This is a genomic window from Nocardia glycosmidis (assembly GCF_052545115.1).
Genome location: NZ_JBQWRH010000019.1, coordinates 55,647 through 113,317, shown reverse-complemented (window position 1 = coordinate 113,317; position 57,671 = coordinate 55,647). Strand labels below are relative to the sequence as shown.

The window sequence follows — 57,671 nt, the reverse complement described above, 5'->3', positions numbered from 1 at the left end:
CTGCTGCTCGCTCTCGAGGCGGCAACCGACTCCGTCTACCGCAGGCGGCTGGTCGTGAACACGGCGGGCGCGGTCGGCGCGATGGTCCTGAGCATGGATCTGCCCACCCATATGGCCCGGGGACTCGCCCTGATCGGCCGCTGCGCCGGGCTGCTGGGCCACATCCTCGAGGAACAGGAGCATCCGACCGGGCAGGAGCTCTGGGACCTGATCCTTCGACAGGATCCCCGAAACGAAGTCCCAGGGAAGTTCGGCGCCTGAGTAGGCAACGGCACTGGTCAGGAGGCAAGGAAGATGCTGCGCGCTTCGGCGAATGAATCATTGTCACGGGTTGGACCGGGCTCCGCGATGGGTGAGCTGTTCCGGCGGTTCTGGCTGCCCGCAGTGACGTCGGCGGAACTGAGCGAGCCGGACAGCCCACCGGTTCGCTTGAAGATCCTCGGTGAGCACCTGGTCGCGTTCCGCGATTCCAGCGGCAAGGTCGGCATCGTCTCCGCGTACTGCTCGCACCGGCTGGCGCCGCTGTTCTTCGGCCGGAACGAGGAATGCGGACTCCGCTGTGCATACCACGGCTGGAAGTTCGACGTGGACGGTAACTGCCTCGAGACGCCCAACGTCGAGGTCGGTGCGCCCGATATCCGCTCCCGCGTCGGCATCACGGCCTACCCCACCGAAGAGCGGGCCGGGGTGGTGTGGATCTACATGGGTCCGGCGGACAAGCGGCCGCCACTGCCGGGGATGGAGTACGCGAACCTGCCCGGTGAACAGGTCTACGCCGCGCGCTGGCTGCAGCGCACGAACTGGTCGCAGGGGCTGGAGGGCGAGATCGATTCGTCGCACATCAGCTGGCTGCACCGCGACTTCGACCGCGGGAACTCGCGGCAGAAGGCCGCCGGATCCCAGATGTCCGCCGACGCGGCTCCCTACATCGAACTCCGGGAGACCGAATACGGTTTGGTGTACGGCGCCCGGCGATCCCTGGACGACGGCACGTACCAGTGGCGGGTCACACAATTCATCGCCCCGATGTTCAGCCTCATTCCGCGGGCGCCCGGCGAGTTCACCCAGGGTGGCGGTCGCGCATGGGTTCCGATCGACGACAACCTGACCACGGTGTTCACCTTCGGCTACCACGTCGACGGGCCCATTCCCGAGAGCGAGCATCGGGACTACTACGGCAGCGGCGCCCTCTTCCCGCCACGGATGAGCAAGGGCGCCTTCGTCTGCTCCGACGACTACATCATCGACACCTTCGTGCCGCTGGCCACGAAGGAGAACGACTACCTCGTCGACCGCGAGATGCAGCGAACCCAGAACTTCACCGGGATCTGGGGCGTCCACGACCAGGACCGCGCGCTCGCCGAGAACTCGAGGGCGCTGGCCGGCAACACCGGCATCGCCGACCGCACGCACGAGCACCTCGTCAGCTCGGATCGCGCGGTCGTCGCGGCGCGTAGGTTTCTGCTCAACATGGCGGACAAGCTCGCGGGGGGCGAGGAGCCCGAAATCATACGCCGCGGAGACGAACTCTTCCGCGTCCGGGCCATCAGCAGGGTGACCCCGATCGACAATTTCGACGAGTTCGTGGACGCCTTCGGTGGCGAACTGACCCCCGGCCTTGCCGGGGCGCATGTCGGCCCATGAGCCGGCCGATCGGAATCGCGGTCGTCGGCCTGGGGTTGGCCGGCGGCGCGATGGTCCCTGTGATCAAGGCCCACCCGGGCTTCCGGTTGGTCGCGGCCGTCGACCCAGTGGCGGAGCTGCGCTCGTCCTTCGAGACCAATGAGGCGCTACCGGCCGTCGCCGACATCGCCGACCTGCGGAAGCTATCCGATGTCGAGGCCGTCTACATTGCCTCTCCGCACCGATTTCATCGCGACCAGACCGTTGCCGCTGCCGCGACGGGCCGGCACGTGATCGTCGAGAAGCCGATGGCGCTGACGCTCGCCGATTGCGATGACATGATTCGCGCGGCGACATCCGCGGGCGTGACCCTGGTGGTCGGGCACACCCACGGCTTCGACCCGGCGATCTCGTGGATCGCTGACGCCGTGAGATCCCGACGATACGGCGCGCTGGGGATGATCTGCTGCTGGACGTTCACCGACTTTCTCTATCGGCCGCGCCTGGCCGCAGAACTGGACGAACAGCGCGGCGGCGGAATCTGGTTCAACCAGGTCCCGCACCAGGTGGACTGCCTGCGCACGATCGTCGATGCCCCCGTGCGGTCGGTGCGTGCCATCGCGAGCCGGCTCGATCCCGGGCGGGGCGCCGCAGGCTCCTGCGCGGCGCTCATCGAGTTCGACGGCGGTATCGCCGGATCACTCGTATACAGCGGCTACGACCATTTCGACACCGACGAGTTGTACGGCTGGGTAGGCGAGGGCGGCAGCGCCAAGGCCGCGTCGCACGGCGGCGCACGGCGCAGGTTGGCTGCGCTGTCGACAGCGCAGGAACAGTCGGCCAGACGGAGCCAGTACGCCTACGGGCACCGCCGGGTGCAGCAGCCGGCTCGGCACCCGCACTTCGGTGAGCTCGTGGTCACCTGCGCCGAAGCCGACCTGCGGCCGGTGTCGGAGGGCGTCGCGGTCTACGGCGCCGACGGCGCGCACCTGGTACGCGTACCGCTGGGCGTGTGGGCAGGGCGCGGGCACGTCCTCGACGAACTCTTCGGCGCCGTGCGGCAGGGCCGGTGGCCCATTCATGACGGTGCTTTCGCGAAGGAGACCGTACGGGTATCCACGGCACTGCTTCGATCGGCCCGTGAGGGCGGTGAAGTGACTATGGACGAAAGTGAGAGTGGACGGAGATGACTGCCGCGAGGAACACTCGAAGACTACGAGTCGAGGCTGTCCGTTTCGAAGCCGACGACATACTGTCCTACGAATTGGTCGATCCCGATCGAGGCGAGCTCCTGCCGTTCGACGCGGGCTCCCATGTGGATCTCGCGTTGCCGAACGGGCTGGTGCGCAGCTACTCCCTGGCCGGTTCCCCATTGGACCATCGGCGCTACATCCTTGGCGTCCACCGCACCTCAGGCAGCCGGGGCGGGTCGTCGTGGATCCACGACAACCTCCGGCCAGGCATGCTGGTCGAGGTTTCCGAGCCGTCGAACAACTTCGAGCTGGACGAGTCCGCGGAGACCTCGATTCTCGTCGCCGGCGGCATCGGAATCACGCCGATGCTGGCCATGGCGCACCGGCTGGAAGAACTGCAGCGCAAGTGGCATCTCTACTACGCGGTCCGCGAGCGCTCGCTGATCGCGTTCGGTCGGGAGTTGGAGCGCCTGGCCAGCGGGAGCTGTGGTGAGATCACGCTCCACGTCGACCCCGAGGACGGCGGGGTTCTGGACATCGACGCGATCGTTCACAGCGCGGGGCCCGGTACACATGTCTACTGCTGTGGACCGGCGCCGATGCTCGCCGCGTTCGAGACCGCCACGTCCCACCTCGACGCGAAGTCGGTGCATGTCGAGTACTTCACCAGCGCCGTCGAGGCGGACACGACTGGTGGATTCGAGATCGTTCTGAGCCGATCCGACCTCGTTCTGGAGGTGCGGCCCGGGAAAACGATCCTGGAAACAATGCAGGACGCGGGGGTCGAGGTCCCCTTCTCGTGCACCGAGGGAATTTGCGGCACCTGCGAGACCGGCGTGCTCGAGGGGATCCCGGATCACCGTGATCTCGTCCTGACCGAATCCGAGAAGGCAGCGAACGACGTCATCTTCGTCTGCTGCTCCGGCAGCAAGTCGCCGCGTTTGGTACTCGACGCTTGATCAACCCAGGAGATGGAGTAAGCCATGGCCGAGATCGTGCTCGGAATCGGCACGTCGCACAGCCCACTGCTGGCGATAGATGCAGCGATGTGGGCGGAACGAGCGCAAGACGACTTGCACAAGACCGAGCTCCATCTGCGGGACGGGCGGGTCATCACCTATAACGAGCTGCTGACCGAGTCCGGTGGCCGGTACGCCGCCGAGGCGCGGCCCGGAAATTTCGAGAAGCAGGCACAGCAGGCCCAGGAGTCGCTCGACCGGCTCGCCGCGGCCGTCACGGAGGCTGACCTGGACGCCCTGATCGTCATCGGTGACGACCAGGAGGAACTCTTCAGCAAGGCCCATATGCCGGCCATCGCGGTGTTCAACGGCCCGGAGGTTGTGACGCATCCGAAGAACGAGGTCAACTCGAACCTGCCCGGCTGGTACCGCCAGGCGAACCACGGCTACCTGATGGACGCCGTGCACACGTACCCCGTGCGGCAGGATGTCGCCGACGCGGTGATCGGTGGGCTGATCGAGCAGGGCGTGGACGTCGCGGTCGCCTCCGAGGTACTCGATCCGCACCGGGCGGGGTTCGGCCATGCCTACGGATTCGTCATCGACCGGCTCGTGCGAGACGTCGCGGTACCGCTCGTGCCGGTCATGCTGAACACCTACTTCCCGCCCAACGTTCCGCGCCCGTCGCGCTGTTACGACATCGGTCTGCAGATCAAGCGGGCGGTCGAGGCCATGCCGGCGCAACTGCGTGTCGGTGTCGTCGCTTCCGGCGGTCTCACCCACTTCGTCGTCGACGAGGGGCTGGATCGCGCGATTGTCGACGGCCTGCGGGACAAGGACGAGCAGGCGTTGCGCACCGTGCCGCACTACTCCCTGACCTCGGGTAACTCCGAGATCCTCAACTGGATCATGACCGGCGCCGCCGTCAACCACCTCACCCTCGTCCAGGACGACTACATCCCGGTTCGCCGCACACCGGCCGGTACCGGAATCGGTCTGGCCTTCCTGATCTGGCGATAGCGGAAAGAAGAGAACAGAGATAACCGATGATCATCGATGCCCACGGCCACCTCATCACACCGGCGTCCGTATTCGGGATCCGAACCGTGCTTCAAGCCTCCAACGGTCAGCACTCCAAGCAGTGGTACATCAACCGCTACGTCGACGACGACGAACTCACAGCCTGCGCGGCCAAGGGCGTCAAGCTGATGGACCAGGTCGGTACCGACGTGCAGCTCATCTCGCCCAGGCCGTTCGTGCTCATGCACTCGCACCCCGTTGCCGAGGACGTCGCACTGTGGATCGGACTCCAGAACGACCTCATCCACCGGGCCGTGTCCCAGCACCCCACGCGGCTGCGTGGTGTCGCCGGGCTCCCGCAGGTCAGCGGAGAGCCGATCGAGATCGTGTTCGACGAACTCGAACGAGCCGTGGGTGAGCTGGGTTTCGTCGGAGTCCTGCTCAATCCGGACCCGGACGAGGGAGGCGGACGGTCCCCACGCCTTTCCGACCCCTACTGGTACCCGCTGTGGGACAAGCTGGTGGAGCTGAAGGTTCCGGCGCACATCCACAGCGCTGGTTGCCGGGGCCGGGAAACCTACGACGAGCATTTCTCCAGCGAGGAGAGCCTCGCGGTGACCTCGCTCGTGCATTCGGAGGTATTCGATCGTTTTCCCGATCTGAAGGTAATGGTCAGCCACGGTGGCGGTGCGATTCCGTACCAGATCGGCCGATGGCGTGCGCACTGGTGGCTCGACCTCGCCACGAAGAAGAAGCACATCAAGGAGTACTTCGTCGAGCTGGAGAAGGCGGGGACGGCCGGCCTGCCGCTGCCCGACGCGCCGGCTGATCTGACTTCTTTCGACGATGCGTTGCGTCAGCTGTACTTCGACACCGACGTTCACGCTGCGGAGTCGCTCGAGCTCCTGTTCAAGACGGTCGGGACCGATCGAACCCTGTTCGGCACCGAGCGGCCGGGCAGTGGGGGAGCGATCGATCCCCGAACGGGCCGATCGTTCGAGGACTTCAAGTACACGATCGATCGCATCGATTTCCTTACCGACAAGGACCGCGAGCACATCTACGAAACCAACGCTCTGGAAGTGTTCCCGCGTCTGAAGGAGGCCCTCGGCGATGCCTGATCCGATTCCGGACGCCCTGCTGAAGGAGGCCGCGCGGTTCCCGTCCGCGACCCTGCACGAGGCGGCGGGCCGGGCTGGGGCATTGCCCGGATACATCGGCCCGGTCCGACCCGGCATGTCGGTCGCGGGGCGGGCTTACCCGGTCTCGGGCCCTGGTGGCGACAACCTCTGGCTGCACCGTGCCATCTACGAATGCGTGCCCGGTGACGTGATCGTGGCAAGCGTCGGGCCGGAGCGTGACTTCGGTTATTGGGGCGAGGTCATGGCGGTCGCGGCGATCGCCCGCGGCATCGCGGGCCTGGTGATCGACGGCTGTGTCCGAGACGCCGTCCAGCTCGAGCAGCGGGGCTTTCCGGTGTTCTCGTCGGGACTGTGCATCCGCGGCACGGTCAAGAATCCGATCGGCTACGGCACCCTCGGCACACCGATCACCGTCGGTGAAGTCACCGTGCGCCGAGGCGACCTCGTCGTCGGCGATGCGGACGGTGTCGTCGTCCTTGCCGAGGACTCGGTTGCGGACGCGGTGGGGGCGAGCGCTCGGCGCGAGGAGAAGGAAACGCACGTCTTCGCGCGCCTCGTGGCCGGCGAACGTTCGCTCGAAATCTACGATATGCCGAGGCTCACGCGGTGACTCGTCGAAGTTTTCAGGTCGCCGGCCTCGACCACGGGACGAACCCGACGCCGGTCGCAAGTCGCGTCGGACCTCTCGTGGCGACCGCGGCGATCCAGGGATGGGACCGTGAGACGAAGCAGCTCCCGGCCGATCTGGGCGAAGAAGTCAGGCTGGCCTTCGAGAACCTTCGCGTTGCGCTCGAAGCCGCGGGGGCCGGACTGGACGATGTAGTCCACGTCAACGTCTTCGCCGCGTCCGGTGCGGTACGCCCCCACCTGAACGATGCGTGGTCCCATCACTTCCCGGACGAGTCATCACGTCCCGCAAGACATTTGGTGCAACTGGAGTTGCCGGCGGGCATGCGCGTACAGCTGGAAGCGACGGCTTACATATCGGAGGACACAGATGAGTAGTACGCCAACGGTGCTCGCACGACTCGAGGGTGTCGACGCGTGCGCGGTCTCCGACGCTCTGGATCTGCTCGGCGCGTCCGGCGTAGCGCTGGGCCTGCAGCGGCTCACCACTCTCGATGTCGTCCGCGGTCGCGTCATCACCGTGAAGCTGGTTCCGGCCCAGCCTGGGCAGAAGTCGGTCCGCCACCTGGGCGCAAGCGCGATCGAGGCGGCCCGGCCCGGCGACGTGATCGTGATCGACCACGGCGGCCGTGCCGATGTCTCTGGCTGGGGTGGCAATCTCTCGCTCGCGGCGGTTGCGGCAGGAGTTCGAGGGGTCATCATCGATGGCGCTTGTCGTGATGTGGACGAGAGTCGTGAGGTGGGCCTGCCCATTTTCGGGCTCAACGGAGTGCCGCTCACCGCGCGGGGACGTGTGGTCGAGGAGGCGTGGAACGTTCCGGTGTCGATCTGCGGCGTCCGCGTCGATCCCGGCGATTTCGTCGTGGCCGACGGCAGCGGCGTGGTGTTCATCGCCGCTGCCGATGCGGATCGGGTTCTCGGGGCAGCCGAACAGATCGTCGGCAAGGAGAAGCAGATGGCGGAGCGAATTCGCAACGGAGACCCCATCTCCGAGGTGATGGGCGCACAGTACGAAACGATGCTGGAGGCACGGGCATGACGATGTCGGTCGAGGACGTCTCGGCGGCGCTCGCGGACCTGAGTTGCACCGATCTGAGTGACGCCATGGACAAGCTGGCGATTCCGGGGCAGTGCCTGGGGATCATGCCACTGGATCGGAGTTTCCGGCTGGTGGGTCAGGCGTGGACGCTGCGATACGGCCCGGTCGGCGAGGATCCCGGAACGGTGGGCGATTACATCGACGACATCGGGCCGGGCAGGGTCGTCGTGCTCGACAACCAGGGTCGGCTCGACGCCACGGTGTGGGGGGATCTTCTCACCATGACGGCCAGTAAGCGCGGCGTCGAGGGAACGGTGATCGACGGGGTCTGTCGTGACGTCGACAGAGCGCTCGAGCTGTCGTATCCGATCTTCTCCCGGGGAAACTGGATGCGGACGGGTAAGGATCGGGTCCAGGTGGAGGCCACCGGCGACCCGGTCACTGTGGGGGGTGTGCGGGTCGAAGCGGGCGACTGGCTCGTCGGCGACGGGGACGGTGTGGTGAGCGTTCCGATGGCCCGGGTGGAGGAGGTCGTCGCCGTGGCGAACAACATCCGTGATGCCGAGGAACGAATCCGCCGAGAGGTGGAGTCCGGGTCGTCGTTGCGGGCTGCCAGGGGGCTGGTCGGCTACCATTCTCTGCAGACGCACGCGTCGGGCTGAGAGTGACGAGGAGAATTGGTGGCGAGAACTACGCAGCGTGTCAGCCCTACCGAGCAACGCCGACCCTCGCCTACCGTTCCCGCTGCGGCACGTGCCATGTCGCTTTTCGAGACCTTCGCCAACGAGCGGCGTGCCATGTCCAAGTCCGAGCTCGCTCGTCTGCTGGATCTACCCGAGAGCAGTACCTCCGATCTGCTCAATACGCTGCTGGAACTCGGTTACGTGACACGGACGGTTGCGACTCGCCGCTTCTATCCGACCGGCCGTCTGTTCACGGTGGCGCGGTCGATCGTCGAGAACGACCAGATCGGCGCGTTCGCGGAGGAGGCCGTCGGGCACCTCGCGGCCCGTACCTCCGAGACGGCGGTCTTCGCCGTCGTCGACGGGGACCGGATCCGGGTGGTGGGCACTGCGCAAGGAAAACATCGACTGCGCTACATGGTGCACGTCGGCGATACCTTCTCGATCCACGGAACCGGGGTGGGCAAAGCGCTCCTCGCGACGATGGAACCCGCGGAGCGAGGCCGGCTCCTGCGCCTGAAGCCATTGGCGAAGCTGACTCCGAACACGTTGACCGATCCCAGGGAGATCGAGGCCGACATCGAGAAGGCGTCGCCGAGAGGCTGGTTCGGCACACGTGACGAGGGAACCGTCGGCGTGAGTTCGATCGCGGTGTGGGGTCGGATGGGCCTGGAGTTCGCTGCGCTGGGCATCATCGGTCCCACCGACCGGATCGTCGGCAGCGAACAAGCATTGATCGACCAGGTGCTGGAGGCCCGAGCCACCGTGTTCGGCTCCGAGGAGTAAACCGTGCTGTTCGCTCGCTGTCGCTCAGGTGCAGCCGGGGAGTAACCGCGTTGATGACACACTGATCGCGCAGGACCTGATGAGCGCGGCGCGTCAGGACTCGGTCCCGTCCAGCCCGGCCAGGCGAACCGGGAAGCGCGCCACGATGGTGCCGCTTCGCTCCTCGAACAGGCCACGCACGCGCGAGTTCTCGGCTGCGGCTACCGTCACCGGTGATTCGACGAGCGCGACCGGGACGTCCCGGTCGCGCAGTCGGCGCAGCACCTCCGCGGTCCCGAGCAGTGCGACCGCGGCGCCGATCATGTCGTTGATCTCGCTGCTCGCCGCAGTCCGCTCCGCGCGCGTCGCGGTCAGCAGGTCGGCGTCGAGACCGAGTTCGTCGGCGAGCGCGCGCCAGAACTTGTCCTCCAGTGCCGCGACGGCGATCCAGTCGCCTTCCGCGGTCTCGAAGGCGCCGTAGGCCGGTTTGGCCAGCGTCAGCGCGCGGCTCTCGTCCACCGTGGCCCTGCCCCGCGCGCGCAGGTTCGGCGCCACCGTGTTCATCCAGTGTGTCAGGCAGTCTGCGATCGACACATCCAGGTGCTGGCCACGGCCAGTCGTCTGGCGCTGAACGTAGGCTGCGAGCGTCGCCGTCACCGCGTACATGGAACTGGCGAGATCACCGATCGGGGCTCCGACGGCATTGGCGGGCACCCGATCGCCGGAGATGGCGAGCAGACCCGATGCCGCGAGGTAGTTCAGGTCGTGGCCCGGTACGTCGGCGTACGGCCCTTCCTGCCCGAAGCCCGAGAGCGACACATAGATGAGGTCCGGCCGGCGGTCTGCGAGTTCGGCGTACCCGAGGCCGAGACGGTCCATGACTCCGGGGCGGAAGCCCTCCACCATCACGTCGGCCGCCTCGATCAGCTCGAGGGCTTTGTTCTTGTCGTCTTCGTTCTTGAGGTCGAGGATGTGCACCGACTTGGCTCCGTTGAGCGCGTGCCAGACGGCCGGCTGGAGGTTGAAGGTGATATCACGCTGCGGCCGCTCGACTTTGGTCACGTCCGCGCCGAGGTCTGCGAGGCAGTGGGTGAAGAAGGGGCCGGGCACCGCCTCGGAGAAGTCGACGACCCTGAGTCCTGCCAGTGGGGGCGTGGTCACATCACATCACTCCTCACCTGTCCACCTGGTCGCAGCCGGTCGGCGAACAGTGCGATATCACGATATGACGCAAAGATACACGAATTTTCGTGCAGGACAAGCCTTGTCTTTGAGTGATTCTCGCCTTGTAATGCTGATGCATTGCATGTCCTTCGATCTCACGGAAAAACTTACTTCTATGACGATTTTTCGTTGTATAGTTCGATATCTCGTGAGTGTGGCGCAGGTCACCCAGGCTGCCGCAATGAGAAATCGACAATATTTCGCGCCGTGTCCGGCGCTCGAATCGGTCAGAGGCCCGGAGTGGGCCGGCCGAGTGACGACAAGGAAGTCTTCATGCCGATCATTCAAGCCGCGGTTGCGGTGACCAAGAACGCCCCGCTCGAAATCCGGGAACTTCGCCTGGACGATCCCCGGCCGGACGAGGTCCTGGTCCGGATGCGGGCAGTGGGTGTGTGCCACACCGATGCCACGGTGCTCGAAAGCCCGGAGTTCCCGCCCCCCTTCCCTGCGGTTCTCGGCCACGAGGGTGCCGGCGTCGTCGAAGCCGTCGGAGCGGACGTCGACCACGTAAAGCCTGGTGACAAGGTTGTTCTCTCCTTCGGCTCCTGCGGCCGGTGCCGCAAGTGCGTGCAACGCCACCCCGCCTACTGCGACGACTTCAATTCGTACAACTTCTTCGGCGTCCGTCTCGATGGTTCACCCACCCTGTTCGACGGCGACGAGCCGCTCAGCGGGCACTTCTTCGCTCAGTCGTCGTTCGCCACCCATGCGCTCGGTCACCGAAGCAACGTGGTGAAGCTGGATGAGGACGTGGACCTCGACATCGCGGGCCCGCTCGGCTGCGGACTGCTCACCGGGGCGAGCAGCGTGCGCAATATTCTGAAGCCCGACGAGGGTGACTCCTTTGTCGTCTACGGCGCCGGCGGGGTGGGATACGGGGCCCTCATGATGGCCAAGGTGATGGGCTGCGACCCGATCATCGCAGTGGACATCAATGATCAACGGCTCGAACTGGCCGAGGAGCTCGGCGCCACCCACACCATCAACGGTAAGGACGCGGAGCTGGCAGATCGGATCCGCGAAATCACCGAAGCGAACCAGGGTGTCGACTGTGCGATCGACACCACCGGGCTCAGCACGATATGCAAAGTCGGCGTCGAAACCCTGCGCCGCGGCGGCCGTCTCGGTCTAATCGCCTCCCACCGGCAGGACGGGGTGGGCCTCGACGTCGCGGCGATCCCATTGGGCGCGTACGTCTATGGCGCGGTGATGGGTGATGCGATCCCGGGCGAAATGGTGCCCTTGCTCGTCGATCTGCACAAGAAGGGGCAATTCCCCGTCGACCGGCTCATCGAATTCTACGACCTGGAAGACATCAACCAGGCGTTCGCCGACTCCGCCGCTGGTTCCACCATCAAGCCCGTCATCCGCTTCCCGCGCTGATCCGCATCCCGTCACCGGAAAGACCGAAACGATGATCCGCCCCAGCTTCACCCAGACAATCAACGGCAAGCCTGCTGACAACACCGCATTCTTCGACGTGATCAACCCGGCCACGGAGGATGTGGCAGGCCGGGCTCCCGAGTGCACGGACGCCCAGATCGAAGAGGCCATGGCGGCCGCCGTCGCCGCCCACCGGGGGACATGGCTCCGGGACCGGGCTCGAGTCGGGGAAGCGCTCGGCACAGCCGCGCGGATCCTCTCGGCCAATGTGGAGGACCTCGCCGGAATTCTTGTGGCCGAGCAGGGCAAGCCTTTCGGAGATGCGGTCGGTGAGGTGCTGGCCTCGGCCGCTTTCGTCCAGTTCTATGCCGGGTTCGAACCGGCGCAGGTCCAGCTGGGCGACGGTACGACGACGAGGGGGCGGGTGAGCGCGCAGCCCATCGGCCCGACCCTGGGGATCACCGCCTGGAACATCCCATTGCTGCTGGCTTTCGCGAAGATCGCTCCGGCCATCGCGGCCGGCAACCCGATCATCGTCAAGCCCTCGCCGTACACCCCGCTATCCACGCTGCGCGTCGGTGAACTGCTGCGGGAGGTGTTCCCTCCGGGCGTCCTGCAGATACTGACCGGCACCGACGCCCTGGGGCCCAAGCTCACCACTCGCCCCGAGATCCGCAAGATCAGCATGACCGGATCGATCGCGACCGGGGCGAAGGTCTATGCGGCCGGTGCGAAAGACTTCAAGAGGATCACGCTGGAACTCGGCGGCAACGACGCCGCGATTCTGCTGGACGACTTCGACACAGCGGCGATGAGTGAGCGACTGTTCACAGCCACGTTCGACAACGCCGGGCAGTTGTGTATCTGCGCGAAGCGGATCTTCGTCCCGCAAGGCAGGGTGGACGAGATCGCCGCGAGTTTCGCCGAGCTGGCGGCGAAAGTGGAGTTGGGGCCGGGTGCCCAGGCGAACGTCACCATGGGTCCGCTCCAGAACAAGGCGCAGTACGACAAGGTCACCGGACTCATCGAGGACGCCGTCGCACAGGGCGCCACCATCGTCAGCGGTGGCAGGCGGCTGCCCGGCCCAGGCTATTTCATCGAGCCGACCATCCTGAAGGGCTGCGCGCCCGGCATGCGCGTGGTGGACGAGGAGCAGTTCGGCCCGGTCATGCCGTTGATCGCCTACCGCGATCTGGACGAGGCCCTGGCGCAGGCCAACGGGACCGAATTCGGTCTGGGCGGCTCCGTCTGGGGAGCCGATGTGCCGCGCGCCGAGTGGGTCGCCGCTCGCATGTACTCCGGCATGGTCTGGGTCAATTGCCACGGGGCCGGGCAGTACCCCAACCAGCCGTTCGTGGGTGTGAAGTCCTCCGGACTCGGGGCCGAACTCGGTTCGTGGGGGTACAGCGGGGCGAGTGACCTCCGAGTCGACTACACGACTCTCGGCTAGGCGTGGAGCCCGAAGGGATTCGTCGGCGAGATACCCTGGAAAATGCACGACATGGCGTTGCTAGCTACGATATTGCGTGGAATAGCGTCACATGACGAACAGGTGACCGGGAAGGAATTATGGCGAGAGTGGCGTCCAACGGATCCGCGGGCCGGGCCACGCGTGCGGCGCGTGGCGCCACGCCCTCCAGCGGCATTCCGGTCCCGGCGGCCGCACGCACCATGGCGCTGTTCGAGATTTTCGCCAGGGAGCGTCGGGAATTGACGAAATCCGAGGTCGCCAGGCTGCTGGACCTGCCGGAGAGCAGCTCCTCCGATCTGCTCAACACCCTGCGCGACCTCGGCTATGTCAGCCGGACGGTCACGACGCGGCGGTTCTACCCGACCGGCCGGCTGCTGGCGATCGCGAATACGATCGGCGAGCAGGGGCTGTTCACGGCCTTCGGTGTCGAGGCGACGAGTCTGCTGGCCCAGCGGTCGGGTGAAACCGCCGTCTGCGCGGTGATCGACAGTGCGCGGATCAAGGTCGTCGCCGTTTCCGAGGGCAGGCACCGACTGCGGTACGTCATCGACATCGGCGACACCTTCACGATCCATGCAACGGCCATCGGAAAAGCGCTGCTCGGGGCGCTCGAGGACGACGATATGGCCCGCACCTTGCGGCTGCAGGCGCTGAGTCCCCGGACGCCGTACACCAAGGTCGATCCGCGAGAGGTCGAGGAACAGGTGCGGACTCAGCGCGAGCTCGGATGGTACGGCTCGGTCGACGAGGGCACGGTCGGAGTCAGTTCGCTCGCGGTCTCGGGACGGGTGGGCGGTCACGCTGTCGGGTTAGGCATTATCGGCCCCAGTGAGCGGATCGCGGCCGAGATGGACGAACTTCGCGTGGGTCTTCTCGATGTGCACGCGAGCGTGTTCGGCGACGGCTGACACCGAATGATGCGCGGTGCCAAGCACTTGGTTATCTACGAAATACTGTTTAGTATTCCGACATAACGAGGCTTCGGAGTTGGCCGGGTCGGGCAGCTGTCGCCGATTTGGGTGCACGGTTGGACGCGGCGGCGGGAGCCGCATACGGAGATGAGGCCGGCGGGATGAACAGCATGACCAGTCCGCGGATCAGTCGCCTGCGCGCCGTGGACCTGGGTTCGGGGCTGCCGGCGGCCATTGTGGCCAAGGTCCTCGGTGAGCTCGGCGTCCGAGTTACCCGTGTGATGTGGCCGGGCGACAGTCTCGCGGCCCAGGCCCCCGCGTTGCGCACGTCGACCGCCCCGTGGACCGCATGCGGATCCGCCGACGTGGAGTCGGTACTCGCGGAGTCGGATATCTGCGTCTGCGGTCCGTCCGGGGAGGCCGCGGCACGCGGCCTGACCGCCGAGATGCTGCGCGACCGATTCCCGAAACTCGTGGTACTGGACATCGTCGCCGAGGAGGTCCACGACGGGCCCGAGGTTCCGGCGGCGGAACTACTCGTCCAAGCCCGTAACGGGATGTGTTTCGAGCAGTTCGGCGACCGGCCCACCCAGCTCGCCTTTTCCCCCGGGACTTTCGGCGCGGCATTCTCCGGACTGCTCGGGCTCTGGGCCGCTCTTCTCGAACGGACGGCCACCGGGCAGGGCTGCCTCGTGCGGACCTCCCTGCAGCGAGGGATGACGCTGATGTGGCCGCACCTGCTTCTCACGACGCAGCGGCCCGACCCGGTGTTCGATCGAGTCCCACCGAAAGACGTGCGGCACTTGATCTTCCGCTGCGCTGACGGTGGGTTCGTTCAGATCGTGCTCGGGGCGCCCGGCGCGCTGGCCGCGCTCTACCGACTGCTGGGCGTCCCCATCGAGGTGGACCCGGGCGATCCGGGTGCGCCCGATCCGTCGCGCGGCCCCGGCAACTTCTTCGCCGATCGCATGCTGCTGGAGCCATTCTTCGCCGCCATTCCGCAGCGGGAAATTCTCGACCGGCTTGGTGCGGCCGGGCTGCCCGCGGCACCGGTTCTCGAACCAGGTGCGTGCTTCGACGACGAACAGGTCGCCGCCACCGGCTACCTGCGCGAAGATGGTTCGGGACGGCGTTTCGTCGGCAACGTACTCGAGTTGAAGGCACTCGATACCGGTCGCCCCGCGCCGACCCGGAACCGGGGTCCTGGCGAAGGCCCGCTGCGCGGGATCCGAGTGGTGGACATCGGAAATTTCGTCGCCGGACCCTTCGCTTCCCGGTTGCTGTCCGATCTGGGTGCCGACGTCATCCAAGTGGAGCCACCTACCGGGATCGCCAACTTGACCGGTGCGCGGAACGTATGGGTCTGCACCCGCGGCAAGCGCAGCGTCCGGATCGACCTCAAGGCCGCCGAGGGGCGGGCCGTCCTCGGCGATCTACTCAGCGACGCGGACGTTTTCCTGCACAATTTCCGGCCCGGTGCGGCGGAGCGGCTCGGTCTCGACGCCGCTACTTTGCGCACCGACTACCCCGACCTCGTCCACCTGCACACGACGGCGTTCGGGGAGACCGGACCACAGGCCGGCCAACCCGGGTTCGACATGGTCATGCAGGCGCTCGCCGGGCACGAAGTGCGCGCCGGTGGAGTCGGCAACGACCCGCTCTGGTACCGGTCGCCCTTCATCGACTACGGCACCGGCGCACTCGGCGCGGTGGCGATATTGGTGGCGCTGTACGAGCGTGCCGCCGGCGGCGGCGCGGCGGAAGTGAAGAACAGCTTGCTGGGTACGGCCCTGTTCTTCGCCGCGGGGGTCGTTCGAGATCCGGACGGTACAGTCACCGGCGCCCCACTGCTGGCTGCGGACCGTACCGGCTTCCATCCGGCCGAGTCTCTCTACCGGACTCTCGACGGCTGGATCGCCGTATGGGCACCCGATGCCCCAGAGGCGCGGGCTCTTGCCGAAGCGCTGAACCTGACGGACCTGGGCCCCCGGGAAGCATGGGACCAGAGCAGTAGGGAAAGGATCGCCGGGCGGTTCCGCTCGATGAACACCGCCGAGGCTCTCGCGTCCCTGGAACGGCATCGAGTCCCGGCGGTGCGGTGTGAGCGGGATCCGGTTGTGCGGCTGTCCGGCATGCGTGCGGCTTGGGATGCCGGGCTCGTCGCCGAGACCTACGACCCCCGGTATGGCCGTGTGTGGGGTTGCTTCGGCCCGCCAGTCCTGTTCGAGGATCGGCCGCCGCGTCGAGACGGTTTCACACCGGCCCCGGTGAGCGGGTCCGACACGTGTGGGGTGCTATCCGAACTCGGTTATGACCGGGCACGGATCGATGAACTGGCCGCCGACGGCGTGTGCCACGTTGTGGACCCGCGCGTGGAATCGTCCTCGCCGGAGCCAACCGTCATTCGCTGAATCTTCGCGGCGGCTTCGGCCGACCACGGGGTCCCGAATACTGCATCCGTTGATTTCTGTCGTATCGATCACCCGAATGTTCGATGATGTTTACGATATATCGCGGTTGCTCTTACCCTCCCAGGGCGGCCGCAACACAGCATCGGGCAGGGCGGAAGTGTGATGGAAGAGATGAATGTGATCGAGATGGGCCTGGTCACCCCGACGGCATTCGAAGCGAATGGTGTCATCGAGGTGCATAACCCCGCTCGCACCAATGAGGTCGTCGGCACGCTGCCGCGTATCCGGCCGGGGCACATCGACACAATCGTGACCGCGGCGCACGAGGTACAGCGGGGATGGGCGGCTGTTCCCGTGCGGGAGCGTTTCGAGCTGGTGGCGCGCGCCCTGCAGAACGTGGATGTCGAAGGCCTGGACGTGCTCCTGACGAGGGAGCAGGGAAAGGTGCTGTCGGAGTCCACGCGTGAGCTGAAGTACCTCTCGTTCCCGGTCGCCTTTCTCGAGCAGCATCTCGACTGGCTGGACAACGGCGAGGACCTCGGGCGGGCCGGTGCGAATCGCACGCTCGTCTTCCGCGACCCGGTCGGCGTCGTCGGCATCATCTCGCCGTGGAACGTCCCGGTCTCGATGGCCGTCGTCTCTGTGACGCCCGCTCTGGTGGCCGGCAACAGCGTCGTGGTTCACGTTCCGGTGACCGCGCCGCTGGCGGCGCTCTCGGTCTTCGGCAAGCTCGCGGCCGGCCTTCCGCCGGGTGTGCTCTCACTCATCACGTCCGATGAGACGAAGGTTGCTCAGGCATTGGTGGAGCACCCGCTGGTTCGGCATGTGCACTTCACCGGTAGCACAGGCGTCGGCAAGATCGTCGCCTCGGAGGGCGCTCCGAAGCTGACGGGGCTCACGCTGGAACTGGGGGGCAACGACGCGGCGATCATGCTCGATGACGCCTTCGAGGACGAGTCCGTCTTCGAGCGCATCGTCGCCGGCGCCTTCGCCATGGGAGGCCAGGCGTGTATCGCGATCAAGCGTCTGTATGTTCCCGAAGCCCGGGTGGACGAGGCGCTGCAGGGGGTTGGGAGCATCCTGTCGTCCTGGAGTGTGGGAGACGGCCTCGATCCGGCGGTTCAGCTGGGCCCGATGCATACCGCCGCGGGTCGCGCGCGGATCGAACGCCTGCTTGCCGCTTCGCGGAGCGAGGGCGCCGAGGTGCACACCTTCGGGACGTTGAGGTCGGATCCCGCCGAGGGGCATTTCGCGCAGCCCGCGCTCGTGACCGGCCTGTCCGAGGCGGCCCCGCTGGTCAGGGAGGAACAGTTCGGACCCGTCCTGCCCATCCTCGGTTACTCCGGTGTCGATGAGGCGGTGGCCCGGGCCAACAACAGCGAACTGGGACTCGGGGCCTCGGTGTGGTCCAAGGACATCGACCGCGCGTTGTCCTTGGCGCGGCGGATCGAGGCCGGGATGAGCTGGATCAACGCTCACGGCGGCGCGGCCATCGACGGCCGGGCGCCGTGGGGCGGAGTGAAGGACAGCGGCATGGGCCGAGGCGGCGCCAATCGTGCCGGGCTCGAGGCGTTCACGCACGCCCACTCGATCACGCTGCCGATCTAACTCCGCACGCGAGAAGGGCCGCGGCTCGTGCCTCTCGAGTCGTGGTCGGCGCCTTCTCGGACGAGCGTCGAGTGGCATCGGCTTCGGCTGAATCATGGATCCGAACCGCACGAAGGTGTCGATCGGGTCACTGCCCGACACGTGCCCGATTCCGCGGCGATGTGCGAGCCGGGCGTTTAGCGCTGATTGCACGACTTGCCGTTGATGGTTACGAAATTACGTACGCTGCGCGTCCAGCATCTCCATGAGCTCCCGCGATACAGCCTCCATGGACGCTTGTCGGCTGCGTGGCCCGCCGCCTTCCCTGGCCAATTACCAGGCACGGTCAGAGCCTGACCGACCGGGCTTCGCCGCGAGGTTCCCGCCGGATCTTCGAGTAGTCGCCGATAAGGCCGAAAACCTTTTGAAACAACGACAAGTCGTGTAATTTAACGGTATATCGTTATCTTGGGGGTGTCTGGGAGCTTGGATGGCTGGACGAGTACACGACGCGGCGGGGCGAGTGGGTCACCGCTCACGCCCTCGGGTGGGCATCACTGTGGGCGTGCTCGACGCACAGGCCTCGTTGACGTTCGCCGAGGTGTCCGGCCTGGCGCATGCCCTGTCACACACACGTTCCGGGGCCGGAGCCGCGGAGGTCCGCTTCGTCGTCCGGCAGTCCCGTCCTGTCTGTGCGGAGTGAGGTGGCGGTTTTGCGGAAGTTGGCAGGTGTGGGCGCGCTCGAGGTGGTCAACCTCGGCTACGGAATGTCCGCCGCGCTGGTGGGTAAGCACTTCGCCGAGCTGGGCGCCACGGTGCATCGGATCGGCGATCCGGCGGACGACCCGTTCGAGAATGTCTACCCGGCCTACCGATACTGGCGATCACTCGAACAGCAGGCCCGGCCCGAGCATCTTCGGGACCTGCTCTCTGGCGCCGATCTATGCATCGTCGGCGGTGAGGACTTTCCTGGCTTGGTGCACGAGTGGGTGGCCGCGGAACTGGCGGCGCGGCACCCGAGGCTGGTGGTGCTGCATCTGACCGGTTACGTCGAGGGTTCCGCGGTGTCCGGCCCCGCGGTCGATCTGCTGGTCCAAGCGTCCACCGGGATGAGCTGGGAGCATTACACCGAGCGCCCTATCGCTTTCGGGGTGCCGTTCCCGACCTACGGCCAGGTGCTGATGGGCATGCTCGGCGTGTGGGCCGCGTTGGTCGAACGGCAGAACAGCGGTGCGGGCCAGGTCGTGACCGCGACGCTGCAACAAGGCGCCGGTATGTTCATGGCGCCGTTCTGGATGGCAGCGGCCGAAGCGGATGCCGAGTTCGACAAGATCGCCCCCAAGGACGCCAACCACCTCGTCTTCGAATGCGCCGATGGAACCTACGTCCAGATGGTTCTCGGCGTCCCGCAGGCGATCGTGAAGCTGTATCGGGCACTGGGCATCGACCTCGAGGCGGACCCGGCGGACAGGGGATTGCCGAAAGCCGGTGCGGGACCGGGCAAATACTTCGGCGACATGGAGTTGTACGCGCCGTACGTCAAGAGGCTCACCCGGGAGCAGGTGATCGCGAATTGTGTGCGAGAGGGTATCCCCGTCGCCCCCGTCCTCCAGCCCGGCGAGATCTGGTCCCATAAGCAGGCTCAGGTCAGTGACATGCTCGTCGAACACGACGGATACCGGACGGCGGGCGTGCCCCTCATGGTCGGCCAGGCCCACTCGGGGACGCCCGGAGCCCGGCCCGCGATCGACCCGACCGGGCCCCCGTTGGCCGGGCTGCGGATCCTCGACGCCGGTGCGTTCTTCGCCGGTCCGTACGTCTCCAAACTGCTGTCGGATCTCGGGGCGACGGCGGTCAAGATCGAGGCACTCGGCGGGGAGCCGCTGCGGGCGCTTCCGCGGACGTTCCTGATCCTCTGCGCTGGAAAACGCACGATCGCGCTGGATGCCAAGAGTGCGCTGGGACGCGACGTCGTGGGCAGGCTCGTGCGGGGATTCGACGCGGTCAACTACAACTTCCGGCCCGGTGTCGCGGAGCGGATGGGACTGGACCCGGCGACGTTGCGCCGGTCCAATCCTGATTTGATCACCCTCAATACCACCGGCTTCGGCCCGACCGGGCCGATGGCCCTGGACCCGGCCTTCGACATGGTCGTCCAGGCGCTCACCGGTTTGGAAGTGCGTGGGGGCGGCACGGGGAACGTGCCACAGTGGTACCGGCTTCCCTACATCGACTTCGTCAGCGGGGCCTTCGGGGCGATGGCCGTTCTGATGGCCTATTACGAGCGGCGAGAGACCGGACAGTTGCTCGACCTCTGGACAAGCCTGCTCGACGCCGCGTTGTTCATGGTTTCCGATCTCGTGCGGACACCGGACGGCGCCTTTCTGGCGTCACCGACGCTCGACCGCGAACAGCTGGGTTTCCATGCGGCAGAACGCATCTACCCGGTGCGCGATGGCTGGGTGGCGGTGTCGGCACGCGGTGAGGAGGCGGCACAGCGCCTCGCGGAGGCTGTCGGCCTGCACGGCGAACTCGGTCTTCGCGCGGATTGGGACGAGTCGGCGGTGAGCGCAATCGCCGATAGGGTGTCCGGGCTGAGCGCCGCGAACCTCGTCGAGGCGCTGGCCGCCCGCGGTGTCTGGGCTGCGGAGTGCCGACGCGACGGGCTGGCTGTGTTGGCCGCTGACAGCGCCGCGCGCAAGGCAGGACTCCTGGTCGACCGGGACGACGCCACGTACGGCACGGTTTCCAGCGTCACCGGTCCGCTCGTGACCTTTTCCCGATCACAGCCGTCCCTGCACGGCCTCGAGGGAGCGCACCGGATCGGTGCGCACACCAGAGAGATCCTCACCGAACTCGGCTATTCCGACGACGAGATCGACCAGGCGTACCGGTCGGGAGCCGTGCGCTAGCAGCAACAATCAAGGAGAACGCAACTGATGCCCACCGAGCACGACGAGGTGCAGCAGCCCGAGCTGCTCTACCACCAGCCCTTCAGCGATGAGGAGCTGGCCTACGGGGAAACGATCCGCGCCTTTCTTCGGCGCGAGGTCGAGCCCGGATACGACGAGATCGGCACCGACTCGGCAGCACGGCACGATCTGTGGAAGCGTGCGGGGGCCGCCGGGATCCTCGGAGTATCGGTCCCCGAGCGGTTCGGCGGCGCCGGCGGTGGCCCCTTGCTGAGCGTAATCCTGTCCTACGAGCTGGCTCGATCGCTCGCCTACGCAACGCTGGGAAGTTCGTTCACCACAGACCTGGCGACGGGGCTGTTGGTGGCCGGCGGTTCCGACGAGCTGATCGCGCGGTGGGCGCCGGGGATCATGTCGGGTGAAATCATTCAGAGCACCGGAATCTCCGAGGCCGAGGCCGGTAGCGACGTGGTCGCGATCAGGACCACCGCGGTGCGCGACGGCGACGAGTACGTCATCAACGGCGGCAAGATCTTCATCACCAACGGCGATATCGCCGATATCTGCTATGTCGTGGCGAAGACCGATAAAGAGGCCAGGGGCCGCGGTCTCAGCCTGTTCCTGATGGATCTCCGTTCGGACGGAGTCACCAGGCGAAAGCTCGCGACGATGGGCTTTCCCGGCGGCAACACCGCGGAGCTGCACTTCGACCATGTCCGGGTTCCGGCGGGCAACCTGCTCGGCGCGGAGGGCGGTGCGATGCGCCAGCTGATCGCAACGCTCGCCGAGGACCGCATTCAAGTCGGCGCCCGCGCGCTCGGCCAGGCCGAACTCGCGTTCGACCTCACCCTGGATTACGCCCGCCAGCGCCACGCCTTCGGGAAAGCCATCGTCGACTTCCAGAACACTCAGTTCCAGCTCGCGTCCATGAAGACCGAGATCTCGGTGGGCCGGGCGTTCCTGTACGAGCAGGTGCGCAAGGCCCGCTCCGGCATCGCCACGGCGTCCGAGAGCGCGATGTGCAAGCTCTTCCTGTCCGAGGCTTCGAGCCGGGTGATCGACGGCTGCCTGCAACTGTTCGGCGGCATGGGCTTCATGGACGAGACGCCGATCTCGCGCATCTACGCGGCCAACCGCGTGCTGCGTATCTATGCCGGTACGTCGGAGATTCTGCGCCGGTCCATCGCGAAAGACCTTTAACAGGTGCCAGAGATGTCACAAGGAGGAACGGTGACCGAGGAACTGACGCCCGAGGAGATCGGCCGTTTGCGCGAGCTTCTGGACAAGCAGGCGATCCGCGATGTGCTCGCTGTGGCCTCGCGCGGCGTCGACAGGGTCGCGCCGGAGGTGCTGCGCGCGGCATACCACGAGGAATCCATCGACTACCACGGCGCTTTCGTCGGCTCGGGCCCGGAGTTCGCGGCGCTTCCCGGACGGAACTCGCCGGACAATCTGATGGCTCACCACGCACTCGGCCAGAGCCTGATCGATATCGAGGGCACGACGGCCTTCGCGGAAACGTACTTCCTGATGAACTTCGAGCGGTTCGCGCGTAAGCGCGCAGAGGTGCGAATCGGCACGATGATCGGTCGCTACATCGATCGCCTGGACAAGATCGACGGCGAATGGCGGATCAGCGTCCGCAAGGTGGTCATCGACAGTTCCCGCGAGTCGAGCAAGGCCGACCAGTCGCCTGGCGCCGCGACTTTCCCGGCCGGCCGGCGCTGGCCCGACGACGAGGTGTTCCGTATCTCCGAACTCAGGCTGCCGGAACCGACGGCGAGGTGAGCTGATGGATCTCGATATCTCCGAGGAGGATCTCGCCTTCGCGAAGCGGCTGGGGGCCTGGCTCGAGGAGAACGTAGACCCGGACTGGCTGGATAGGTGCACGGGTTATGACGACTACGTCGCCGAGCAGAACCGCTGGGAGCGAATGCTGACGAGCAGCGGCTGGGCGTGCCGCGAAACTTGCGGCGAGCAGGCTGCTCGCGTTCGCCGGGATGCGGGCGACGGAGGCGCTCAGGGAATTCGCGATCTGGATGTGGGCGAACGCCCTCACGACCCCGCGTCCGCGCACCTCGCGCAGGTCGGCGATGTTCTGACGGACAGGACCCGGTTGACGGTGCCGATCTCCCGTCCGCTGTGGAAGAAAGGAAGCTGATGGCCGACATCGAACCGGCAGTGGTCGTCGAAGACGACGGGCACGTCCGAACCCTCACCATAAACCGCCCCGCCCGACGGAATGCGTTGAGTGACGAAGTTCTCGACGGCCTGACCAGCAGCCTCGAGGAGGCCGAGGGCGAGGCCGATGTCCGGGTCGTGATCCTCACCGGCGCGGGACCTGCGTTCTGTGCCGGCGGTGACATCAGCGGCCACAAGCGCCGCGCGGACGAAGGGCGTTCGATCACGGGAATCCGTAGCTATTACGTTACTCGCGGTGCGCGAGTGGCCGAGCGGATCCTCGCGTTCCAGAAGCCGATCGTAGCGGCCGTGAACGGAGCCGCTGCCGGCGCGGGAGTTCAGCTGTCGCTGATGTGCGATCTGCGGGTCGCCAGCGAGAACGCGTTCCTGGTCACGCCGTTTGCGGACCGTGGCATGTCACCCGACTGGTTCTCCACCCAGTTGCTTCCGCAGTACGTCGGTTTGGGACGTGCGATGGACCTGCTCCTGACCGGTCGTCGTCTGGAGGCTCGGGAAGCGTTGGAATGGGGCTTGTTCACGAAAGTGTCTCCGGCCGAGGTGTTCATGGACGACGTACGGGCGCTGGCCCGGTTGCTGGCGGCGAAGCCGCCGGTCTCGCTGTCGGTCACCAAGCGCATGCTGCGCAGCTGGTCGAACGCGAACCAAACCGTCGCTGCCGAGTTCGAGGCCCTCGCGCTGGCTTTCTGCCAGATGACCGACGACCACGCGGAGGCCGTCCGTGCATTCATGGACAAGCGCGAGGGCGATTACTCGGGTCGATGAGGTGCCCGGAGAGAGTTGAGAACTTTGACTCCTCGCAGGACCTGACGTCGCCGCTATGAGGAGACCGTGGAGAAATGTGAAATCTTGTGACTTCGGCCTCGAGGGCGAGCAACAAATATCGGCCGGGCCAGTGAAAGGTGGCGACTCGACCGACCCGCGTGGAGCACCCGTTTCGGGTACTTCAGGCTGGCTCCGCGCACCCTACGGCGGCAGATGGAGTGCCTGCGCTCGCGGCGCGGGACGGCGTCCGGGTGACCCGCAAGCAGTGGGTTCCGCTCGCCCGCCAGCTCGACGAAATGATGCAACTGTTCAGTCTGGAACGTACTGACGACTTCCGTAAGCCGGCCGCGCGTTTGTGGAGAACGCAGGCCGATTCTCGACCCGCTATTAGATTGGTCTGTACTGCTATGAACAAATGCCCGTTCAATCTCAAAGAAATCAACTCCACCTTCGACGCGGCAGATGCCTATGCGAAAGCACGCGCACACTACGGCCCGGTATTCGAGGCCGGCGATCTCGGCGAATACGTGGCGGTCATCGGCTATGACGAAGTGCGGCAGGCGGCGAGCGACGATGCAGGGCTGTGCTCCGCTCAGGGCGCGACCATCCCCGCCCTTGGCGTGAATCGCGCTCTCCCCACCGAAAGCGATGATCCCGAGCACCGCGACTACCGGCGGCTGTTGCAGCCCGAGTTTCAGCCTGGCCGGGTCAAGCAGTGGTCGGAGCGCATCGCGGAGATTGCCGATGAAGCGATCGACGAGTTCATCGAGACAGGCAAGGGTGACCTGCGCGAAGTCGCCGAGCGGATTCCTAGCGTGCTCATCGCCGAGATACTCGGCGCCCCTGGCCGCTCGGCCGACATGGTGCGGCTGACCAACGAACTCAATTTCGCCGCCGCGGGCGCGACGGAGGAGGCTTATAAAGTTCGCCTGCGCTTCAGTGCCTTCATCGAAGACCTCGTCTCCGCTGCGGAAGCGGATCCGGACTACCCGGGCACGCTCGGCTTCATTGTGCGCGCGGAGCTCGGAGGCAGGAGACTGACTCATCAGGAGGCGCTCTCGCTGGTGACCACCCTCGTGATTGCCGGGCAGGAGACCACGGTCAACGGGATCGCCAGCCTACTGTGGCTGGTAGGCACGCATCCCGAGGTCAAGAGGCGTCTGCTCGAAGACCATTCGCTGATTCCGCAGACAGTGAAGGAGGCCCTTCGTCTCGAGTCACCGGTCACGATGATGGGCCGCACTGCGACGCGTCCCATCGAGGTGGGCGGAGTGACCGTCGCGCCGGGGACGAAGGTCGGCCTCTTCTTCGGAGCAGCCAACCTTGACGCGACACAATTCGACGACCCCAATGTCTTCGACATCGACCGGAATGGACAGCCGCACCTCAGCTTTGGACACGGCATTCACCGGTGCCTGGGCGAGCACCTGGCCCGCCTCGAGATGTGCATCGCGCTCGAGCGGGTGCTCGACCGCATTCCTGACTACGAGGTCGACGGCGAAGTCGCGGTGGGAGCAAGTTTCCCGATGAATCGCGGCCTGCTCGCACTGCCCGTCAAGTTCGCGCCTCGCACGAAGCTGGGCATCGGGAGGAGCGGCACCGACGGGACTCGAGCAGCAGACGGCCCCGATGATCGCGACTGAATTTCCGGGTCCCCAGTCCCACTATCGGCGATTGCATCATGAGCACGGACACCGTGCTCCTCGGTGCCGGGCGCAACCTTCGGACCACGCTGCGTCGCCCTGCCCGCCGCCTCCATCGACCCCGGCGACACCGTCGGCCCGGATCACTGGTGATACGCGGCGACACCGTCCCCCGTCCATCCGCCAGCAGGGCAACCCCATCGCATCCGCGACCTGACCGACCCGGCGAGCAAGTCGAGGGACGAGAGTCCGGGCGGCCCCGTCCGAGGCAAGCCCGATCAGCTGCCGAACTCGAGGTCCCGTGGCGCACCGTTTGGCGTGCCGTTCCGCGCGGTCGCGTTTCGTCCGTGGCCCCGCTCGGCTGCCCGGACTCGTGCAGCCCGGTGGCGCCACGAGGAATGCCCCGCCACCGTTCTGTCCTGGGAGGTCTGAGCCCGGAAGTCGTCCGTGGCGCCGCCTGAGAGTGAATTTCGCCTATGGCTCTCTTGAGGGCAAAGCCTGTTTGAATGTGGACATTTGGAAATCTTCATTCTAGTCTCACTGAATGTGAGGGTAGTCACAAGCGTGCGGTGTGTCTCGACGGGCCACCGCACTCCGGAGGACTCCTCCGATCGAACTCATCAAGCGCCAGAGGAGTTTTCATGTCAGCAGCAGGACGTCTGCAGGGGAAAGTCGCATTCGTCACCGGGGTGGCGCGTGGCCAGGGCCGCGCACACGCGGTGCGTCTGGCCGGTGAGGGTGCTGCGATCATCGGTATCGACCTGGCCGGTCCGATCCCCAGCGTTCCCTACGACTCGCCTACCCCGGCCGACCTCGAGGAGACCGTGCGACTGGTCGAGGCGGCAGGCGGCCGGATCATCGCCGAGCGGGGCGACGTGCGCGATTCAGCCCGGCTCAAACAGGTCGTGGACGCCGGTGTCGCCGAGTTCGGCGGGCTTGACATCGTCGTCGCCAACGCCGGTGTCTGCATCCCCTCCACCTGGGACGAGACGCCGCCGGAGATCTTCGCCGCGCACATGGACACCAACGTCACCGGAGTCTGGAACACGGTCATCGCCGGCGCCCCGCACCTGGTCACCCGCGGCGGCGGGTCCGTGATCCTGATCAGCTCCTACGCCGGTAAGAAGGTCCAGCCGTTCATGGTCGGCTACACCGCCAGCAAGCACGCCGTCACCGGCATGACCCGGGCCTTCGCCGCCGAGCTCGGCAAGCACAACATCCGGGTGAACAGCGTGCACCCGGGCAACGTCAACACTCCGATGGGTTCCGGCGACATGATCGACGCCCTGGAGCAGGCGGCCGGCACCAACCCGGCTCTTATGAACATGGGCACCCCGTTCCTGCCCCGCTTCTCCGCGGAGGCCGACGAAATCTCCAGCACCGTGCTCTTCCTGGCCTCCGACGACGCCGGCTTCATCACCGCCGAGCACATCAGCGTCGACGGTGGCGCCCAGTACTTCTGACCCCTCCACCTTCCTGACCACCGGGGTCCGGCCCAGGGGTCGACACCATGAGCAGAGAGAAGCAGAGATGACCCCAACACCGACCCAGAGCACCGCCGAGTCGCACGTGGACGCCCCCTCGTTCCCCTTCGTCCGTCGCTGCCCGTTCTCCGTCGCCGAGGATTACCAGAACGTCCCGAACGACGGGGCCCCCACCCCGGTCATCTTCAAGGGCGCACCGGCCTGGTTGGTCACCGGTTTCGATGATGTGCGCAAAGTGCTCGCCGACTCGCGGTGCAGCGTGCGGAACGTGCCCGACCTGTCCCGCGGCGACTCCGGTGCGGAGGGCGGCGAGGGCGGCCTGCCGGGCTTCTTCCTGGCCATGGACCCGCCTGAACACACCGTGCTCCGCAAGACCCTGGCCAAGGAGTTCACCCCGCGGCGGATGGAGGCCATGCGGCCCACCGTGCAGCGGATCACCGACCAACTGGTCGACGAGATCCTGGCCGGCGAGAAGCCGGCCGACCTGGTCGACCAGCTGGCCCTCCCGCTGCCGTCGCTGGTGATCTGCGAGCTGCTGGGTGTGCCCTACGACCAGCACGACTGGTTCCAGGAGGAGACCCGCAAGGTCCTCGACACCACCCGGACGCCGGAGGAGATCGGTCAGGCGATCGGGGCGGTGATGACCTACCTCGCCGAGCTTGCTTCGGCGAAGAAGGAGGACCCGGGCGACGACTTGATCAGTCTGCTGGTACATCAAGCCCGGGTCGGCACGATCACCGTGCCCGAGGTGGCCGGCATGGCCACACTGCTGCTGATGGCGGGCCACGAGACCACCGGCAATATGATCTCGCTCAGCGTCTACACACTGCTCAGCCACCCCGAGCAGTGGGAGGAACTCCGTCGCGACCCCGATCTGATCCCGCAGGCTGTCGAAGAGCTGCTACGTTACCTCGACATCATCGGCAATCTGCCCCGCACCACGCTTGAGCCGATGGACCTCAACGGCCAGCTGGTGGACAAGGGCGCCCTGGTGATGGTGGCGACGGACGCCGCCAACCGGGACGACCGGGTCTTCTCGGACCCCGACAACTTCAACATCCACAACGACTCACGTGGTCACCTGGCCTTCGGGCACGGCATCCATTCGTGCCTGGGCGCACCGCTGGCCCGGATCGAGCTGCAGGTCGTGATCGAGACCCTGCTCAGGCGAATCCCGACGTTGGCCCTCGTGAAGAAGGACGCCTGGGTCAAGCCCGAGTCCAAGATCTTCGGGCTCTCCGAACTGGAACTCACCTGGTGACCCGGGTCCCGGGTCGACCGCCCCGGGCCACACTCCTCCGGGATGCGCCCTCGTTGAGCGCATCCCGGCACTTCCTCCGACTCAGCCCCTGGCTATCCGTACTTCCCATCACCTCGGAGAACAAGAACCATGACCGCCGTCAGAACTGTCACGTCGCCAACCACCGTGCGTCGGGTGATGCGCGAGTACGAGGCCGAGGTCGTCGTGCAGCGTCGGGTACGTGTGGCTGACCGTATCGTGGCCTTCGAACTGGCCGAGGCAGGCGGCCACATACTGCCCGAATGGCAGCCCGGTGCACACATCGACGTACTGATGGGCGAGAAACTCGCCCGGCAGTACTCCCTGTGCGGGGACCCTGGGGACAGGTTTCGGTGGCGTATCGCGGTGCTTCGCGAGGAGCAACCGCGCACCCCCAGCGGGTCGCACCACATGCACGACCTGGTGGCCGAGGGGGACCGGCTGCGGATCCGTGGACCGCGCAACCAGTTCCCCCTCGATCCCGCTGCCGAGCACCTGTTCGTGGCCGGCGGGGTGGGGATCACCCCGATCCTGCCGATGGTGGCCGAGGCCCAGGCCGCCGGCCGCCCCTGGCGTCTGGTCTACGGGGCCCGGAGCACCACCGAGATGGCCTTCACGGACGAGCTCGCCGGGCACGGCGACCGGGTCACCTTGGTGCCGCAGGACACCGACGGGCTGATCGACGTCGCCGGACTCGTCGCCGCAGCGGCACCCGGTACCGCGGTGCACTGCTGCGGTCCTGCACCACTGCTCCGAGCGATCCGGGAGGCGGCGTTGGGCCGTCCCATGATCACACTGCGCACCGAGCGATTCGGCGCCGACGCCGCCGACCCTGCGGCTGACCACGCGTTCGACGTGGTGCTGGTCCGCTCCGGCGAAACCGTGCGGGTGCAGGGCGACCAGAGCATCCTGCACGCCGTCGAGGCCACCGGTCGTCGGCTGCTCTCGTCGTGCCGAGCCGGCATGTGCGGCACCTGCGAGACCACGGTAGTGGAGGGTGTGCCCGACCACCGCGACTCGGTGCTCACCGTTGAGGAGCAGAACTCGGGCGAGACGATGATGATCTGCGTCTCGCGCTGCGCCGCCGACCGGCTCGTCCTCGACATCTGACTGACCCAGTACCACCCGAACCGGCCCGGAGCGCCAGCGCCATGACCCACGTGATCCTCCAGCACTGCTGCAGCGACGCCTCCTGCGTGTCGATCTGCCCGATGAACTGCATCCACCCCACCCCGGACGAGCCGGAGTATCCGACTGCGGAGATGCTCTACATCGATCCCGACTCGTGTATCGACTGCGGTGCCTGCGTGGACGCCTGCCCGATCGACGCGATCCTGCCGGACGACGAGCTCTCCCCGGCCGAGGAGGTGTTTGTCGACGTCAACGCGCTGTGGTACGCCGACCCTGCCCACCAGGAGTACGAGCGTACGCCGCCCCGCACCCCCGCGGTCACCCGACCGCAGGCACCCGAGGAAACGCTGCGGGTGGCGGTGGTGGGGGCCGGACCAACCGGCTTGTACGCGGTGAAGGAGCTCCTCGGACAGGCTCGGGTGCCGGTGGAGGTCGAGGTCTTCGAGCGGCTCGAGCACACCGGAGGACTGGCCCGCTACGGCGTCGCTCCGGATCACCCCAGCACCCGCAGCATGGTGGACACTCTGGCGGGCGTGCTGCGGCGCAGCAACGTCACCCTGCACACCGGCGTGGAGGTGGGGCGGGACGTCAGCCCGGACGACCTTCGTCAGCAGTTCCACGCGGTGCTGGTGACGGTCGGGGCGATGCACACCCGCCGGCTCGGCATCGAGGGGGAGGACCTGACCGGTTCGCTGACTGCCGGCGAGTTCGTCGCCTGGTACAACGATCACCCCGACGCCCGCGACCTACCGGTGGATCTGTCCGGTGAGCACGCCGTGGTGATCGGCAACGGCAACGTCGCCCTGGATGTCGCTCGTATCCTCCTCACCGATCCCGACCGACTGGCCGCCACCGACATCGCTGCGCACGCGTTGGAGGCACTGCGTGGCAGCGGCATTCGGCGGGTGACCGTACTGGGTCGCCGCGGCCCGCGCGAGGCCGCATTCACCACCCCGGAGCTGATGGGCCTGCGCAGCACGCCGGGGATAGAGGTCCACTGCCGGCCCGAGCACCTCGACGAACGCCCCGCAGACGACGCCCTGACGGCGCACCGGCTGGACCTGATGCGGCAGCTGGCACTCACGGTCCCGGGCGGCGGGCGCCGGGTAGACCTGGTGTTCGCGGTGTCCCCCCAGCGACTGCACGGCGCCGACCGGGTCACCGGGGTGCACCTGGTTTGCAACGACCTCGAGACCGTCGAGGACGGCCGTGTGGTGGCCAAGGCCTCGACGCGCACCGTGGACATGGACTGTTCGCTGGTGCTGAACGCCGCCGGGTTCGCTGGAACCGCGGTGCCCGGTCTGCCCTGGGACGAGCGCCGTTGCGTCGTACCCTCCGAGTCAGGACGAGTGGTGGACACGGACGGCCTGGAGGTAACCGGGGTCTACGCCTCCGGCTGGATCCGGCGCGGCCCCTCCGGCAGTATCGGTTCGAATCGCGCCGATGCTCGCGAGGTGGTTCACGCCGTCCTCGACGACTTCCACGCTGGACGACTGACCGTGCGGGCCGAGACGTGTTCTCCCGGTATCACTTCGGTGCCGGGCTCGAGCGGCTCGGTCGCGGAGCAGTAGCGTACCTCGATCGCTGGCCCACTGGCTCTTCCCGGAGACACCACTGGCCCGACCGATCGTGTCGGTCGGGCCGGTGGTTGGGCTGCGGCACACGGTGGAGGACGGTGCGCCGCAGCGGGTCAGGAGGCAGAGGATCGCTCCGCAGCGCGAACGCCCTGGAGGCGGGAGATGTAGTCGTGCCACTGCACCTCGCCGTAGCCGCTGCGGCCCTCCCACTCGCAGTCGAACAGGCCCATCACCAGGAAGATGTTCTGTCCGCCGTCGATCTCTGCGGAGGCCCGGGCGGTGCCGGTGATCGCGTAAGAGGTGCCCTCCTCGTCGACCACGTCGTAGCGCAGACCGGTGATCCGCAGTCCGTCGCGGACGTAGCTGACCCCGGCCTTGGTCAGCCGCAGCGGTCGACCCGCACGCAGCACGTAGCCGTGGGACACATCCGGGGTACCGTCCAGTCGCTCACCGGTGTGGGTGAGCAGGGTCAGCTCCTCCCCGAAGTGGATCAGGTCGAAGGTGCCGATCGTGTGGCCGACTTCGGCCCGGGGACTCCACGAGTGATCGCGGTTGCTGATGCAATCCACCAGGTGTTCGGTGCCGTCGATAACCACGGTCCCGGTCACCCGCATGGTCTGGTCGATGTGCCCGTACGGTTCGGTCCCGGTGCGGTTGGCCGGGGCGTCCTGGCCTGGGGTTCGGTGGAATGCGACGAACCCCTCAGGGCCGTCGGCCACCTTGGTGAACTCCAGATCTGCCGGCGGCATCAGCGCCTCGAAGTGCAGGTCTGCCTGCATGCGTCGACAGTGTGAGCGGTACGTCAGATCATAGTTGTGCGGCGCACGTCCGGTGACCCTCACCCCGCTGTCCAAAGTGAAGTCGGCCAGCCGGGCGTTGCCGATCGGGCTGTTGTACTGCATGTCGCACATCTCCATGTCCAACACGGAGTCGCACATCCGGGAGAATGCGTAGACCTTGGTGGTCGCGACACCGGTATTCAACCGGAACCCGGTCCAGAAATGCAGTCGGATGTTGCTCTCGGTCGTTGCGGAGAACCAGTGGGTCTCCATCCACCGCGGATCACGGTAGGCCGGGCGGGAGAAATCACCGTAGCTACGGGACATCTGCGTTTTCCTCCAGGGTCACGAACGGGCGGCATTCAGGCACATGTCACGGATCTCCCGCTTCATGAGCTTGCCGTTGGTGTTGCGCGGCAGTGCGGAGGTCACCTCGATCGAACGAGGCCACTTGTACTTGGCCAGCCGCGGCTTGCAGAACTCCAGAATGTCGGCCTCGATACCCTCGGCGTCGTGGCCGGGAAGCAGCTCGACCACCGCCTTGACCACCTCACCGAGGTCGTCGTCGGGAACCCCGACCACGGCGGCGTCGGCCACCGCAGGGTGCTCGACCACTACGTCCTCGATTTCGCGAGGGTAGATGTTCACTCCGCCGGAGATCACTGTGAAGCCAACCCGGTCGGTCAGGAACAGGTAGCCGTCTGCGTCCACATAGCCGATGTCTCCGGTGGTGCTCATCGATCCGTCGGCGCTTTGCGCCTCGGCGGTCTTTTCCGGGTCATTGAGATAGACGAAGTTTGTGACCCCCTTGATCCAGACCTGCCCGGTCTCGCCGGCAGGTACGTCCTTGCCGAACGGGTCCAGAATCAGCAGCTCTCCGGCTAGGGGCTTACCGACGGTTCCGGGGTGCGCCAGCCACTCCTCGGAGTCGCAGATGACGCTGCCGTTGGCCTCGGTCGAGCCGTAGTACTCGTAGATGATCGGGCCCAGCCAGTCGATCATGCCGCGCTTGACCGAGGGTGGGCACGGGGCAGCCCCGTGGGTGATTGCCTCGATTGACGAGACGTCGTAGTTCAAGCGCACCTCGTCGGGCAATTGCAGGATCCGCGACATCATGGTCGGTACCACCAGCGAGTGGGTCACCTTGTACTTGTCCACCAGGTGCAGGAAGTTCTCCGCGTCGAAGCGGGACATGATGACGCAGGTGCCGCCGCAGCGCAGCGACTCGGCAGTGGAGGACTGCGGGCCGGAGTGGTACAGCGGCGCCGGTTGCAGGAAGACCATGTCCGGGCGGGTGCGGTACACCTTCGGTACCAGCTGGAAGATCGGCAAGGGGTCGCTCGGGTCGATGTCCACCTGCGGTCGCAGCACGCCCTTCGGTTGACCGGTGGTACCCGACGAGTACAACAGGGCCATTCCCAGCTTCTCGTTCTCGACCGGTGTTGTCGGGTATGCACCGACCACTGCCTCGTAGTCTTCGAACTCCATGACGTCGTCAGGCTTGTCCCACATCAGCCACCGCTCCACGTTCGGGCACATCGCGGGCAGTTGCCGGGCCACGTCGGCGACGTGAGCGGACACCACCACGACCTTCGAGTCGGAGTCGGCGATGATGTACGCCGCCTCGTCAGCGGTCGAGTGGTAGTTGATCAGGGTGTAGTACACGCCGGTGCGCTCGCCGGCGCCCTGCACCACCACGGAACCCAGCGAGTTCTCGAACATCACCGCGATCCGCTCACCCTGCCCGACGCCGGCGTCGCGGATGAAGTGGGCCATCTGGTTGGCATGCTCCTCGAACTGACGGAAAGTGAGGGACTCACCTGTGTCCGCCATGACCAGGGCGACACGGTCGGGATAGTCCTTCGCTCGGGGGCCGGGATACACGATGTCCTCCTGATGACTACGGCGGGTGCCGGTGCGAGCAAGGCAAAGCTGGCCTGGCACTGCGAGGCGCGGGCAGCAGTGTGCTGTCCATCACATCAACTCTCCGAGTATGTGAACTGTAATTTCGATGCACTCGTTCGTCAACATCCGAATCCATTGACGTAAACAGCCATAGACGTTATTACGTATTCTGCTTTCGGTCTGTACTTCAGGGTTGTCTGGTGCTAGCCTCTCGTGGCATGCCGCACACTGCACGACCCGTGAGCGTGACCGGGTCGGATCACGGGCAGAGCTCGTCCTGCGACCAGATCGCTCGTGCAAACGCACTCTACGAAGGGGTGTTCGGGGCCCAGCACGAACAGACGATCGAGGCCACCCGCGAGCGATTCGAGAGAATGCTGGCGCAGTTCCCGGTCGACCCTGCCGTGGTCGACGAGGTCGCCGTGGGGAAAGTTCCCTGCCTTCGAGTCACAGCCCCTGGGGCCTCGCCCACCAAGGTCTTGGTCTGGTTCCACAGTGGCGGCTACATACTGGGTAGCGCCTGCGGCCATCGCAGCCTGGCTGCGTCCCTTTCCGCGGCCACGGGACGCACGGTGCTCCTTCCGGATTACCGCCGCGCACCCGAACACACCTTCCCCGGCGCGGTCGACGATGCCGCAGCGGCCCTCGACGCGGTCCTGGACGGGCAGTGCGGTCCGGTCGAGGACGTCGCCGTCGGTGGCGACTCTGCCGGCGGCGCGCTCACCCTGATCGCGCTGATGCGCCGCCGCGACGCGGGGGGGAGCCTGCCCACCCGGGCGGTCCTCGTGTCCCCGCTGCTCGACCTCGCCGGCAGCGGCGAAAGCATGGTGACCAACGCCGAGCGTGACCTCGCCGTCGACCGCCAAGGCCTGCGGACCATTGTGGCGATCTACCTGTGCGGCGTCGACCGGGCGCACCCGGAGGCCACCGTGCTGAACGCCGACCTGCGCGGGCTTCCTCCGCTGCTGGTCCAAGCCAGCAGCGCCGAGGTGCTGCTCGACGACTCGGTCCGGGTGGCCGACAGGCTCACCGAGGCCCGGGTGGCCGCTCGGCTGCATGTCTACGACGACGTGCCGCATGCCTGGCCGCTCTTCGAATCCTTCCTTCCGGCAGGGCGTGCTGCCATCGACGAGATTGCCGCATTCTTGGCTGAGGCGACGTTGTGATCACCCTGACAATGCTGCTGGCCAAACGCGACGACCTTACCGACGCGGAGTTCCGGCGCTACTACGAGGAGCGGCACATCCAGCTGGTGGGACGATTGGTGAAGGCACGTCCAGTTGGCTACGTGCGGCACCACCGACTGGACGAGACGCTGGCCCGTCGACTGGCCGAGGGGCGGGGCGATCGGGTCGAGGGGAGGGTCAGTGCTATCACCCACATCACGTTGGCAACGCGCGACGATGCCGAGCAACTGGTCGAGGCAATGCTAGAACCATCGGTCCGCGAGGCGCTCGCTGCCGACGAAAGCTACTTCATCGCCGAGGGTGGGATCCGTTGGCTGGTGACCGGCGATCCGGACGAGGATGGGGCGTCGTGAGCGGCTCTGCCGAGGTGCTGGTGGGGGAGGCTGACGGAGTACTCACGCTGCGGCTCGACCGACCGCGGCGCGGGAACGCGCTCACCCCGGAGGTGGTCGCCGAGCTCAACCACCGGGTGGACGCTGCGATGGGCGATCCCTCGGTGCGCGTAGTCGTGCTGACCGGCACCCCGGGCGTGTTCTGCACCGGCGCCGACCTGGGCAACCGGGAACGGCTGGACCGCACCGGCTCCGAGGCGCTGCTGCATGAGGTGAACGGTCTGGTGACACGCCTGGTCGAGCTGCCTCGGCCGGTGCTCGCGGCCGTTGACGGCACGGCGATCGGGGTCGGGGTGTCGCTTGCCCTGGCATGCGACCTATTGCTGGTATCGGCTCGAACCCGCTTTCGTCTGGGATTCTCGGGTGTCGGACTCATGCCGGACGGTGGAGCCGCTGCGCTCCTCGCCGCGAGTGTCGGCCGCGCCCGTGCGCAGCGGATGGTACTGCTCGACGAAGAACTCGATGCCCAGGCGTTGGTCGACTGCGGCCTGACCGATCGAGTTCGACCGGTACCCGACTTCGACAAGGAAGTGGCCACTGTGGCCAGTCGATTGGCTCGAGGTCCGGCTGTTGCTCTCGCGCAAGCTCTTTCGGTGGTCAACGAGGTATCGCTGACCGCACTTCCGGCGTCGTTCGAGAGGGAAGTCGGTGGGCAGTTGGACCTGATGGATCGCCCCGACTTCGATGAGGGGGTTCGCTCGTTCGTCGAGGGTCGCGTGCCTCAGTGGCGTGATGAGCCGCCGCTGCACTCGCTCCGATCCTGACCTCCGACGCAATCGACCGGTGGCGGGTTGCGCATCTCGTCGCCCGGCCGGTGTTCTGCTCCACCGTCCGGTGGGGCAGAACGAACTCAGCCGAACAGCCCGAGACTGTCGTGATAGATCATCGCTGCAGCGTACCGCTCGGTCATCCCTCGCTGCCGCCGCTGGCTGGATAAGTCAGTTGATGCGTCGCGCCAGGTCCTGCCAGTACGGTTCGCGTAGGTCACGTTTGAGGACCTTTCCGACCGCGCTCCGGGGGAGTTCGTCGGTGAACGTCACCGCAACAGGGCATTTGAATCGTGCGAGGTGGGCGCGGCAGTGATCGATGATCGATTTCTCGGTCGGTGACGCGCCGGGTGCGGGGACGACGATCGCAATCGGGCTCTCGCCCCACCGCTCGCTGGGCACCCCGATGACCGCGGCGTCGGCCACCTCGGGCATCTCGAACAAGACCTCCTCGATCTCGCGCGGGTAGATGTTCTCACCGCCTGAGATGATCATGTCCTTCACCCGATCCGAGATGAACAGGTAGCCCTCGGCGTCGAGGTAGCCGGCATCGCCGGTGTGCAACCAACCGTCGGCGAGGGTGTCGCGGGTGGCGTCGGGAAGTCCCCAGTAGCCCTCCATCAGTTGCGGACCCCGGACCAGGACCTCTCCCACGGAGCCGACGGGAAGATCCTGCCCGTCTCGCCCCGCGATCTTGACGGAGGTGCCGAGAACGGGACGACCGGCCGAGGCCAGGATCTCCGGTCTGTCCGAGAGCGAGGTGTGGTGGTCTTCGGGTAAGAGAATGGTTGCCACCGCGCAGGTTTCGGTCATTCCGTACGCCTGTGCGAAGTCACAGCCGAAGACGTCGATCGCGCGCTTGACCAGCTCCGTCGCCATGGGTGCAGAGCCGTACACTATTAGGTCCAACGACGAGAAATCGAGCTCTGCGGCGAGCGGGGCGGAAATCATGCCCTGGATCATCGCCGGGGCAAGCGTGAGGAGCGCAATGCGGCGCTCCGACATCGTCTGAAGCACATCGGCCTGGTCGAAGTCGCGAACGACGTGGATCGAGCACCCGCCTGACGTGTACGCGAGGATCTGCAGGGCCGCACCGGCGTGGAACATGGGCATGACGCACAACGTCGCCTTGCGTACCGACCTCAGGGCCTGCTGGATCTGCAGGGCATTCATACAGGTCGCTCGGTGCGTCACCATCGCGCCCTTGGGCTTTCCGGTGGTACCGCTGGTGTACATCTGGTGGTATACAGCGTCCGTGGGGACGTCTCGATCGACCGTTTCGTCTGGGAAGGCACACACCGCTGGTTCGAATCCCAGGGCGGATGCGTAGCCGTGCTGCATGACCGACGTCGCGATGTCCGGCAGGACCGACGCCAGGGCTTCCGCGTAGTCGTCGTGCACCACCGCAAGTGCGCACCGCGCGTCCTCGACGATGTACTTCCACTCGCGTGGGGCCAAGCGAAAGTTGAGCGGCACGGGCACGACGCCGGCGCGCGACGCCCCGAAGTACACCGCGACCATCTCGAGTGAGTTCCGATCCAGCAGGCAGAACCGATCACCGGGCTGCAGGGTGCCAGCCAGCCAGTTGCCGATTCGGTGGGTCCATCGACGCATCTCGTCCCATGTGAGACTCCGCCGGTCGTCGCTGACGTAGATCTCGTTCGGGCACCGATCGGCCCAGTGGTCCAACAGTTCGTGGACGCGCATTGCTATCTCCTCAATCTCCTCGATCCGGTTCGTGGGTACCGGAACCGGGGCATCGCGCGCCGGTGGTCGCCTTGCGGTAATGCAGCGAGCGCTGGGCGGCCACGTCGGTGCGGACCTTCTCGAGCAGGGTGGTGGAGCAAGTGGCGAAGTCAGCGGAGTCCGGGGCGTCGGTGTCGTGGGAGGTGTGTCCGCACGGCAGGAGAGCGGCACCGGATCCGGTTGCCTCAGCGGCCTCGGTCAGCTCGCGGGCGATGTTGGCCAGAATGCCGCTGGACGACCACAGCTGGCTGCGGGCGTAGGCGTCGTCGATTCGTCCGATCACCTCCTGCTCGATGGTGCGAACGATCGCCTCCAGCGCGTTGGCGTGGGTCAGGTAGTCCATCACAGGTGCTCCGATCCGATTCGGGTGCCCTCGTGGCGCTGGATCTTCTCCAACAGGTTGATCGAGAGCCGACGGTTCAGGTAGGTGGAGAGCAGCGGGCGCAGGTCGAAGTAGTGACCTTCGCCGATCAAGGCGATTGCCTTGGCTTCCATACACAGCCGTGACCAGCCGGCCGCGACCTCCCACCACAGCAGCCGCTCACGGTCGATCTCGGTGCCGCTCAGTTTCTCGTAGAGCGCCAGGAAGTCGCGTCGGCTGAGCACGCCCATCATCGAGTCCCCGGGCGCGTCGGTGCCCATCAGTGTCCAGCCGAGGTCGAAGTACGGGTCGCCCTCGCCGGCCTCCTCCCAGTCGAGGATGGCCGCCATCTCGCCGGGCCGGTGCCACAACACGTTGCCGAGCCGGTAGTCGCCGTGGACGATGGTGACGCCACCGGCGGTCGGCATCCGGGCCACCAGCCAGTCGGTGAGGAACCGGTGGAAGTCCGGGAGCGTCAGCTCGGTCTCGGTGAGGCTTCGGGTCCACCGGTCGATCACGCCTTCGGGGTCCTTGCGTGGGGCCCAGCCGAGCACCTCGGCGGACCGCGGTGTCTCGGACAGGCCGTGAAATCCGACCAGCGCAGTGGTGTAGGCTTGGGCCAGCGCCCGCTTGTCCTCGTCGGTGTAGCCGAGGGCTCCGTCTCGCACGACGTCGCCGGTCACCTCTTCGGAGATCAGGAACGCCCGTCCCAGCGGGCCATCGGCCGGGCTGCTGTGCAGCACCGTAGGCACGGCTACGCCGTGGCCGCCGAGCCAGCGCATCAGGGCGGCCTCGCCCTCGGGGCTGTACGGTGCCAGCGGTCCGTGCACCGGCGGGATCCGCACGATCACCGAAGAGGTGAGCGGCGACGTCGGGGTGAATCGGTAGCGGATGGTGGTCTGGGAGAGCCCGCCGCCCAGCAGTTCGCGCCGTGCCAGTGCGTTCGCCGGCAGGTCGAAGGCGGCAAGGACTTGCTGGTCGAGCACCTGCAGGTCGATGCCGCCGTGCTCGTCTGTGGTCAGGTCGGTGTGGTGCGCCTGTTCGGTGGCCTTCGAGGAGACCGGGTCCGAATCCGCCGGGACGGCGGTTGGACCCGTTGTCGTGGATGTCATGGCAGCTCCTGCCGGGGTCGGGAAAAGGCTCCAGTGTGGTCAGAAGGCGGCGGGGTTCAGGTCCATGATGGTGAGATCGGTGGACTCGCAGATGCGCCGTTCGGCGGATACGTGCGGCAGTATCAGTCGACAGAAGTGGCGAGCGGCGGCAATCTTGCCTGTGTAGAAGTGCCGGTCGGTCTCGGACGGCTGGCTGTCCAGGGCGATCAGGGCGATCGAGGCGCTGCGGACCAGTAGCCAGGCCACTAGTAGGTCACCGAGCATGGTGAGCAGGCGGCTGGCGTTGAGGCCAACGTCGTAGATCGTGCGGCCGTTGGCGCCCGCGGCAGCCGCCGCCTGCTTCAGCAGTCGGTCGACCACTGCCTCGAGGTCCTCGACCGAGGATTTCAACGCCACGTGCTCGGCGGCGAGCCGCGGATCGACGTCGGTGAGGGCGGCGCGCACCTCGTCGAGCACAACCTGCAAGGTGCGTCCGGAGTCGCGGGCGATCTTGCGGAAGAAGAGGTCCTGTCCCTGGATCGCGGTGGTGCCCTCGTACAGGGTGTCGATCTTGCCGTCACGTACGTACTGCTCCAGTGGATGGTCGACCAGGTAGCCGGATCCGCCGAGGGTTTGCAGACTCTCGGTGCCCAGCAGCACCCACGAGCGTTCCGAGCCGTAGCCCTTGACGACAGGTAGCAGCAGGTCGTTTACCCCGGACTCCATCTTTGCGTCGTCGCCGGCATACCACTTCCGGGCCGCCCGGTCCCGCCAGGATGCGGTCCACAGCAGCAGCGAGCGCAGGCCTTCCGCGTAAGCCTTCTGGGTCAGCAGTGAGCGGCGCACATCGGGGTGCTGGACGATGTTCACCTTGGGAGCGGTCGCGTCGCGGGACTGGGTGAGGTCGGGGCCCTGGACCCGGGTCCGGGCGTACTCCAAGGCGTTGAGGTACCCGGTCGACAGGGTGGCCACGGCCTTTGCGCCGACCATCATCCGGGCATATTCGATGACGTCGAACATCTGGGCCATGCCCTGATGCACTTCGCCGAGAAGCCAGCCACGCGCCGGTTCGTCGCCACCCAGGCTGAGCTCGCAGGTGGCCGAGGCGTGCAACCCCATTTTGTGCTCCAGGCCGGTCACGCGCACCCCGTTACGGCGGCCGGTCAACTCTCCGGTGACGGGATCGAAGTCGTACTTGGGCACGAGAAACAGGCTCAGTCCCTTGGTGCCGGGGCCCCCGAGACCCTCCACACCGACCGGCCGCGCCAGGACGAGGTGCAGGATGTTCTCGGACATGTCGTGGTCACCGGCTGTGATGAACCGCTTGGTGCCCTCGAGGTCCCAGGTACCGTCAGGGTTGAGAACGGCATTGGTCTGCGCCGCACCCACGTCCGACCCTGCCTCGGCCTCGGTCAGCACCATGGTTCCGGTCCAGCGTCGCTCCAGCAGAATCCGGGCAATGCTCTGATCCCGCTCGGTACCATTTCCGGCGATCACGCGGGCGACGGTCGGGGTGCTGGCGTAGACCCACAACGCAGGGTTGGCGCCGAGCACGAACTCCGCGGTGGCCCAGATGAGGGTTGCCGGGGCGGCCTGGCCACCCAGCTCGGCCGGCACCTGAAGTTGCCACCAGTCGGAGTCCATCCATCGCTGGTAGTCGGCGGCGAATCCGGGGGGCATGGTCACCGAATGCGTGCTCGGGTCGAAGGTAGGCGGCGTGCGGTCGCCCTCGACGAACGACGAGGACAGATTCTCGCGTGCCAGTCGCTCGACCTCGGTCAGCATGCTGCTGACCGTGGGACGGTCGTACTCCTCGAAAGGCGATGCGCCGTACCCTGAACCAGGGCCGAGCAGCTCGAACAGGTTGAACGTCACGTCCCGCAGGTTGCTCTTGTAGTGCCCCATGGCCGCCCTTCTCAACTCGATGCGTTATTGAACATAACTGGGAATAACTATTTTGGCGAGAACCGCGTGGGAAACACGATCTGGGTCAGATAGAAGAGTAGAATGAGGAATTCCAGGACTGATCAGTCCTCCGTGCACCCCGCGCGGCCCGTCGTGGGCCCGGAAGGTCCGGGGGCAATGACCGATGTGAGGCATAAGCGTGAGCGACGCACCAGGCGGCGTGGTCGGAACCGTTGAACAAGCTGACCAGGCGGGGGGGCCGCCACCTGCCCCCCGCAGGGAGTCCGCCCGCAAGCTCCAGCTCGTGGAGGCGGCCGGCCAGCTGTTTCAGGAGCGGGGCTACCACCGGGTGAGCATGGAGGACATCGCTCAGCGAGTCGGTATTCGAGGACCTGCGCTGTACCGCCACTTTCGCAGCAAGCAGGACATCCTGGCCCGGGTTGTGCTCGAGCAGATCTCGGTGACCGCCGACGTCGTCGAAGTGGCCGCGAACGTCGACGGCTCCCCGCAGGAGCGGTTCGACAAGATGACCGAGGAGCTGGCCCGGCTGGTGCTGGCGCGCGACGAGGCGATGCTCTGGCGGTGGGAACGCCGCAACCTCGCCGATCACGACGCGACCGCATACCGGGCGAGGGCGCGTCAGCTCGAGGCGGGTGTCGCCTCCGTGGTTGCCGGCCTGCGCCCGAACGCTTCTGCCGCCGACGTCGAACTCCTCGCTTGGGCAGTGCTCTCGGTGTTCGCGCACTCTCGCGGCCTGCGCTCCTCGACCAGCTCGAACGGTCACGAGGCACCGGCCGTGCTGCTCCGCCGGTTCGCCGCCGCAGTGGTACAGGTGCCGCTGGCCGAAGGCGGCACAACCACGGAAGTACCGACCTTCCGTGGTCGCGGGCGACGGGAGCAGATCATCGAGGCGGCCACCCAGCTCTTCGCCGACCGCGGGTTCGCTGACGTGAGCATGGAGGACATCGCGGCCAACTCCGACGCCGCGCTCGCCACCATCTACCAGTACTTCGACAGCAAAGGGGCCCTCCTGGCGGTAATCCTGCGCCGCAGCATTACGGGTCTCAACTACATGATGGTCCACCACCTGGCGGGACTGGGATCTCCAGAGTCCGAGCTGGCAGGCCTCCTCGAGTTGTACGTCAGCCTCGCGCTGGGGCCACACGGGCGCGCGTTCGGCATCTTCGATGAAGAGGTGGTGATGCTGAGCCCGGCGGAGCGCGAGGACCTGGTGCTGAGTTACCGCGGTCACGTGGACCAGTGGGTCTCGGTCCTCCGTGAAGTGCGTCCCGAGCTGGGCAACTCCGAGGCTCGTGCCCGTGTGCGGTCCGCCCTTGGCATGGCCGCCGACATCGTACAGACTCGCCGTCTGCGGGTTCGCGCGACGTTGCACCAGGATCTGATTACCCTGATGACCGCGTTGCTCGAGGCCTGACCGGGCACAGGGTGGTGAGCGGCGACTCGAGGCCACCTGGCGGCGGCCCGCCCGACCGATCGTCCGGCGGGCCGCGTCTGAACCGCGGATGCCTGCGGGCCGGGGTCGCTGCCGGGGCGCTCCGTCGCCCTGGGGGCCCTGGCGCCGCCGGCCTGGCCCCACACGACTCGAGCGCCAGAGTTGGTCTACTGGCACGAGGTCATCGAGTACGAGGTGACGGTGCGCCCCGCGCTGCTGCGCGCGGCGCCGGCGTCGCCCGGCGGCGGAGTGGCGCCGGCCGTCCACGTTCTCGACGAGCCCCGTGGTGAGGTGGCGTTCTGCGCGCTCACTGTCCGCACCCCATGTGTCATGTCCGAATCCATCGATGTGAATTAACATTTCGGATGATCTCCAGTCTTTATCCCCTTTTCAAGCCGCAAATAGCTTGGTAGCGTCCAATCTGGTTATTCTTACTTCTAGTTCTGGACGGGGATCAAGATGGCGCGTCGGGTCAGGATCGGCCTGCTGATCGGGGTTGTCGGACGACTGAGTGAGGCTGGAGATCGGCTCGCGGCCCTAGAGGACGACGGTCTGGAGTCGGTGACCGTCTCGGAGGCGTACACCTTCGACGCGGTGAGTCAGCTCGGCTTCCTTGCCGCGCGGACCCGCACCGTCGAGCTGGCCACGGGAATTCTGCCGGTGCACACCCGGACCCCTACCCTGTTGGCGATGACCGCGGCGGGCCTGGACTTCAGCTCCGAAGGTCGGTTCCGGCTCGGGCTCGGAGCCTCCGGCCCTCAAGTCGTGGACGGCTTCCATGGCGTCGCCTACGACGCCCCCCTGGAACGTATCTCGGAGACGATTGACCTGTGCCGGACAGTGTGGCGGCGGGAGAAGTTGGTGCACGAAGGTCCGAAATGGACCATTCCACGATCTGCGGGCTATCCGCCGCTCAAGCTGATCCAGAAGCCGGTCCGCCCGAACATCCCGATCTCGGTGGCTGGCACCGGTCCGAAGACCGTCCGCATGGCGGCCGCGAAGGCCGACGCGTGGGAGCCGATCTTCTTCCACCCCGGTCGCGCCGAGGATGTGTGGGGCGCCGACCTGGCTGCAGGCGCAGCCGAACGCGCGTCCGACCTGGCGCCGCTGGAAATCGTCGCCCGGGTGCCGGTCGCTGTCGGCCCTGACACCACCGTCGAGTTCGAAAAGGCCCGTGCGCAGCTGGCGCTCTACGTGGGCGGCATGGGCTCGAGGAAACAGAACTTCTACCACGACCTCGCCCACCGGTACGGGTACGGACCCGAGGCCGACCGTATCCAGGACGCCTATCTCTCCGGCCGGGTTCCCGAGGCCGTGGCCGCCGTCCCGGACGAGTTCGTCCGCGAGACGACCCTGATCGGAACTCCGGACGAGGTGACCGAACGGCTAAGCGCGTTCCAGCGTGCCGGGCTCGACCTGCTCACCATCCAGCCAATGAACGAAGCGCCCGAGAAGGTCACCGAGGCGGTCCGGACGCTGTGCGCGGCGTCCGACGCCTGGGCCTGCTGACTGCCGCGAACGTCTTCCCGAAACCAATCACTGTCGAGGCGTGTGATGAAAGCTCAGAGAAGCGACGAAAGCGACCAGGTCGATCTGACCGCGATGATCGAGCAGGCGGCCATCCCGTTGCTGCTGCCGGTCCTCGTCCAGCTCACCGGTGACCTCCGCTGGCTGGAGGAGCGCTACCGACCCTCCCGCCCTGTCGGGTTCGTCGAGGATCCCAGCGGTGGGCTCGGCGCGGATGTGCAGGCCGAGATCCGCGCCGCCGCCGTGGTTACGGTGTCCCGCTGGCAGAAGGGGGAATTGGAGCCCGAACTGCCCGCCCCAGACCTGAGCATGATGAGCGCGCTGATGAGCCAGTGCCTGGGTGCGCCGGTGTCGGAGGACTACGCGCCGATGGTCAGCGAGCAGGTGGGGCTGCGCCCCTACCGGCCCGAGTCGGTGCATCGGCAACTGGCCGGGCGGGAGTTCTCCGTTGCTGTGATCGGCGCCGGAGTGTCCGGACTCGCCACCGCGCGCAGTCTCAAGGCGGCCGGCATCCCGCACATCGTGCTGGAGAAGAACTCCGAGGTCGGCGGTACCTGGTGGGAGAACCGCTATCCGGGTGCTCGCGTCGACGTGCCGACCAACCTCTACTCCTTCTCGTTCGGTGCCAAACAGTGGAGCGAGCACTTCGCCCAGCGGGACGAGATCGCCGAATACCTGGTCGACACCTCACACGAATGGGGTGTCCGCGATGCCATCCGGTTCGGGGTAGACGTCCGCAGCGCCCGATGGGACGCCGAGCGGCACCGGTGGGTGCTGTCCATGACGACGCCACAGGGCGAGGAGACCCTCGAAGCATCTGCCCTGGTCACCGCGGTGGGACTGCACAATCGCCCAAAGATCCCGGAGTTCCCCGGATTGGAGACCTTCGCCGGGGAGGTGGCGCATTCGGCGCAGTGGCCGGAGGGCCTGGATCTCACGGGCAAGCGCGTCGGTGTGATCGGGTCGGGCGCCAGCGCCATGCAGGTGGTGCCCGCGGTGGTCGACAAGACCGCGCACCTGGTGGTCTTCCAGCGCTCGGCGCACTGGGTGGCGCCCAACGACCTCTACTTCCAGCAGGTCTCCGAGGCCGACCACTGGCTGCTCGCCAACGTCCCGTTCTACTGGGAGTGGAACCGATTCCGGCTCTACTGGATGTATACCGAGGGAATGTTCCCCGCGCTCGAGGTGGACCCGGAGTGGGATACCAGCCAGAACTCGGTGAACAAGTACAGCGAAGCGTTGCGACGCTTCTACACCGACTACATGGTTGGACGCTTGCACGACCGCCCGGACCTGGTCGAGGCGTGCACCCCGACGTTCCCGCCGTTCGGTCGGCGCATTCTCCTCGACAACGGGTGGTTCGACGTGCTCAAGCGCGACGACATCGACCTGGTCCGCAGCGGGATCGCCCAGGTGACCCCCACTGGTGTCGTCACGACCGCCGGCGACGAGGTGGAACTCGATGTGCTGGTTCTGTGCACCGGATTCCAGCAGCAGCGCTACCTGTACCCGCTGGAGGTGTCCGGCGTCGACGGCCGCGAACTGCGTGCGGAGTGGCACGACGACAACGCGCGCGCCTACCTGGGTCTGACCAGTCCCGGTTACCCGAACCTCTTCTACCTGTTCGGCCCGAACACCAACCCCCCCGGCGGCAGTTACTACAACCTTGCCGAGGCCCAGGTGCGGTATGTCACCGATCTTCTGGTGGCCATGGCGCGAGACGGCATCGCTGCTGTCGAGGTACGCGAAGAGGTGTACGTGGACTACAACGAACGCCTGGATGCCGCCAACCGCGGCATGGTGTTCGCGCTGGATGGCGTCGAGAGCTACTACCGCAATTCCTCCGGACGGGTGGTCACCAATTCACCGTGGACGGTCTTGCAGTACTGGAACATGACCCGGGTCCCGAATCTGGACGACTACGTGAAGTCGGCGGATTCGACCCTCACGAGTCAACCTTGAATTGTTAATTAAAATTCTACTTACTGACCGACCAAATCGGATAGAATATGTGACGGTCGCCACAGATTGGCCGCCAGTGGAGCCGCATTACTCCGGGTCCCTGTCCCCGGTTGTCAACCAGCACCCACATCTCATCTCTTATCTGTCAGCGGAGATCCGGAGTGTCGAGAGCAACCTCCGGCGAGTGCCCCGCTGAGGGATTCATTTCAGAGGAGGACGCTGTGCCCGAACAGCGTGTGATCGACGCAGTTATCGACGCTTATTCTTTTGCGACTCAAGATGCCACTCTTGAAGAAGTGCGCTCCGGGTACGACACGAGCATGGGGAAGGCGGGTCTCCCCGATGGTGTGACCCGCACTGAGGGCGTGGTGGGTGGCGTGCCGGGTGTGTGGTTCCGTCCCGCCGGGGCTGGGGCCAACTCCCATGCCGTGCTCTACCTGCACGGCGGGGGTTTCCAGTTCGGCTCCAGTGAAAGCCACGCACCCCTGGGTGGTGCGCTGGCCGTCGCGTCGGGCGCCGAGGTGTTCGTGCTCGACTACCGACGCGCCCCGGAGCACCTGTTCCCCGCCGCCCTCGACGACGCCACCGCGGCGCTCCGGGCTCTGGTACAGGAGCGCGGCGGGGCAAAGGTCGTGGTGGCCGGGGACTCCGCCGGCGGCGGTCTCGTGCTCGCCACCCTGCTGGCAGCACGCGAGGCCGGCATCTCGACCCCGCTCGGTGCCGTCGCATTCTCGCCATGGGCCGACCTGACCCAGGGCAGCGCCAGCATGGCCGACCGGTCCGGGCGCGACGTGTTGGTCACCAAGGACCAGCTCGACGCCAACGCGACCGCGTACCTCGGAGCGGGGGATCGCACCAACCCGCTGGCCTCACCGCTGTACGCCGACCTGGTCGGACTGCCGCCGCTGCTGGTGCAGATCGGCACCGAGGAGATTCTCTTCGACGACACCGCGCGCATCGCCGATAAGGTCCGCGCCGCCGGTGGCCGGGTCGAGGTGCAGGTCGAGGAAGGCATGCCGCACGTGCACCAGATCCTGCTCGGCCGGCTCCCCGAGGCCGCCGCGTCGATCGAGCGCGCCGGCGCCTTCATCCGTGCGCTCGGCTGAGCACAACCCAGAACGGAACACTGCAATGAACACCACCCAGACCACCCCCGCGCCCGAGGGCACGCTTGATGTGCTCGTCATCGGTGCCGGCATCTCCGGGATCTACCAGCTGTACCGGCTGACGATGACCGACCTCTCCGTTGCGGTAGTGGAGGCCGGCGACGGAGTCGGCGGCACCTGGTACTGGAACAGGTATCCCGGCGCTCGCTTCGATTCCGAGTCCTACACCTATGCCTACTTCTTCTCGAAGGAACTACGGGAGGAATGGTCCTGGTCGGAACATTTCGCCGGTCAGCCCGAGATCGAGCGCTACCTCAACCACGTGGTAGACCGTTTCGACCTGCGCAAGTACATCACCTTCGACACCCGGGTCTCCGCGATGGACTTCGACGAGGACACCAGTACCTGGTGGGTGACCACCGCGAATGGTGACCTGATCCACGCACGTTTCGTGATCACCGGTGTCGGCATGCTGTCGGCGCCCCAGTTTCCCGCGGTCCCCGGCATCGAGGACTTCCGCGGCGTCTCGGCGCACACCGGCCTGTGGCCCCGGGCGGGAATCGATTTCGCGGGCAAGAAGGTGGCTGTGATCGGCACCGGATCGTCCGGAGTCCAGGTGATCTCCGAGATCGCCGATGTTGTCGACTCGCTGACCATCTACCAGCGCACTCCCAACTGGTGCTCGCCGCTCAACAACGCGCCCATCACCGACGAGGAGCAGGAGCAGATCAAGTCCGACATGGACCAGATGCACGAGACGCTGAAGGGCTCCTTCGCCGGGTTCGCGCACAGTTTCGCTCCGGTAGAGGCGGGTTCGGTCAGCCGTGCGGAGCGTCTGGAGTTCTGGGAGCAGCTGTACAAGACACCGGGCTTTTCCAAGCTGCTGGGCAACTACCTGCAGGTGATGACCGACAAGACCTACAACCGGGAGTTCAGCGACTTCCTGGAGGGCAAGATCCGCAACCGCGTCCAAGATCCGGCGGTGGCCGACCTCCTGGTCCCCGACCATGGATACGGGGCCAAGCGCCCGCCGTTCGAGACCAACTACTACGAGGTCTACAACCGGCCCAACGTGAACCTGGTCGACCTGCGAACGACCCCGATCACCAGGGTCACCGAGACGGGGTTGGAGACTACAGCCGGCGCAGAGGATTTCGATGTCATCATCTATGCCACCGGCTTCGACGCGATCACGGGCGCCTACGACCGGATCGACATCACCGCCGGTGGTGCATCGCTCAAGGCAGAGTGGGAGGAGGGACCTTTCACGTTCGTCGGCGCCGCCGCCCCGGGCTTCCCGAACCTGTTCTTCCTGGTCGGGCCGCACAGTTCCGGCGGCAATGTGCCCCGCATGTCAGAGCGTCAGGTCGACTTCGTCACCGGCGTACTCGGTGAGGCGGTGCGTCGTGGTGCGAGCCGGGTGGAGGCCACCCGCGAGGCGGCACAGGAGTGGACCGACCACGTGTATGAGCTGAACAGCGCTTCCCTGGCTGCCGAGGAGAAGATCGACTACACATACGGCACCAATACACCGGGCAAGAAGATCGTGTTCCGCCATTACGACGGCGGTCTGATCGGCCTGAACACCAAGCTGACCGCGGTCGAGGACACCTCCTACGCAGGCTACGAGTTCAGGTGACCTGCCCATGAAAGCCGTACAACTCGTCGGACCTCGCGACCTCCGCGTCCACGAGGTCCCGGACCCGGTGGCCGGACCCGAGGACGTGCTCCTCCAGGTCGCCGGGGCCGGCATCTGCCATTCCGATCTGCACGTGGTCGAGTCGGAGCGCCCGATGTTCCGCCGGCCGGTCGTGCTCGGCCACGAGGTCACCGGGCACGTCGTGGAGATGGGGGAGCAGGTCTCCGGGTGGTCACCCGGGGACAGCGCGGTCGTGCACCTGTGCTGGTCGTGCGGCGAGTGCATCGCATGCCGGCGAGGTGACGACAATCTGTGCGTCGCCACCGGCCGCCGCGCACAACCGCCAGCACCCGGGCTCGGCCCCGACGGAGGAATGGCCGAGCTGATGCGGGTGCCGGCCCGATATCTGCTGCCCATCGGGAACCTGGACCCGGTGACCGCGGCACCGCTCGCTGATGCCGCGATGACGCCGTACCACGCCATCGACCGGTCCCGATCGGTGCTGCGTCCGGGTGCCACGGCCCTGGTCATCGGTATCGGTGGCCTGGGGCACGTGGGGGTGCAGATTCTCGCGACGGTGCCCGACGTGCGGATCGTGGCCCTCGACGTGGACGAATTGCGCCTGAAGGCGGCCTTGGACCTGGGGGCCCACGAAGTGGTTAAGGCCGGCCCGGACGCCGCCGGGCGGGTGTTGGAGCTGACGGGCGGCCTGGGTGCCGACGCGGTCTTCGACTTCGTCGGCAACGCCGCCACCACAACGACGGCCGTCAACTCGGTCGCACCAGGTGGGATGTGCCAGGTCCTGGGGCTCGGTGGTGGTGCGGTACCGGTCAGCGCCCGAGCTCGAACCGGCCGCGGCTGGCCCTGGGGCGCCTGGTTGCGGAGCTCCTACGGTGGCACACGCGCGGACCTCGAGGCCTGTGTCCGGCTCGCCCAGGAGAGTCGCATCTCTATCGAGGTGGAGACCTTCCCACTGGTCGATGCACTGGAGGCGTTCCGTCGCCTCAAGGTCGGCGACATCCGCGGCCGCGCCGTGCTGGTGCCGTGATTGACCGCGGCCCAGGGAGTCGATAGTTCCCGGGGCCGCGGTCTATCGACAACCTGCAGCCAAACCTTCGCGGGCTGCGGTCAAGCGATGGCGCGGCCGAGAAGCTCGCGGCAGAAGCTCTTCAGCTCGTTTTCGGGGATCGCGTGACTGGTGAGTGTCGCACGAACAACATTGGGTGGCACGTCGCGAACGCTTGACCCGAATACGCTGACCACCCGAAGCATGAGCCCCGCCACGTCGAGCGAATTCCCTTCGGACGTATACCGGTACACGAGTTCGTACATCCCCCCCAAGATCAGCGTGACATCGTCCGAGAGCGACTCGGCTGCCGACAGCTCCTCGGAACCGAGGAACGACGCGACCCATTGCTCATTGAATCGAATGATGCGCGCGGTGAGTTCCCGGTTCTTCACGATGTCCAGTGTCACCAGCCGGATTCGATCCTCGAGAAGGATTGTCCCGAAATGCAGTTGGCCGATGACGTAGAGAGTCGAAAGCGGATCTGTCAACTCGGGATAGTGGCTACGGACATGGTCACGTGTTGCGGCGAGCAGGTCGTCGAGGAAATCGAGGAGGAAGATCTCCTTCCTCGGAAAGTGGTACTGCACGAGCGGTCGATCGACGCCGCTCGCGTCCGCAATTTTCGTGTAGCTCATCTTCGTGAACCCCGACTCCAGTAGCAAGTACCGTGCAGCTCGGGCGATGCGGGCCTTCGCGGATGCAGCGGGTTCGGCGGGCATGTTGTCACCTGTTTGGGGTCGGACGGCGTGCGCGTGCACGAGACTGCGGCGACTTGACGACGGCTATGCAGACGCCGTCGGGCGTCCGGCCGTGTCGGGTGCCGTCGGAACGGGTTCATGGGGTGAACCCTGCTTGGGCATGCGATGGGCGAGGATGACGAACCGAAGGGCGCACACGGTGCTCAACGCGCCGAGGACGTAGAACCACGGCGCGTCGAGCGCGGTGACGGCGGTGCTGAAGAACCCGTACCCGGGCGGCATGAAGGTCAGAATCGTGCCGAGAAGGGTGAACCATGCCAGCGCGATGATCCCCGGCTGGCGGACCTTCGTCTCCTCGAGCTTGAACTGCGTCGCGATTGCAAGGGTGGCGTTGGTCGACATCATGAGTACCAGGCACATGACGTCACCGATTGCCGCGCGGATGACCATGAACAGGATGACGCCGGCCGAATATGCTGCGATTCCTCGAATCCAGGCCGTTCGTGCGGACACAGGCTCGGTGTAGTACCGGCCAAACACCGATTGGCGTTCGTTCCTGACCACGAGTTGAAGCGAGTAGATCTCGATCGCGACGAAAGTGACGCAGCCTGCCCATAGGAGCTTGAACAGCCAGTGGTCGACCTGGAAGAACCACATGCTGAAGAGAAGGACGAAGGTGAGATCGTGGCCGAAGTACCAGGCATGCTGCCAGAAGAAGAACGGACAGTCCTTGTTCCTGATCTGCATGTACATGCTTGTCAGGTACTGCGCGAAGCCGAACCCATATGTTGCGAAAGCCAATGCAACGAACAGTACAGGATGCCGGTCGACGACCTGCATCACGCCATCGATGGTGTACACGAAGCTCACCCTTCCGGGGCTCGCCTGAGCCCTGTCGCTGTGTTATGAGGCAGCCTTCTCGTTAGCTATACGCGTATAGCCAATTTCCAGGGTAGCGGTTCGGTGTTGCTGAAATACATACCCGCACTGCGCCACCGTGTTTGCCCGCTGGAGCACTGGAACGACAGCGCGGCTCCCTGCGGGAGGCCCGGAGGTATTGCCGATCACCATCACCTTCATCGAGCAGGCGACGGGCCGCCGCCGCTCCCGTCACCCGGGGGTCCCCGGCGGATTGCCGAACTCCAGCTGCTGGGTGACCACGAAAAGGCCGTGCCGGGTGCACTCGGCACCGGCCTCGTCGACACCGAGACACCCCGGCACCAGCGGACGCACGCCCTCGGTGAGCAGGGTCCATCCAGGCGGCGCTGCCGGGCAGGCCGCTGGCCAACACCGGGTGGCGGGGAGCCGCGCCCTGTGCAGTCGGTCGGATCACGCGGGGGAGAGCACTGCGTGCCCGCTCATGGTCCGGGTGCCATCGGATAGGACGGCGCTCAACCGCAGCACGACTGCCGCTTCGGTGCTCTCCTCGGGTACCACCTCTGCACTCAACCGGGGCTCGGCCAGGACGGGCGTGATCGCGGTGAACCGGGTGGACAGCTCGCGGAGCCGCGACTGCGGCACCGCGTCGGTGAGCAGCCGGCCCAGGTAGGCCATCGACAGCATGCCGTGGGCGAACACGTCGTCCAGGCCCGCGGCCTTTGCTGCGTCCAGATCGATGTGGATCGGGTTGTGGTCACCCGAGGCACCGGCGAACAGGGCCAGGGTGGTGCGGGTGATCGGACCCGGCTCGAGGTCCGGGATGGTGATGTCCGGCGTGCTCACGAGGCGATCCCTCCGTTCTTGACGACAGTGGTGGACTCCAGTTCGGCGACCTTGCTGCCGTCACGCAGCACCTCGCAGCGTCGGACGAGGAAGTCGAGGCTGCCGCCGGCCTTGGAGTACAGGTCCACGTACGACGGGGCGAAGACCACTGTGTCGCCAGCGTGCACCGGCTCGAAGTAGCGGAACGACTGCTCGCCGTGCAGCACCTGGCTCAGGTCCACGCCGTACTCACCGAGCACGTCGAAGACATCGGAGCGCTCGAGCTCCAAGCCGAACAGGAAGGTCGGCGGCGCGAGCAGGTCTGGGTGGCCGGCCGCGCGGGCGGCGTCCAGGTCGGAGTAGACCGGGTCCTTCTCGCCGATGGCCTTGGCGAACTGCTGAATCCGGCCGCGTTCCACGGTCACCTCGACCGTGGTGTCGGTGCGCTGAAGGATGGAGGCGTCGAGGGGCATCAGGAGATCTTTTCGTAGAGGGAGACCACGGCGGCGCCGCCGAGGCCGATGTTGTGCTGGAGCGCGAGCGTGGCGCCCTCCACCTGGCGGTCGCCGGCCTGGCCGCGCAACTGCCAGACCAGCTCGGCGCACTGCGCAAGACCGGTTGCACCCAGCGGGTGCCCCTTGGAGAGGAGGCCGCCGGACGGGTTGGTGACAACCCGCCCGCCGTAGGTGTTGTCGCCGGCGAGCACGAACTTTTCGGCCGTGCCCTCCGGGGTGAGGCCGAGACCCTCGTAGGTGATCAGCTCGTTGGTCGCGAAGCAGTCGTGCAGCTCCACCACAGGAATGTCCAGCGGATCGACACCCGAGTCCTCGTACACCTGACGGGCGGCCTCGCGGGTCATCTCGTATCCGACGACCTTCATCATGTCGTTGTCGTCGAACGTGCCCGCGACATCGGTGACCAGCGCCTGGCTGCGGAGCCTGATCGACGCGTCCAGCCCCTTGGAACGGGCGAACTCCTCGCTCATCACCACGGCTGCGGCGGCACCGTTGGTCGGTGGACAGCACATCAGCAGGGTGAGTGGGCCCCAGATCTGCTTGGAGCCCATCACTTTGTCCAGGTCGATGGGGTCGCGGAAGACGGCGAGCGGGTTTCGGGTGGCGTGGCTTCGTGCCTTGACCGACACCCGGCCGAAAGTCTCCGGGAGGATCCCGTACTTCTCCATGTAGGCGACGCCGGCCCCGCCGAAGGTCTTGGCGGCTACTGGTGCGGGCAGATCGCCGCCGGGCTGGGCGGTGGTGATCATCTCGCCACGGGTCGTGGGGCTGGGTCGGTCGTCCCAAACGTTGACCAGGGCGCCCGGGCGCATCTGCTCGAATCCCAGTGCCAGCACGCAGTCGGCCGTGCCCGACGCGACGGCCTGACGAGCGAGCCAAAGCGCAGTGGAGCCGGTGGAACAGTTGTTGTTCACGTTCACGATCGGGATGCCGGACAGGCCGACCCCGTACAGCGCAGCCTGCCCGCAGGTCGAGTCCCCGTAGACGTAGCCGACGTACGCCTGTTGGACGTCGGTGTAACTGATGCCCGCATCGGCCAGGGCCTGGCGTGCGGCGGTAGCGCCCATGACGTCGTAGTTCTCACTGGCGCCTGGCTTGGCGAAGGGCACCATGCCCACTCCGGTGATGGTGACGGTGCGCGTGTCGCGAGTGCTCATTGACGCTCTCCAGCGGTTGGCGGTGAAGTCAGTTGAAGTCTCTTCAAGTTAGCAGATGCAATATTAACATGAAATGGGTTATTTACGACTAAACACGCCTGTTGACTCAGTGACCTAACTGAAATTACCGTTCACGAATCGACCTTGGAACCCAATCGTGGAGGTGTCTTGTGAGTGGAAAGCTGAACCGGAGGGTCGCGCTCGTCTCGGGCTCGGGGCGGGGCATCGGCCGAGCTGTCGCGCAGAAGCTGGCCGCAGAAGGTGCGCGGGTTGTCGTGAACGACCTGGACGATGCATCGGCGAAGGAGGTGGTGGCCGCCATCGAGGCCGCGGGCGGTGAGGCGGTGGCCGTCGTCGGAAGTGTCACGGACCTGGACTTCGCCGACCGCTTCATCGGCACGGCCGTCGATACCTTCGGTGGCGTCGACATCATTGTGAACAACGCGGGCTACACGTGGGACAACGTCGTCCAGAAGATGACCGACCAGCAGTTCGACGACATTCTCGATGTGCACCTGCGTGCCCCGTTCCGGATCCTGCGCGCCGCGCAGCCAGTGATCAGTGCGGCCGTGAAGAAGGAGCGCGCCGAAGGTCTCGTGGTCCCTAACCGCAAGGTGGTCAACACGTCCTCGACTTCCGGCCTTTACGGAAACCCGGGGCAGGTCAACTACTCCACCGCCAAGGCAGGCCTGGTGGGCATGACCAAGACGCTCGCGAAGGAATGGGGTCGCTACAACGTGACCGTCAATGCGGTGGCCTATGGTGTGATCACCACCCGGTTGACCGCTGTCACCACCGAGGAACAGACCATCGACGTGGACGGGCGCACCATCAAGGTCGGCATCAATCCGGCCGTGCACGAGAGGGCGACCGCACAGATCGCACTGGGCCGGGCCGGCACGGTCGAGGAGGCGGCCGGCGCCGTTTATCTGCTCTGCGCCCCGGAGTCGAGCTACATCACCGGGCAGGTGCTGGTGTGCTCAGGCGGTCTGTGATGGGCGCCGAGGCGGGCGACCGGAAGTACGAGGAGATCGACTACCGGGTCGACGACGGGATGGCCGTGATCACTCTGGACGCGCCGGAACGACGCAATGCGTTGCGCAACCAAATGTTGCGAGATCTCGCCGACGCGCTCGACCGGGCCGATCGTGACCCGGAAGTGCGAGTGGTGCTGCTGACCGGTGCCGGCGCCTCGTTCTGCGTCGGCGCCGAATTGCACGGACCGGACACGCTGATCGCGGCGCTCGAGGAGGACACGCCAGGGCATACGCCGACGGGGTACCGCGAGCCGGGCGGCCGGGTCAGCGAGCGGCTGTTCGACATGAGCACCCCGGTGATCGCTGCAGTGAACGGGGACGCGGTCGGTGGCGGCGCCTCGATCATCGCGGCGTGTGACGTCAAGATCGTCAGCTCGACCGCCCGCTTCGGGTTCGTCTTCACCCGCCGCGGCGTGGTGCCCGAGAGCGCGTCCTCGTGGTACCTGCCGCGACTGGTCGGGCTTGCGACGGCCGCCGACTGGCTGCTGTCCGGTCGCATCTTCGGCGCCGACGAGGCGCTCACTGCGGGCCTGATCACCCGAGTCGTACCGCCGGAGGAGGTGCTGGAGCACGCCGTTGCCTACGCACACCAGTTCGTCACCGACACGTCACCCACGTCGGTGGCATTGGCGAAGCGGCTGCTCATGGACTCGTGGCGCCACGCCACGCCACGCCAGGCCTCCGAGGTCGAGTCCCGGGTGTACGCGAGCCGGTTGCGCTCGTCGGATGCACGTGAGGGAGTGTTGTCGTTCCTGGAGCGCCGACCGGCCACCTTCGGGCCCTTCGCACCAGGACCCGACGAACGCTTCTGAAGTTCCGTTCCGCAGCGTTCAGTGGACGGTGGCCTGGCGTCACCGTCCACCTGGCGTTTCCGGATCCGGGCCACCGAATGTAACTTGCAATTCTAGAGTATTTTCTTCGTTAGACCAGCGATAAGACAAATACGTTAATATTAATTCTTGTTTAAATATTGACAGTGTCGGGGTGGAGTTGGGACGCTTCAAGTCGCCGGGCCACCCGCCGGAGGCCCCTTGCGACCGACCTGATCCCGCCTGTCCCGGTTGCTCGGCTACCGGAGTGGAAAGAGGACCCATGCCCCACGAAGTGTTCATCGGCTTCGTCGCCCGAGCCCAGGAATTGGCCGCGCGGCACGGGGAGCGATTCACACCCCCGGCCTCGCTGGTGGCCCGTACCAAGGAGACCGTCGATGCGTAGGACCGTGTACCAGCCCTGGCACGAGGAGTTCCGCAGCGCCTTCCGGGCCTTCCTGGACCGCGAGGCCGTACCGCACGTAGCCTCGTGGGAGGCCGCTGGCACCCCGGACCGCGCCTTCGTGAAGGCAGCCGGACAAGCCGGGTTCCTGGGCTTCGAATTCGACCTCTCGCTGGGCGGACTGGGTATCGACGACTTCCGGTACAACGCGGTGATGACCGAGGAGGTCGTCGCCTCCGGGATGGCCGCCGACCTGTTCAGCATGCAGAACGACATCATCGTGCCGTACCTGCGCGACCTGGCCACCGACGAGCAGCGGGCCCGCTGGGTGCCCCGGTTCACCGCCGGTGAACTGGTGGTCTCCCTGGGCATGAGCGAACCGGGCGCCGGCTCCGACCTGGCCGCGATCACCACCACCGCGCGCCGCGAGGGCGACGAGTACGTGCTCAACGGCTCCAAGACATTCATCACCTCAGGTGCCACGTGCGATCTGGCCATCGTGCTGGCCCGTACCGGCGAGCGCGACGGCCGCGGCACCAGCCTGATCGCGGTCGAATACGGCACCACTGGTTTCAAACGCGGCAACCCGATGCACAAGATCGGCCGACGTGGCCAGGACACTGCCGAGCTCTTCTTCGACGAGTGCCGGGTGCCGGCGTCCAACCTGGTCGGCGAGGCGGGCCGCGGACTCTCCGGCGCGATCACCAACCTGCCCCGGGAGCGGCTCTCGATCGCGGTCTCCGCGGTCTCTTCCGCCCGGGTGGCATTCGACCTCGCCCTGGCGTATCTGACCGAGCGCATCGCGTTCGGTGGACCAATTGCCCAACTGCAGTCGGTCCGGATGACCCTGGCCGAGCTGCATACCGACATCGCCGTAATGCAGACGTACGTGGACCGCTGCGTGCTGGCGGTCGACGACGGCAGCCTGAGTGCTGAGGAGGCCGCAGGCTGCAAGTACAAGGCCACCGAGCTCCAATGGGGCGTGATAGACCGGGTTCTCCAGCTCTTCGGCGGCTACGGCTACATGGAGGAGTATCCGATTGCCAGGATGTGGCGGGACGCCCGGGTCCAGCGGATCTACGGCGGCGCCAACGAGGTGATGAAGGACCTCATCGGCCGACGGCTGGTGGGCGCATGAGCCCCCTGGCAGGCCGCACGGTGCTGGTTACCGGCGCGTCGCGCGGAGTCGGGCGAGGCATCGCGCTCCGTCTCGGCGCCGCCGGTGCCACCGTGGCGGTGAATTACCGACGCGCTGCGGACGCCGCGGCCGATGTTGTCGAGGAGATCCGGGCCGCCGGCGGTCATGCAGAAGCGTTCGCCGCCGAGATCGGTGCCCCCGGTGCCGGCGAGCAGCTGGCGGCCGCAATCCGGGACCGGCTCGGACCGATAGACGCACTGATCAGCAACGCCGGCTCCGCGAGCAAAGGAGCCACC

At 66.4% G+C, this 57,671-nt stretch carries 53 protein-coding genes (2 of these 53 cut by a window edge); 41 read left to right on the top strand and 12 right to left on the bottom strand.

Annotation, left to right across the window (positions count from 1 at the left end):
- From ACT86A_RS22520 to ACT86A_RS22470, 11 genes are all read left to right on the top strand, one after another.
- Positions 1-261, top strand: partial view of a citryl-CoA lyase gene (locus ACT86A_RS22520; protein WP_445094176.1) — the end only. It extends 525 nt beyond the left edge of the window; the window shows 261 of its 786 coding nt (coding positions 526-786); its start codon lies off the left edge, out of view; it ends in the stop codon at positions 259-261.
- 87 nt (positions 262-348) lie between these two features.
- Positions 349-1,644, top strand: coding sequence for a Rieske 2Fe-2S domain-containing protein (locus ACT86A_RS22515; protein ID WP_445094175.1), 1,296 nt, complete (start codon positions 349-351; stop codon positions 1,642-1,644).
- Positions 1,641-2,813, top strand: a complete 1,173-nt coding sequence (locus ACT86A_RS22510) for a Gfo/Idh/MocA family oxidoreductase (RefSeq protein ID WP_445094174.1) — start codon at positions 1,641-1,643, stop codon at positions 2,811-2,813. The genes ACT86A_RS22515 and ACT86A_RS22510 overlap by 4 nt, the downstream gene beginning before the upstream one ends.
- A complete protein-coding gene (locus ACT86A_RS22505; RefSeq protein ID WP_445094173.1) occupies positions 2,810-3,775 on the top strand; it encodes a PDR/VanB family oxidoreductase in 966 nt (321 codons plus the stop codon). Before ACT86A_RS22510 ends, ACT86A_RS22505 begins: the two co-directional genes overlap by 4 nt.
- A gap of 24 nt (positions 3,776-3,799) precedes the next feature.
- Complete coding sequence (locus ACT86A_RS22500; RefSeq protein WP_445094172.1) at positions 3,800-4,795, top strand: DODA-type extradiol aromatic ring-opening family dioxygenase; 996 nt, start codon at positions 3,800-3,802, stop codon at positions 4,793-4,795.
- Positions 4,796-4,821: 26 nt separating this feature from the next.
- Positions 4,822-5,916 carry an amidohydrolase family protein gene (locus ACT86A_RS22495; protein ID WP_445094171.1) on the top strand — a complete coding sequence of 365 codons (1,095 nt, stop codon included), beginning with the start codon at positions 4,822-4,824 and terminating at the stop codon, positions 5,914-5,916.
- The gene (locus tag ACT86A_RS22490; RefSeq protein WP_445094170.1) at positions 5,909-6,547 is read left to right on the top strand and encodes an RraA family protein; all 639 of its coding nucleotides are present in this window, start codon (positions 5,909-5,911) and stop codon (positions 6,545-6,547) included. The genes ACT86A_RS22495 and ACT86A_RS22490 overlap by 8 nt, the downstream gene beginning before the upstream one ends.
- Positions 6,544-6,942, top strand: coding sequence for a RidA family protein (locus ACT86A_RS22485; RefSeq protein WP_445094169.1), 399 nt, complete (start codon positions 6,544-6,546; stop codon positions 6,940-6,942). Before ACT86A_RS22490 ends, ACT86A_RS22485 begins: the two co-directional genes overlap by 4 nt.
- Entirely contained in the window at positions 6,935-7,603 is a 669-nt protein-coding gene (locus ACT86A_RS22480) for an RraA family protein (protein WP_445094168.1), read from the top strand. Before ACT86A_RS22485 ends, ACT86A_RS22480 begins: the two co-directional genes overlap by 8 nt.
- Positions 7,600-8,265: an RraA family protein gene (locus ACT86A_RS22475; RefSeq protein ID WP_445094167.1), complete on the top strand. Its 666-nt coding sequence runs from the start codon at positions 7,600-7,602 to the stop codon at positions 8,263-8,265. Before ACT86A_RS22480 ends, ACT86A_RS22475 begins: the two co-directional genes overlap by 4 nt.
- An 18-nt stretch (positions 8,266-8,283) precedes the next feature.
- Positions 8,284-9,072 carry an IclR family transcriptional regulator gene (locus tag ACT86A_RS22470; protein WP_445094166.1) on the top strand — a complete coding sequence of 263 codons (789 nt, stop codon included), beginning with the start codon at positions 8,284-8,286 and terminating at the stop codon, positions 9,070-9,072.
- A gap of 93 nt (positions 9,073-9,165) precedes the next feature.
- Here the strand turns inward: ACT86A_RS22470 and ACT86A_RS22465 are convergent, their stop codons facing one another.
- The gene (locus tag ACT86A_RS22465; protein WP_445094165.1) at positions 9,166-10,212 is read right to left on the bottom strand and encodes a CaiB/BaiF CoA transferase family protein; all 1,047 of its coding nucleotides are present in this window, start codon (positions 10,210-10,212) and stop codon (positions 9,166-9,168) included.
- A gap of 336 nt (positions 10,213-10,548) precedes the next feature.
- On the opposite strand from ACT86A_RS22465, the gene ACT86A_RS22460 reads away from it, so the two are divergent.
- The 15 genes from ACT86A_RS22460 to ACT86A_RS22390 all read left to right on the top strand — a co-directional run bounded on the left by ACT86A_RS22460 (position 10,549) and on the right by ACT86A_RS22390 (position 31,022).
- Positions 10,549-11,658, top strand: coding sequence for an NAD(P)-dependent alcohol dehydrogenase (locus tag ACT86A_RS22460; RefSeq protein WP_445094164.1), 1,110 nt, complete (start codon positions 10,549-10,551; stop codon positions 11,656-11,658).
- Between the two features lie 31 nt (positions 11,659-11,689).
- A complete protein-coding gene (locus ACT86A_RS22455) occupies positions 11,690-13,108 on the top strand; it encodes an aldehyde dehydrogenase family protein (RefSeq protein ID WP_445094163.1) in 1,419 nt (472 codons plus the stop codon).
- A 128-nt stretch (positions 13,109-13,236) separates the two neighbouring features.
- Positions 13,237-14,037, top strand: a complete 801-nt coding sequence (locus ACT86A_RS22450) for an IclR family transcriptional regulator (RefSeq protein ID WP_445094162.1) — start codon at positions 13,237-13,239, stop codon at positions 14,035-14,037.
- A gap of 173 nt (positions 14,038-14,210) precedes the next feature.
- Positions 14,211-16,451, top strand: coding sequence for a CoA transferase (locus tag ACT86A_RS22445; RefSeq protein ID WP_445094161.1), 2,241 nt, complete (start codon positions 14,211-14,213; stop codon positions 16,449-16,451).
- 162 nt (positions 16,452-16,613) lie between these two features.
- A complete protein-coding gene (locus ACT86A_RS22440; RefSeq protein ID WP_445094160.1) occupies positions 16,614-18,059 on the top strand; it encodes an aldehyde dehydrogenase family protein in 1,446 nt (481 codons plus the stop codon).
- A 692-nt stretch (positions 18,060-18,751) separates the two neighbouring features.
- Positions 18,752-20,950: a CaiB/BaiF CoA-transferase family protein gene (locus tag ACT86A_RS22435; protein WP_445094159.1), complete on the top strand. Its 2,199-nt coding sequence runs from the start codon at positions 18,752-18,754 to the stop codon at positions 20,948-20,950.
- Positions 20,951-20,977: 27 nt separating this feature from the next.
- Entirely contained in the window at positions 20,978-22,150 is a 1,173-nt protein-coding gene (locus ACT86A_RS22430; protein WP_445094158.1) for an acyl-CoA dehydrogenase family protein, read from the top strand.
- Between the two features lie 30 nt (positions 22,151-22,180).
- Entirely contained in the window at positions 22,181-22,738 is a 558-nt protein-coding gene (locus ACT86A_RS22425) for a nuclear transport factor 2 family protein (RefSeq protein ID WP_445094157.1), read from the top strand.
- A gap of 4 nt (positions 22,739-22,742) precedes the next feature.
- The gene (locus ACT86A_RS22420) at positions 22,743-23,111 is read left to right on the top strand and encodes a carbon-nitrogen hydrolase family protein (RefSeq protein ID WP_445094156.1); all 369 of its coding nucleotides are present in this window, start codon (positions 22,743-22,745) and stop codon (positions 23,109-23,111) included.
- The gene (locus ACT86A_RS22415) at positions 23,111-23,914 is read left to right on the top strand and encodes an enoyl-CoA hydratase/isomerase family protein (RefSeq protein WP_445094155.1); all 804 of its coding nucleotides are present in this window, start codon (positions 23,111-23,113) and stop codon (positions 23,912-23,914) included. The genes ACT86A_RS22420 and ACT86A_RS22415 overlap by 1 nt, the downstream gene beginning before the upstream one ends.
- 251 nt (positions 23,915-24,165) lie before the next feature.
- Positions 24,166-25,557 (top strand): cytochrome P450, encoded by a 1,392-nt coding sequence (locus tag ACT86A_RS22410; RefSeq protein ID WP_445094154.1) that lies wholly within the window; start codon positions 24,166-24,168, stop codon positions 25,555-25,557.
- 641 nt (positions 25,558-26,198) lie between these two features.
- Positions 26,199-27,020, top strand: coding sequence for a mycofactocin-coupled SDR family oxidoreductase (locus ACT86A_RS22405; RefSeq protein ID WP_445094153.1), 822 nt, complete (start codon positions 26,199-26,201; stop codon positions 27,018-27,020).
- A 67-nt stretch (positions 27,021-27,087) separates the two neighbouring features.
- Entirely contained in the window at positions 27,088-28,302 is a 1,215-nt protein-coding gene (locus ACT86A_RS22400) for a cytochrome P450 (RefSeq protein WP_445094152.1), read from the top strand.
- 129 nt (positions 28,303-28,431) lie between these two features.
- Positions 28,432-29,430, top strand: coding sequence for a PDR/VanB family oxidoreductase (locus ACT86A_RS22395; protein WP_445094151.1), 999 nt, complete (start codon positions 28,432-28,434; stop codon positions 29,428-29,430).
- A gap of 41 nt (positions 29,431-29,471) precedes the next feature.
- Positions 29,472-31,022: a 4Fe-4S binding protein gene (locus ACT86A_RS22390; protein WP_445094150.1), complete on the top strand. Its 1,551-nt coding sequence runs from the start codon at positions 29,472-29,474 to the stop codon at positions 31,020-31,022.
- Positions 31,023-31,141: 119 nt separating this feature from the next.
- Here the strand turns inward: ACT86A_RS22390 and ACT86A_RS22385 are convergent, their stop codons facing one another.
- Together ACT86A_RS22385 and ACT86A_RS22380 are read right to left on the bottom strand one after the other, a co-directional pair.
- Positions 31,142-32,134: a DUF7064 domain-containing protein gene (locus ACT86A_RS22385; protein ID WP_445094149.1), complete on the bottom strand. Its 993-nt coding sequence runs from the start codon at positions 32,132-32,134 to the stop codon at positions 31,142-31,144.
- A gap of 18 nt (positions 32,135-32,152) precedes the next feature.
- On the bottom strand, positions 32,153-33,691 hold the full coding sequence (locus ACT86A_RS22380) for an AMP-binding protein (RefSeq protein WP_445094148.1): 1,539 nt from the start codon (positions 33,689-33,691) through the stop codon (positions 32,153-32,155).
- Positions 33,692-33,930: 239 nt separating this feature from the next.
- Between ACT86A_RS22380 and ACT86A_RS22375 the strand changes: the two genes are divergently transcribed.
- The 3 genes from ACT86A_RS22375 to ACT86A_RS22365 are packed head-to-tail and all read left to right on the top strand — an operon-like array spanning position 33,931 to position 36,055.
- Positions 33,931-34,878, top strand: coding sequence for an alpha/beta hydrolase fold domain-containing protein (locus ACT86A_RS22375; RefSeq protein WP_445094147.1), 948 nt, complete (start codon positions 33,931-33,933; stop codon positions 34,876-34,878).
- Positions 34,875-35,252 (top strand): EthD domain-containing protein, encoded by a 378-nt coding sequence (locus tag ACT86A_RS22370; protein WP_445094146.1) that lies wholly within the window; start codon positions 34,875-34,877, stop codon positions 35,250-35,252. Before ACT86A_RS22375 ends, ACT86A_RS22370 begins: the two co-directional genes overlap by 4 nt.
- Complete coding sequence (locus tag ACT86A_RS22365; protein WP_445094145.1) at positions 35,249-36,055, top strand: enoyl-CoA hydratase-related protein; 807 nt, start codon at positions 35,249-35,251, stop codon at positions 36,053-36,055. Before ACT86A_RS22370 ends, ACT86A_RS22365 begins: the two co-directional genes overlap by 4 nt.
- Before the next feature lie 174 nt (positions 36,056-36,229).
- On the opposite strand, the gene ACT86A_RS22360 is transcribed toward ACT86A_RS22365, so the two are convergent.
- Genes ACT86A_RS22360 through ACT86A_RS22345 form a run of 4 tightly spaced genes read right to left on the bottom strand, consistent with a single transcriptional unit; the run spans position 36,230 to position 41,161 of the window.
- Positions 36,230-37,765 carry a long-chain-fatty-acid--CoA ligase gene (locus ACT86A_RS22360; protein WP_445094144.1) on the bottom strand — a complete coding sequence of 512 codons (1,536 nt, stop codon included), beginning with the start codon at positions 37,763-37,765 and terminating at the stop codon, positions 36,230-36,232.
- A 10-nt stretch (positions 37,766-37,775) separates the two neighbouring features.
- Positions 37,776-38,147 carry a hypothetical protein gene (locus ACT86A_RS22355; protein WP_445094143.1) on the bottom strand — a complete coding sequence of 124 codons (372 nt, stop codon included), beginning with the start codon at positions 38,145-38,147 and terminating at the stop codon, positions 37,776-37,778.
- Positions 38,147-39,277: a phosphotransferase family protein gene (locus tag ACT86A_RS22350; RefSeq protein WP_445094142.1), complete on the bottom strand. Its 1,131-nt coding sequence runs from the start codon at positions 39,275-39,277 to the stop codon at positions 38,147-38,149. The genes ACT86A_RS22355 and ACT86A_RS22350 overlap by 1 nt, the downstream gene beginning before the upstream one ends.
- Before the next feature lie 39 nt (positions 39,278-39,316).
- Positions 39,317-41,161 (bottom strand): acyl-CoA dehydrogenase family protein, encoded by a 1,845-nt coding sequence (locus ACT86A_RS22345; protein ID WP_445094141.1) that lies wholly within the window; start codon positions 41,159-41,161, stop codon positions 39,317-39,319.
- A gap of 199 nt (positions 41,162-41,360) precedes the next feature.
- On the opposite strand from ACT86A_RS22345, the gene ACT86A_RS22340 reads away from it, so the two are divergent.
- The 7 genes from ACT86A_RS22340 (at position 41,361) to ACT86A_RS22310 (ending at position 49,896) form a co-directional block, all read left to right on the top strand.
- Entirely contained in the window at positions 41,361-42,596 is a 1,236-nt protein-coding gene (locus ACT86A_RS22340; RefSeq protein ID WP_445094140.1) for a TetR/AcrR family transcriptional regulator, read from the top strand.
- A 180-nt stretch (positions 42,597-42,776) separates the two neighbouring features.
- Positions 42,777-42,971, top strand: coding sequence for a hypothetical protein (locus ACT86A_RS22335; protein ID WP_445094139.1), 195 nt, complete (start codon positions 42,777-42,779; stop codon positions 42,969-42,971).
- 102 nt (positions 42,972-43,073) lie between these two features.
- On the top strand, positions 43,074-44,123 hold the full coding sequence (locus ACT86A_RS22330) for an LLM class F420-dependent oxidoreductase (RefSeq protein ID WP_445094138.1): 1,050 nt from the start codon (positions 43,074-43,076) through the stop codon (positions 44,121-44,123).
- 45 nt (positions 44,124-44,168) lie between these two features.
- Positions 44,169-46,103, top strand: coding sequence for a flavin-containing monooxygenase (locus tag ACT86A_RS22325; RefSeq protein ID WP_445094137.1), 1,935 nt, complete (start codon positions 44,169-44,171; stop codon positions 46,101-46,103).
- A 320-nt stretch (positions 46,104-46,423) separates the two neighbouring features.
- Complete coding sequence (locus ACT86A_RS22320) at positions 46,424-47,209, top strand: alpha/beta hydrolase (RefSeq protein WP_445094136.1); 786 nt, start codon at positions 46,424-46,426, stop codon at positions 47,207-47,209.
- A 25-nt stretch (positions 47,210-47,234) separates the two neighbouring features.
- Positions 47,235-48,848 (top strand): flavin-containing monooxygenase, encoded by a 1,614-nt coding sequence (locus tag ACT86A_RS22315; RefSeq protein ID WP_445094135.1) that lies wholly within the window; start codon positions 47,235-47,237, stop codon positions 48,846-48,848.
- A 7-nt stretch (positions 48,849-48,855) separates the two neighbouring features.
- Positions 48,856-49,896 carry an NAD(P)-dependent alcohol dehydrogenase gene (locus ACT86A_RS22310; RefSeq protein ID WP_445094134.1) on the top strand — a complete coding sequence of 347 codons (1,041 nt, stop codon included), beginning with the start codon at positions 48,856-48,858 and terminating at the stop codon, positions 49,894-49,896.
- 80 nt (positions 49,897-49,976) lie between these two features.
- Here the strand turns inward: ACT86A_RS22310 and ACT86A_RS22305 are convergent, their stop codons facing one another.
- The 5 genes from ACT86A_RS22305 to ACT86A_RS22285 all read right to left on the bottom strand — a co-directional run bounded on the left by ACT86A_RS22305 (position 49,977) and on the right by ACT86A_RS22285 (position 53,988).
- Positions 49,977-50,636, bottom strand: a complete 660-nt coding sequence (locus tag ACT86A_RS22305) for a TetR/AcrR family transcriptional regulator (RefSeq protein WP_445094133.1) — start codon at positions 50,634-50,636, stop codon at positions 49,977-49,979.
- 63 nt (positions 50,637-50,699) lie between these two features.
- On the bottom strand, positions 50,700-51,476 hold the full coding sequence (locus ACT86A_RS22300; protein ID WP_445094132.1) for a hypothetical protein: 777 nt from the start codon (positions 51,474-51,476) through the stop codon (positions 50,700-50,702).
- A gap of 468 nt (positions 51,477-51,944) precedes the next feature.
- A complete protein-coding gene (locus tag ACT86A_RS22295; RefSeq protein WP_445094131.1) occupies positions 51,945-52,337 on the bottom strand; it encodes a MaoC/PaaZ C-terminal domain-containing protein in 393 nt (130 codons plus the stop codon).
- Positions 52,334-52,789: a MaoC family dehydratase N-terminal domain-containing protein gene (locus tag ACT86A_RS22290; protein WP_445094130.1), complete on the bottom strand. Its 456-nt coding sequence runs from the start codon at positions 52,787-52,789 to the stop codon at positions 52,334-52,336. The genes ACT86A_RS22295 and ACT86A_RS22290 overlap by 4 nt, the downstream gene beginning before the upstream one ends.
- The gene (locus tag ACT86A_RS22285; RefSeq protein WP_445094129.1) at positions 52,789-53,988 is read right to left on the bottom strand and encodes a lipid-transfer protein; all 1,200 of its coding nucleotides are present in this window, start codon (positions 53,986-53,988) and stop codon (positions 52,789-52,791) included. Before ACT86A_RS22285 ends, ACT86A_RS22290 begins: the two co-directional genes overlap by 1 nt.
- Positions 53,989-54,158: 170 nt before the next feature.
- Between ACT86A_RS22285 and ACT86A_RS22280 the strand changes: the two genes are divergently transcribed.
- The 5 genes from ACT86A_RS22280 to ACT86A_RS22260 all read left to right on the top strand — a co-directional run.
- On the top strand, positions 54,159-54,983 hold the full coding sequence (locus ACT86A_RS22280) for an SDR family NAD(P)-dependent oxidoreductase (RefSeq protein WP_445094128.1): 825 nt from the start codon (positions 54,159-54,161) through the stop codon (positions 54,981-54,983).
- The gene (locus tag ACT86A_RS22275; protein WP_445094127.1) at positions 54,965-55,837 is read left to right on the top strand and encodes an enoyl-CoA hydratase-related protein; all 873 of its coding nucleotides are present in this window, start codon (positions 54,965-54,967) and stop codon (positions 55,835-55,837) included. The genes ACT86A_RS22280 and ACT86A_RS22275 overlap by 19 nt, the downstream gene beginning before the upstream one ends.
- A gap of 280 nt (positions 55,838-56,117) precedes the next feature.
- Positions 56,118-56,240: a hypothetical protein gene (locus ACT86A_RS22270; protein WP_445094126.1), complete on the top strand. Its 123-nt coding sequence runs from the start codon at positions 56,118-56,120 to the stop codon at positions 56,238-56,240.
- Positions 56,233-57,375, top strand: a complete 1,143-nt coding sequence (locus ACT86A_RS22265; protein ID WP_445094125.1) for an acyl-CoA dehydrogenase family protein — start codon at positions 56,233-56,235, stop codon at positions 57,373-57,375. The genes ACT86A_RS22270 and ACT86A_RS22265 overlap by 8 nt, the downstream gene beginning before the upstream one ends.
- Positions 57,372-57,671, top strand: partial view of an SDR family NAD(P)-dependent oxidoreductase gene (locus ACT86A_RS22260; RefSeq protein ID WP_445094124.1) — the start only. The gene runs 474 nt beyond the window's last position; only the first 300 of its 774 coding nucleotides appear in the window; it begins with the start codon at positions 57,372-57,374; its stop codon lies beyond the right edge, outside the window. Before ACT86A_RS22265 ends, ACT86A_RS22260 begins: the two co-directional genes overlap by 4 nt.

Excerpts from the sequence above, each read along its gene's own strand:
- ACT86A_RS22515 (WP_445094175.1), top strand. The coding sequence starts at position 349 with ATGGGTGAGCTGTTCCGGCGGTTCTGGCTGCCCGCAGTGACGTCGGCG.
- ACT86A_RS22510 (WP_445094174.1), top strand. The coding sequence starts at position 1,641 with ATGAGCCGGCCGATCGGAATCGCGGTCGTCGGCCTGGGGTTGGCCGGC.
- ACT86A_RS22505 (WP_445094173.1), top strand. The coding sequence starts at position 2,810 with ATGACTGCCGCGAGGAACACTCGAAGACTACGAGTCGAGGCTGTCCGT.
- ACT86A_RS22500 (WP_445094172.1), top strand. The coding sequence starts at position 3,800 with ATGGCCGAGATCGTGCTCGGAATCGGCACGTCGCACAGCCCACTGCTG.
- ACT86A_RS22495 (WP_445094171.1), top strand. The coding sequence starts at position 4,822 with ATGATCATCGATGCCCACGGCCACCTCATCACACCGGCGTCCGTATTC.
- ACT86A_RS22490 (WP_445094170.1), top strand. The coding sequence starts at position 5,909 with ATGCCTGATCCGATTCCGGACGCCCTGCTGAAGGAGGCCGCGCGGTTC.
- ACT86A_RS22480 (WP_445094168.1), top strand. The coding sequence starts at position 6,935 with ATGAGTAGTACGCCAACGGTGCTCGCACGACTCGAGGGTGTCGACGCG.
- ACT86A_RS22475 (WP_445094167.1), top strand. The coding sequence starts at position 7,600 with ATGACGATGTCGGTCGAGGACGTCTCGGCGGCGCTCGCGGACCTGAGT.
- ACT86A_RS22460 (WP_445094164.1), top strand. The coding sequence starts at position 10,549 with ATGCCGATCATTCAAGCCGCGGTTGCGGTGACCAAGAACGCCCCGCTC.
- ACT86A_RS22455 (WP_445094163.1), top strand. The coding sequence starts at position 11,690 with ATGATCCGCCCCAGCTTCACCCAGACAATCAACGGCAAGCCTGCTGAC.
- ACT86A_RS22445 (WP_445094161.1), top strand. The coding sequence starts at position 14,211 with ATGACCAGTCCGCGGATCAGTCGCCTGCGCGCCGTGGACCTGGGTTCG.
- ACT86A_RS22440 (WP_445094160.1), top strand. The coding sequence starts at position 16,614 with ATGGAAGAGATGAATGTGATCGAGATGGGCCTGGTCACCCCGACGGCA.
- ACT86A_RS22430 (WP_445094158.1), top strand. The coding sequence starts at position 20,978 with ATGCCCACCGAGCACGACGAGGTGCAGCAGCCCGAGCTGCTCTACCAC.
- ACT86A_RS22420 (WP_445094156.1), top strand. The coding sequence starts at position 22,743 with ATGGATCTCGATATCTCCGAGGAGGATCTCGCCTTCGCGAAGCGGCTG.
- ACT86A_RS22415 (WP_445094155.1), top strand. The coding sequence starts at position 23,111 with ATGGCCGACATCGAACCGGCAGTGGTCGTCGAAGACGACGGGCACGTC.
- ACT86A_RS22405 (WP_445094153.1), top strand. The coding sequence starts at position 26,199 with ATGTCAGCAGCAGGACGTCTGCAGGGGAAAGTCGCATTCGTCACCGGG.
- ACT86A_RS22400 (WP_445094152.1), top strand. The coding sequence starts at position 27,088 with ATGACCCCAACACCGACCCAGAGCACCGCCGAGTCGCACGTGGACGCC.
- ACT86A_RS22395 (WP_445094151.1), top strand. The coding sequence starts at position 28,432 with ATGACCGCCGTCAGAACTGTCACGTCGCCAACCACCGTGCGTCGGGTG.
- ACT86A_RS22390 (WP_445094150.1), top strand. The coding sequence starts at position 29,472 with ATGACCCACGTGATCCTCCAGCACTGCTGCAGCGACGCCTCCTGCGTG.
- ACT86A_RS22385 (WP_445094149.1), bottom strand. The coding sequence starts at position 32,134 with ATGTCCCGTAGCTACGGTGATTTCTCCCGCCCGGCCTACCGTGATCCG.
- ACT86A_RS22375 (WP_445094147.1), top strand. The coding sequence starts at position 33,931 with ATGCCGCACACTGCACGACCCGTGAGCGTGACCGGGTCGGATCACGGG.
- ACT86A_RS22360 (WP_445094144.1), bottom strand. The coding sequence starts at position 37,765 with ATGCGCGTCCACGAACTGTTGGACCACTGGGCCGATCGGTGCCCGAAC.
- ACT86A_RS22355 (WP_445094143.1), bottom strand. The coding sequence starts at position 38,147 with ATGGACTACCTGACCCACGCCAACGCGCTGGAGGCGATCGTTCGCACC.
- ACT86A_RS22350 (WP_445094142.1), bottom strand. The coding sequence starts at position 39,277 with ATGACATCCACGACAACGGGTCCAACCGCCGTCCCGGCGGATTCGGAC.
- ACT86A_RS22345 (WP_445094141.1), bottom strand. The coding sequence starts at position 41,161 with ATGGGGCACTACAAGAGCAACCTGCGGGACGTGACGTTCAACCTGTTC.
- ACT86A_RS22330 (WP_445094138.1), top strand. The coding sequence starts at position 43,074 with ATGGCGCGTCGGGTCAGGATCGGCCTGCTGATCGGGGTTGTCGGACGA.
- ACT86A_RS22325 (WP_445094137.1), top strand. The coding sequence starts at position 44,169 with ATGAAAGCTCAGAGAAGCGACGAAAGCGACCAGGTCGATCTGACCGCG.
- ACT86A_RS22320 (WP_445094136.1), top strand. The coding sequence starts at position 46,424 with ATGGGGAAGGCGGGTCTCCCCGATGGTGTGACCCGCACTGAGGGCGTG.
- ACT86A_RS22315 (WP_445094135.1), top strand. The coding sequence starts at position 47,235 with ATGAACACCACCCAGACCACCCCCGCGCCCGAGGGCACGCTTGATGTG.
- ACT86A_RS22310 (WP_445094134.1), top strand. The coding sequence starts at position 48,856 with ATGAAAGCCGTACAACTCGTCGGACCTCGCGACCTCCGCGTCCACGAG.
- ACT86A_RS22305 (WP_445094133.1), bottom strand. The coding sequence starts at position 50,636 with ATGCCCGCCGAACCCGCTGCATCCGCGAAGGCCCGCATCGCCCGAGCT.
- ACT86A_RS22290 (WP_445094130.1), bottom strand. The coding sequence starts at position 52,789 with ATGCCCCTCGACGCCTCCATCCTTCAGCGCACCGACACCACGGTCGAG.
- ACT86A_RS22285 (WP_445094129.1), bottom strand. The coding sequence starts at position 53,988 with ATGAGCACTCGCGACACGCGCACCGTCACCATCACCGGAGTGGGCATG.
- ACT86A_RS22270 (WP_445094126.1), top strand. The coding sequence starts at position 56,118 with ATGCCCCACGAAGTGTTCATCGGCTTCGTCGCCCGAGCCCAGGAATTG.
- ACT86A_RS22265 (WP_445094125.1), top strand. The coding sequence starts at position 56,233 with ATGCGTAGGACCGTGTACCAGCCCTGGCACGAGGAGTTCCGCAGCGCC.